57 protein-coding genes and 2 tRNA genes (1 of these 59 only partly in view) are annotated in these 56,381 nt (G+C 64.0%); 38 read left to right on the forward strand and 21 right to left on the reverse strand.

The annotated features are described in order from the left end of the window. Positions 1-13: 13 nt before the first annotated feature. Both B0T39_RS24905 and B0T39_RS07920 read right to left on the reverse strand, forming a co-directional pair. A complete protein-coding gene (locus B0T39_RS24905) occupies positions 14-205 on the reverse strand; it encodes a hypothetical protein (RefSeq protein WP_141111127.1) in 192 nt (63 codons plus the stop codon). A gap of 141 nt (positions 206-346) precedes the next feature. After that, positions 347-661 carry a helix-turn-helix domain-containing protein gene (locus B0T39_RS07920; protein WP_081545591.1) on the reverse strand — a complete coding sequence of 105 codons (315 nt, stop codon included), beginning with the start codon at positions 659-661 and terminating at the stop codon, positions 347-349. Between the two features lie 546 nt (positions 662-1,207). Here B0T39_RS07920 and B0T39_RS07925 point away from each other — a divergent pair. The 13 genes from B0T39_RS07925 (at position 1,208) to B0T39_RS07985 (ending at position 8,012) form a co-directional block, all read left to right on the forward strand. Further along, complete coding sequence (locus B0T39_RS07925) at positions 1,208-1,528, forward strand: helix-turn-helix domain-containing protein (RefSeq protein ID WP_081545592.1); 321 nt, start codon at positions 1,208-1,210, stop codon at positions 1,526-1,528. Continuing rightward, positions 1,525-1,887, forward strand: a complete 363-nt coding sequence (locus B0T39_RS07930; protein WP_217806210.1) for a DUF7673 family protein — start codon at positions 1,525-1,527, stop codon at positions 1,885-1,887. The genes B0T39_RS07925 and B0T39_RS07930 overlap by 4 nt, the downstream gene beginning before the upstream one ends. After that, positions 1,884-2,486: a hypothetical protein gene (locus tag B0T39_RS07935; protein ID WP_081545593.1), complete on the forward strand. Its 603-nt coding sequence runs from the start codon at positions 1,884-1,886 to the stop codon at positions 2,484-2,486. Before B0T39_RS07930 ends, B0T39_RS07935 begins: the two co-directional genes overlap by 4 nt. Continuing rightward, positions 2,483-2,710 carry a hypothetical protein gene (locus B0T39_RS07940; RefSeq protein WP_081545594.1) on the forward strand — a complete coding sequence of 76 codons (228 nt, stop codon included), beginning with the start codon at positions 2,483-2,485 and terminating at the stop codon, positions 2,708-2,710. The genes B0T39_RS07935 and B0T39_RS07940 overlap by 4 nt, the downstream gene beginning before the upstream one ends. A gap of 73 nt (positions 2,711-2,783) precedes the next feature. Beyond that, complete coding sequence (locus B0T39_RS07945) at positions 2,784-3,119, forward strand: hypothetical protein (RefSeq protein WP_081545595.1); 336 nt, start codon at positions 2,784-2,786, stop codon at positions 3,117-3,119. 4 nt (positions 3,120-3,123) lie between these two features. Next, a complete protein-coding gene (locus B0T39_RS07950) occupies positions 3,124-3,858 on the forward strand; it encodes a hypothetical protein (RefSeq protein ID WP_081545596.1) in 735 nt (244 codons plus the stop codon). Beyond that, positions 3,855-4,205, forward strand: coding sequence for a hypothetical protein (locus tag B0T39_RS07955; RefSeq protein WP_081545597.1), 351 nt, complete (start codon positions 3,855-3,857; stop codon positions 4,203-4,205). Before B0T39_RS07950 ends, B0T39_RS07955 begins: the two co-directional genes overlap by 4 nt. Positions 4,206-4,301: 96 nt before the next feature. Beyond that, positions 4,302-4,679 (forward strand): hypothetical protein, encoded by a 378-nt coding sequence (locus B0T39_RS07960; RefSeq protein WP_081545598.1) that lies wholly within the window; start codon positions 4,302-4,304, stop codon positions 4,677-4,679. Further along, on the forward strand, positions 4,676-4,951 hold the full coding sequence (locus tag B0T39_RS07965) for a hypothetical protein (protein WP_081545599.1): 276 nt from the start codon (positions 4,676-4,678) through the stop codon (positions 4,949-4,951). Before B0T39_RS07960 ends, B0T39_RS07965 begins: the two co-directional genes overlap by 4 nt. After that, on the forward strand, positions 4,948-5,466 hold the full coding sequence (locus B0T39_RS07970; RefSeq protein ID WP_081545600.1) for a hypothetical protein: 519 nt from the start codon (positions 4,948-4,950) through the stop codon (positions 5,464-5,466). Before B0T39_RS07965 ends, B0T39_RS07970 begins: the two co-directional genes overlap by 4 nt. After that, the gene (locus B0T39_RS07975; RefSeq protein ID WP_081545601.1) at positions 5,463-6,383 is read left to right on the forward strand and encodes a DNA cytosine methyltransferase; all 921 of its coding nucleotides are present in this window, start codon (positions 5,463-5,465) and stop codon (positions 6,381-6,383) included. Before B0T39_RS07970 ends, B0T39_RS07975 begins: the two co-directional genes overlap by 4 nt. 127 nt (positions 6,384-6,510) lie before the next feature. Next, positions 6,511-6,951, forward strand: a complete 441-nt coding sequence (locus tag B0T39_RS26135) for a hypothetical protein (protein WP_254894513.1) — start codon at positions 6,511-6,513, stop codon at positions 6,949-6,951. Continuing rightward, positions 6,870-8,012: a tyrosine-type recombinase/integrase gene (locus tag B0T39_RS07985; RefSeq protein ID WP_254894514.1), complete on the forward strand. Its 1,143-nt coding sequence runs from the start codon at positions 6,870-6,872 to the stop codon at positions 8,010-8,012. The genes B0T39_RS26135 and B0T39_RS07985 overlap by 82 nt, the downstream gene beginning before the upstream one ends. A gap of 105 nt (positions 8,013-8,117) precedes the next feature. On the opposite strand, the gene B0T39_RS07990 is transcribed toward B0T39_RS07985, so the two are convergent. From B0T39_RS07990 to B0T39_RS08035, 10 genes are all read right to left on the reverse strand, one after another. Then, positions 8,118-8,194 (reverse strand) — tRNA-Pro (locus tag B0T39_RS07990). Between the two features lie 30 nt (positions 8,195-8,224). Further along, entirely contained in the window at positions 8,225-8,578 is a 354-nt protein-coding gene (locus B0T39_RS07995) for a MerR family transcriptional regulator (protein ID WP_019103244.1), read from the reverse strand. Continuing rightward, a complete protein-coding gene (locus tag B0T39_RS08000; RefSeq protein ID WP_019103243.1) occupies positions 8,559-8,861 on the reverse strand; it encodes an integration host factor subunit alpha in 303 nt (100 codons plus the stop codon). The genes B0T39_RS07995 and B0T39_RS08000 overlap by 20 nt, the downstream gene beginning before the upstream one ends. A gap of 74 nt (positions 8,862-8,935) precedes the next feature. After that, positions 8,936-11,293 (reverse strand): phenylalanine--tRNA ligase subunit beta, encoded by a 2,358-nt coding sequence (pheT, locus tag B0T39_RS08005; protein ID WP_081545604.1) that lies wholly within the window; start codon positions 11,291-11,293, stop codon positions 8,936-8,938. A 21-nt stretch (positions 11,294-11,314) separates the two neighbouring features. Further along, positions 11,315-12,298, reverse strand: coding sequence for a phenylalanine--tRNA ligase subunit alpha (gene pheS, locus B0T39_RS08010; RefSeq protein ID WP_081545605.1), 984 nt, complete (start codon positions 12,296-12,298; stop codon positions 11,315-11,317). A 154-nt stretch (positions 12,299-12,452) separates the two neighbouring features. Continuing rightward, a complete protein-coding gene (gene rplT, locus B0T39_RS08015; protein WP_081545606.1) occupies positions 12,453-12,812 on the reverse strand; it encodes a 50S ribosomal protein L20 in 360 nt (119 codons plus the stop codon). Between the two features lie 12 nt (positions 12,813-12,824). Then, a complete protein-coding gene (rpmI, locus tag B0T39_RS08020; protein WP_019103239.1) occupies positions 12,825-13,022 on the reverse strand; it encodes a 50S ribosomal protein L35 in 198 nt (65 codons plus the stop codon). 167 nt (positions 13,023-13,189) lie between these two features. Continuing rightward, complete coding sequence (gene infC / locus B0T39_RS08025; RefSeq protein ID WP_081545607.1) at positions 13,190-13,714, reverse strand: translation initiation factor IF-3; 525 nt, start codon at positions 13,712-13,714, stop codon at positions 13,190-13,192. Positions 13,715-13,755: 41 nt separating this feature from the next. Continuing rightward, the gene (thrS, locus tag B0T39_RS08030; protein ID WP_081545608.1) at positions 13,756-15,657 is read right to left on the reverse strand and encodes a threonine--tRNA ligase; all 1,902 of its coding nucleotides are present in this window, start codon (positions 15,655-15,657) and stop codon (positions 13,756-13,758) included. A gap of 174 nt (positions 15,658-15,831) precedes the next feature. Further along, positions 15,832-15,908: transfer RNA gene (locus B0T39_RS08035), tRNA-Val, on the reverse strand. Between the two features lie 160 nt (positions 15,909-16,068). Between B0T39_RS08035 and tgt the strand changes: the two genes are divergently transcribed. The 8 genes from tgt (at position 16,069) to B0T39_RS08075 (ending at position 26,778) form a co-directional block, all read left to right on the forward strand. Further along, a complete protein-coding gene (gene tgt / locus B0T39_RS08040) occupies positions 16,069-17,184 on the forward strand; it encodes a tRNA guanosine(34) transglycosylase Tgt (RefSeq protein ID WP_081545609.1) in 1,116 nt (371 codons plus the stop codon). A 129-nt stretch (positions 17,185-17,313) separates the two neighbouring features. Next, positions 17,314-17,640 carry a preprotein translocase subunit YajC gene (yajC, locus tag B0T39_RS08045; RefSeq protein ID WP_081545610.1) on the forward strand — a complete coding sequence of 109 codons (327 nt, stop codon included), beginning with the start codon at positions 17,314-17,316 and terminating at the stop codon, positions 17,638-17,640. Between the two features lie 68 nt (positions 17,641-17,708). Further along, positions 17,709-19,556 carry a protein translocase subunit SecD gene (gene secD, locus B0T39_RS08050; protein ID WP_081545611.1) on the forward strand — a complete coding sequence of 616 codons (1,848 nt, stop codon included), beginning with the start codon at positions 17,709-17,711 and terminating at the stop codon, positions 19,554-19,556. 9 nt (positions 19,557-19,565) lie between these two features. Next, on the forward strand, positions 19,566-20,501 hold the full coding sequence (secF, locus tag B0T39_RS08055; protein WP_081545612.1) for a protein translocase subunit SecF: 936 nt from the start codon (positions 19,566-19,568) through the stop codon (positions 20,499-20,501). A gap of 107 nt (positions 20,502-20,608) precedes the next feature. Further along, positions 20,609-21,253: a DedA family protein gene (locus tag B0T39_RS08060; protein WP_081545613.1), complete on the forward strand. Its 645-nt coding sequence runs from the start codon at positions 20,609-20,611 to the stop codon at positions 21,251-21,253. 69 nt (positions 21,254-21,322) lie between these two features. Next, complete coding sequence (gene mutL / locus B0T39_RS08065; protein WP_081545665.1) at positions 21,323-23,218, forward strand: DNA mismatch repair endonuclease MutL; 1,896 nt, start codon at positions 21,323-21,325, stop codon at positions 23,216-23,218. A 3-nt stretch (positions 23,219-23,221) separates the two neighbouring features. Then, on the forward strand, positions 23,222-24,043 hold the full coding sequence (locus tag B0T39_RS08070; protein WP_081545614.1) for an MBL fold metallo-hydrolase: 822 nt from the start codon (positions 23,222-23,224) through the stop codon (positions 24,041-24,043). A 356-nt stretch (positions 24,044-24,399) separates the two neighbouring features. Further along, positions 24,400-26,778 (forward strand): chitinase C-terminal domain-containing protein, encoded by a 2,379-nt coding sequence (locus tag B0T39_RS08075; protein WP_081545615.1) that lies wholly within the window; start codon positions 24,400-24,402, stop codon positions 26,776-26,778. Here B0T39_RS08075 and B0T39_RS08080 read toward each other — a convergent pair. After that, entirely contained in the window at positions 26,766-26,969 is a 204-nt protein-coding gene (locus B0T39_RS08080; protein ID WP_081545616.1) for a hypothetical protein, read from the reverse strand. The two genes, B0T39_RS08075 and B0T39_RS08080, sit on opposite strands and share 13 nt — an antisense overlap. Positions 26,970-27,058: 89 nt before the next feature. On the opposite strand from B0T39_RS08080, the gene sgrR reads away from it, so the two are divergent. From sgrR to B0T39_RS08100, 4 genes are all read left to right on the forward strand, one after another. Next, complete coding sequence (gene sgrR / locus B0T39_RS08085; protein ID WP_081545617.1) at positions 27,059-28,741, forward strand: HTH-type transcriptional regulator SgrR; 1,683 nt, start codon at positions 27,059-27,061, stop codon at positions 28,739-28,741. 105 nt (positions 28,742-28,846) lie between these two features. Next, entirely contained in the window at positions 28,847-29,392 is a 546-nt protein-coding gene (locus B0T39_RS08090) for a MarR family winged helix-turn-helix transcriptional regulator (protein WP_081545618.1), read from the forward strand. Further along, positions 29,389-30,603: a cyanate transporter gene (locus B0T39_RS08095; RefSeq protein WP_176219516.1), complete on the forward strand. Its 1,215-nt coding sequence runs from the start codon at positions 29,389-29,391 to the stop codon at positions 30,601-30,603. The genes B0T39_RS08090 and B0T39_RS08095 overlap by 4 nt, the downstream gene beginning before the upstream one ends. Before the next feature lie 57 nt (positions 30,604-30,660). Continuing rightward, complete coding sequence (locus B0T39_RS08100; protein ID WP_081545620.1) at positions 30,661-31,077, forward strand: RidA family protein; 417 nt, start codon at positions 30,661-30,663, stop codon at positions 31,075-31,077. 59 nt (positions 31,078-31,136) lie between these two features. Here B0T39_RS08100 and B0T39_RS08105 read toward each other — a convergent pair whose 3' ends face one another. The 7 genes from B0T39_RS08105 to B0T39_RS08135 all read right to left on the reverse strand — a co-directional run bounded on the left by B0T39_RS08105 (position 31,137) and on the right by B0T39_RS08135 (position 36,618). Next, positions 31,137-32,408 (reverse strand): flagellar assembly protein T N-terminal domain-containing protein, encoded by a 1,272-nt coding sequence (locus B0T39_RS08105; protein WP_081545666.1) that lies wholly within the window; start codon positions 32,406-32,408, stop codon positions 31,137-31,139. Continuing rightward, complete coding sequence (locus B0T39_RS08110; RefSeq protein WP_081545621.1) at positions 32,408-33,049, reverse strand: LPP20 family lipoprotein; 642 nt, start codon at positions 33,047-33,049, stop codon at positions 32,408-32,410. Before B0T39_RS08110 ends, B0T39_RS08105 begins: the two co-directional genes overlap by 1 nt. A 109-nt stretch (positions 33,050-33,158) precedes the next feature. Continuing rightward, positions 33,159-34,076: a GlxA family transcriptional regulator gene (locus tag B0T39_RS08115; protein WP_081545622.1), complete on the reverse strand. Its 918-nt coding sequence runs from the start codon at positions 34,074-34,076 to the stop codon at positions 33,159-33,161. Continuing rightward, positions 34,066-34,974, reverse strand: coding sequence for an EamA family transporter (locus B0T39_RS08120; protein ID WP_081545623.1), 909 nt, complete (start codon positions 34,972-34,974; stop codon positions 34,066-34,068). Before B0T39_RS08120 ends, B0T39_RS08115 begins: the two co-directional genes overlap by 11 nt. Beyond that, positions 34,961-35,179, reverse strand: a complete 219-nt coding sequence (locus tag B0T39_RS08125; protein WP_081545624.1) for a DUF1737 domain-containing protein — start codon at positions 35,177-35,179, stop codon at positions 34,961-34,963. Before B0T39_RS08125 ends, B0T39_RS08120 begins: the two co-directional genes overlap by 14 nt. A 109-nt stretch (positions 35,180-35,288) precedes the next feature. After that, positions 35,289-35,840 (reverse strand): isochorismatase family protein, encoded by a 552-nt coding sequence (locus B0T39_RS08130; RefSeq protein ID WP_081545625.1) that lies wholly within the window; start codon positions 35,838-35,840, stop codon positions 35,289-35,291. Between the two features lie 70 nt (positions 35,841-35,910). Continuing rightward, positions 35,911-36,618 (reverse strand): LysE family translocator, encoded by a 708-nt coding sequence (locus tag B0T39_RS08135; RefSeq protein WP_081545626.1) that lies wholly within the window; start codon positions 36,616-36,618, stop codon positions 35,911-35,913. A gap of 230 nt (positions 36,619-36,848) precedes the next feature. Here B0T39_RS08135 and B0T39_RS08140 point away from each other — a divergent pair, with 230 nt between their 5' ends. From B0T39_RS08140 to B0T39_RS08195, 12 genes are all read left to right on the forward strand, one after another. Then, complete coding sequence (locus B0T39_RS08140) at positions 36,849-38,297, forward strand: PLP-dependent aminotransferase family protein (RefSeq protein WP_081545627.1); 1,449 nt, start codon at positions 36,849-36,851, stop codon at positions 38,295-38,297. 202 nt (positions 38,298-38,499) lie between these two features. After that, complete coding sequence (locus tag B0T39_RS08145; RefSeq protein ID WP_081545628.1) at positions 38,500-41,775, forward strand: sensor domain-containing protein; 3,276 nt, start codon at positions 38,500-38,502, stop codon at positions 41,773-41,775. Positions 41,776-42,288: 513 nt separating this feature from the next. Then, a complete protein-coding gene (gene infA, locus B0T39_RS08150; protein ID WP_081545629.1) occupies positions 42,289-42,558 on the forward strand; it encodes a translation initiation factor IF-1 in 270 nt (89 codons plus the stop codon). 9 nt (positions 42,559-42,567) lie between these two features. Then, the gene (locus B0T39_RS08155; protein WP_081545630.1) at positions 42,568-42,789 is read left to right on the forward strand and encodes a hypothetical protein; all 222 of its coding nucleotides are present in this window, start codon (positions 42,568-42,570) and stop codon (positions 42,787-42,789) included. A gap of 378 nt (positions 42,790-43,167) precedes the next feature. Next, positions 43,168-44,493 carry a glycoside hydrolase family 19 protein gene (locus B0T39_RS08160; protein ID WP_081545631.1) on the forward strand — a complete coding sequence of 442 codons (1,326 nt, stop codon included), beginning with the start codon at positions 43,168-43,170 and terminating at the stop codon, positions 44,491-44,493. Between the two features lie 218 nt (positions 44,494-44,711). Continuing rightward, entirely contained in the window at positions 44,712-45,302 is a 591-nt protein-coding gene (locus B0T39_RS08165) for an ANTAR domain-containing response regulator (protein WP_081545632.1), read from the forward strand. Positions 45,303-45,319: 17 nt separating this feature from the next. After that, positions 45,320-46,417 carry a CmpA/NrtA family ABC transporter substrate-binding protein gene (locus B0T39_RS08170; protein WP_081545633.1) on the forward strand — a complete coding sequence of 366 codons (1,098 nt, stop codon included), beginning with the start codon at positions 45,320-45,322 and terminating at the stop codon, positions 46,415-46,417. A 303-nt stretch (positions 46,418-46,720) separates the two neighbouring features. Then, on the forward strand, positions 46,721-47,923 hold the full coding sequence (locus B0T39_RS08175) for a nitrate/nitrite transporter (RefSeq protein WP_081545634.1): 1,203 nt from the start codon (positions 46,721-46,723) through the stop codon (positions 47,921-47,923). A 17-nt stretch (positions 47,924-47,940) separates the two neighbouring features. Further along, positions 47,941-50,373 carry a nitrite reductase large subunit NirB gene (gene nirB, locus B0T39_RS08180; protein WP_081545635.1) on the forward strand — a complete coding sequence of 811 codons (2,433 nt, stop codon included), beginning with the start codon at positions 47,941-47,943 and terminating at the stop codon, positions 50,371-50,373. 7 nt (positions 50,374-50,380) lie between these two features. Continuing rightward, a complete protein-coding gene (gene nirD, locus B0T39_RS08185) occupies positions 50,381-50,710 on the forward strand; it encodes a nitrite reductase small subunit NirD (protein ID WP_081545636.1) in 330 nt (109 codons plus the stop codon). 16 nt (positions 50,711-50,726) lie between these two features. Beyond that, positions 50,727-53,420 carry a nitrate reductase gene (locus B0T39_RS08190; protein WP_081545637.1) on the forward strand — a complete coding sequence of 898 codons (2,694 nt, stop codon included), beginning with the start codon at positions 50,727-50,729 and terminating at the stop codon, positions 53,418-53,420. A 78-nt stretch (positions 53,421-53,498) separates the two neighbouring features. Then, positions 53,499-54,272: a transporter substrate-binding domain-containing protein gene (locus tag B0T39_RS08195; protein ID WP_081545638.1), complete on the forward strand. Its 774-nt coding sequence runs from the start codon at positions 53,499-53,501 to the stop codon at positions 54,270-54,272. Between the two features lie 13 nt (positions 54,273-54,285). On the opposite strand, the gene B0T39_RS08200 is transcribed toward B0T39_RS08195, so the two are convergent. Next, positions 54,286-55,074, reverse strand: a complete 789-nt coding sequence (locus B0T39_RS08200; RefSeq protein ID WP_081545639.1) for a DinB family protein — start codon at positions 55,072-55,074, stop codon at positions 54,286-54,288. 219 nt (positions 55,075-55,293) lie between these two features. Between B0T39_RS08200 and B0T39_RS26375 the strand changes: the two genes are divergently transcribed. After that, a protein-coding gene (locus tag B0T39_RS26375) for a methyl-accepting chemotaxis protein (RefSeq protein ID WP_303245578.1) crosses the window boundary here: on the forward strand, positions 55,294-56,381 show its 5' portion. Its footprint extends 22 nt past the window's final position; the window shows 1,088 of its 1,110 coding nt (coding positions 1-1,088); it begins with the start codon at positions 55,294-55,296; its stop codon lies beyond the right edge, outside the window.

A 56,381-nucleotide genomic window follows, 5' to 3' on the forward strand; every position in this document is an offset into this window, starting at 1 on the left:
GCTTTTCCTCACTCTAAAGATTGCCACGTAAGCGCTGCAACAATTCCGAAAGCTTCAGTTGATCAACTGACGCCACCAGCCGCGCCACATCCCCAGACCATCGAACCACAACTTCGTCGTCTTCTTCCTTCAAAACCAAGCTCAGCTGCGCCCTCGCGCCATCACCAATACCACCACCTTTAAAGCTCCCAAGCGAAGTGTTCATATCCAGCCTCTTGTTATTGATCACATAACCCCGCCAGAACCAGCCCCCGCTGGCAATACCCAACACGCGCCCATGCTAAAGTGATGATGTCAGGATATATACTGTACTATTTGCACGTATTTTATAAGTACAGATGGCGCACTAGGCGCCATCTGTACGCATAAATTCGACGGCAATTGCCAGCAAAATATTCAACCGCTCCTCAGTGATTGATGGCAATATTTTATTCAGTTCGGTTAAAAGTAGCTCCCGCCCCACCGACTCCCGCCCATAGAGCAGCCAGTCCGGCGCCACCCCAAAGAACACACAAAGCCTCGTCATATTTGACGAATCCGGCGTGGAGAACTTCAACCAGTTGTAAACGGTTTGCACACTCACCCCGCACGCCTCCGCAATGACGCGTGCCGGCACCCGTCGGCGCCGCTTCAGCAATCTCAAACGCTCATGGAAGTCCACCGAACACCAACTAAGTAGTTCTAACTAGTTTCAGATTTGGCAGAACTTAGCAGAACTATCAAGAAGTCTTATGTATTTCTCAGAATGTTAAGACAATGCCCTTGCCCTGTTGGCACTTTTACCCATTGACGCTTTAAGCCCTCCGACATCCCCGCCCCTCCCCACAGCTTTACCCCCTCCAAGCAAGCCCAGCCATTCATCAAAAAAAACACACCCGGCGAACAAATGTTGACAAAAGAGAATCCTTTTACGTATTCTTTAATGCGTAAACACATTATTGTTCTTTAACAACCTGCGAATATGCACCGGCCCATTCCGGCCGGGACATCCAACAGCGCGCCAATGGCGCGCACCTACGCCGGCGGCGCAACGCACGTTCAACTAACGCGCGCTCTCCTCTGATAGCTCCGCCGGCATCCCATTGCGCTTTCCACCGAGAGCGCAGCGGGATGCACCACCACCCCAGGCCGCCCGGCCTTTTTTTGGGGCTTGGGCATTAGCAAAACATTACACAGCGTTAGCAACCCATTAACGAGGGATTAGCAAATGGACCGTTTCTGCAAGATCAATGACCCCCGCGATATCCGCCGCGCCGCCGGCCTGACCCAACATGCGTTCTGGTCCCGCATCGGCGCCACCCAGTCCGCCGGCAGCCGCTACGAAACCGGCCGCAACATGCCCAAGCCCACCCGCGAACTGTTGCGACTGGTCTACATCGAGCAAATCGACCTGACCACGCTACGCGGCGAGGACGTCCAGATTGTGGACTACCTCAAGACCACCCACCCGGACCTGTACAAGAGCCTGGCCAAGGCGGTGAAGACCAAAGCCGCCGCCCAGGCCAACAGCGAGGAGAAGGCGGCATGAGCTCCATAGACAACCACCTCACAAAAATCCATCAGATACGCCGGTTTTGCGCCACGGCACAAGACAAAGGCCATCCGGCATTAGCCAGACTGATGACCCATGCGCAACGCGACTCAGGGCAAAGCCAGGTAGTCGCTAGCTTTCTGCTGAGCCTCTACAACGGGAGCCGCTTCAAGTTCGATCTGACCAACTTTCGGCGGCTTGACCTTGAAGTTTTCACCGACTGCCTCAGCGTTCTGGCGATGGACTGGAGCCCCGCCCAGGAAGTCCACACCTATTTCAAGAACGGCGGCGAAGTTTTCGAAAAGCTGGCCGAAGACTGGCGCATTAAGGACTACAGCAAGGAAACCACGCGATGAAACCCGAACTACTCAAAATCCTGCAACACACAGTCGGCGTCAATGAGTACGGCCTTGGCGAGCAATACCGCAACCACTATGTCGCCGGCGGCGATGACGTCTTGCGCTGCCGTGAATTGGTCAGCGCCGGCCTGATGCGAGAATCCACCGCATCTGAATTAACCGGCGGCTCCCCGTGGTTCGCCGTAACCGCGGCCGGCCTGGCCGCCATCGCCCAGCACAGCCCGAAGCAACCCCGCCCGGACAACGCTCTTTGGAGCGCTGACGGCGAAGCGTTCGATTACAAGGACTTCTCGGAACTAGCCATCAACGAAGAGCTTCGCCCCGGCGACATCGTTTACCACGGCTCCCGCCAGGACCTAGACCCCGCCAAATGGATCAATATTGACTCCGTGCTGGAAAGCCTAAGAGATGGCGCATATGAAGCCGTAGGGGAAGCCGATGATGACTACCCCAACCCGAGCAAAGAGGCCCAAGAAGAACTCCACACCCTCTTAGGCGAGTGGGCGCGCAAGCACTGCCAATGCACCCTCTACAAAGTCGAACAGATCAACGAATACATCGTCACCGCCGAAGACCTCGAAGAGAGCCAACAATGACCATCTCTATCCGCGTAGCCGCCGCCCAAGTGGCCGAAGTCCGCACCGCCACTCTTTACCACTTCGCCAAAGCGGAGCAAGACCCGCAGCACGCGGCAAAGGTCCGCGAAACGCGGCGGCGGCTGGAAGACCGGGCGATAGAGCGGCGCCGGCTGGCCGACACTGGCGACGGCTGGGACACGCCGCCCAGCTGCCCGGCCCGCCGCATCGTCCGCCCCCGCTGAGTCCGCTCGTTATCAAACCATTAGCGACACGTTAACAGCCCGTTAGCAAGTCGTTATCAAAACATTACACCCCATGGAACAGACGCCCAGCTTGGCTCAAGCGCTGGCGGAACTGGGCGCTGAAAGAAAATCGGCACGCTTCCGCGCCGCACTGCCCGAGATTGAAGCCGCCATCCAGCGCGGAGCCACTCACGCCAGCATCCTGAACACCCTTGCCGCCGCCGGCCTGCAAATGAATCTGAACGAATTCCGCGTAGCGCTGCACCGCTCGCGGAAGGCCATCAAGAAAGGAAAGCCGCATGCCCCAACCCTCGCGCCGCCCTTGCCGCCCTCGACAAGCCCAGCAAACGGACCCAAGCGCTTCAACTTCAACGACCACACCCACACCCAAAAACGAGAGAAATGGTAAGCACATGTACAACAGCAATCACGTTCTGCAAGGCAAGGGCGGCATCGGAAAGTCCCTTGTTTCATCGCTGATCATGCAAGTGGAGGCAGCGCTCAACAACAACCCGCTAGGCATCGATAGCGACCCGGTAAACAAAACGCTGTCCCGCCACAAGGCCATGAACGTCCGCCCGCTCGACATCATGGAGAACAACAAAATCAACTCCAGGGCGTTTGATGCGATGGTGGAATGGATCTACCAGCACCAGGGTGCGACCGTGGTGGATAACGGGGCCACCAGCTTTATCCCGGCTACGGCCTACATTGCCGAAACGGGAGCCCTCGAAGTGCTGTCCAGCATGCAGCGCCGCGTGCTGCTCCACTCGATCCTGATCGCCGGACAAGAGCAGGACGACACAGTAGACGGCCTCAACGCCCTGATCGCCAGCACTACGGCGCCTATCGTGGTTTGGCTCAACGAACGCAACGGCCCGCTGGTAGACAGCCTTGGAACCCCGTTTCACGAGTCCGTCATCTACCACAACCACCGCGACCGTATCGCCGGGGTTGTCACCATTCATCAGCGAGACGCCCAGTGTTTTGGCGAAGACATCCGCCAGATGACCACGCAGAACCTGACGTTTGCCGAAGTCCTGGCCAGCGACTGGCCCTTCATGCCCAAGCACCGCCTGCGCCAAGTATGGGACGACCTGTTCAACCAGCTGGCGCCCATCCTGCGGGGTGAGAAGGGAAACGCATGAGCCCCCAAGAACTGACCAAGGCCATCCGCAAAATGGCAAAGCTAAAAGAGGGGGCCGATGAAGCGCGCAAGAAATACTACGCCGCCCAAACCGAAGCCAGGGAACACATCAAAGAAACCTTAGACGCGCTTTACAACGCAACAGAGAAGCACGGCATCCGCACTGGGGATTACCTCGACATCGGCGGCGGGAAAATGCTGAAGATCAACGGGGAAGGCGAATGGAACGAACACGACTATCTGACCGCCATCGAAATCATTCCTAAACCCACCAGCCTGGCCACCCTTGCCGGCATGGCCGAAGCGGTTGAGAAAGACCTGAAAGACCAATGCCAGCCGTTACCTTAATCCTCGCCAGCGCCGTCACTGCGGCGGCGCTGATCTTCGCACCGAAACAACCGCCCCAACGCCGGCACCGCTGCCGGCACATCAGGAGCCAAGCTCATGGAACTGAAATTTGACGTTCAACAGCAGTTAGATCAAACCGCCCTACAAATGGCCGTGCAGGTTCAAAACCTGAAAGCCGCTAGCTTCCAGCTGGAAGAACTGATTCGCGATATTCAAAACGTGCCCGGCGCCACTATCGACACTGTGACCACGCAACTACACGGCGCGCGGCAAACCACCCTCAGCGGCACCACGGACCACATTTCCGCAACGACATGCGCGATTGTCGGCGGCATCAATCAGTCCACGCTGACCACGCTGGCCAGCCGGCGCCGGCTGCGCACTCACCGCGACCCGATCAATCAGTCAATCCAGATCACGCCCGAAAACAGCGACTACTACGTTTTCCTGCGCCTCGACGGCGTGAGCCCGTGAACCCCGGCACCGCCGCCGATCTAGACGCCGCAAGAGACGACGCCCGCCGCCTACCGTTTGACACCCTGTTTGCCATCAGCCCGGCCGGAGACTGGAAGCACCTGGCCGGGCGAACCGTCCACCGCCGCACAAACGGCGGCTACGCAAAGCCCGGCGGCGTCTCGTTCATCCTCCACAGCACCACCCATCAAACCATCATCGCCACGGCCAGCGACTTGGCACCGCTCGGTGCCGCCGGCCAGGGCGATCTATTTCCGGAGCAACCCTCATGAATCAGCAGATAAGCGGCCTGTATCACAAATTCAACGTCTCCCGCATCGACGGCCGCGACCAACCCGGCGGCGACCGCCACGGCGCGGAATACCTCGCCCTCGATCTGACTTATGACCCGTTCGCCGTACCGGCGGCGCTGGCCTACGCCACAGCCGTCCAGGCCGAGTTCCCCCACCTGGCCAAGGACATCGAGAAGAAGGTTTTCGCGCCGGCAGACGTACAGCGTGATGAATGCGGCCAATGGGTACACCCCTGCATCCGCTGGGCCCTCGAGGGATTTAAAACCAGGGAATGGCTTGCAGATCATGGCATAGAGATTACTTGCGACTGGATGGAGAACGACGACAACGCAGACGAACTGTTCGCCATTCACGAGAAGACCGGCAGCTTCATCAGCTGGCACCCGAAGCCCCCCAAGGGCGAAGGCTGGCACATACTGGCATTACATGACACCGATGACGGCCCGGTTACGTGGTGGTATCGCAAGCAGCATTCAGGGACGACTTCAGCATGAAAGTAGCCGACACATTCGCCGGCATGGGCGGGTCTAGCGAGGGAGCATCCATGGCCGGCGCAAAAATCGTCTGGACCGGCAACCACTGGCGCGCAGCCGTAAACCTGCACGCCCTCAATCACCCCGGAGCCATTCACGTCTGCCAGGACCTGCACCAAGTAGACCCATCTACGATCCCGCCGCATGACGGACTACTTGCAAGCCCATGCTGCCAAGGCCACAGCCCTGCGCGAGGCAAGGCAAACGGCAACCCTCAACACGACAGCAGCAGAGCAACCGCATGGTCCGTAGTCGCCCTGGCCGAATTCCACCTCCAAGACTTTATCGTGGTGGAAAACGTCCCAGCATTCACGCGATGGAAGCTTTACCCCGCTTGGCGTCAAGCCATGCACGCGCTGGGCTACGCCATTCAGCCCTACATCCTCGACGCGGCAGACCACGGCGTACCACAAAACCGCGAGCGCCTTTATCTCGTCATGACCCGTAGCAAACACCCTATCGAGCTTCAGCTACCCCAGCACGAACACACGGGCGCCGATAGCTTCATAGATTTCTCTGCCGGCAAGTGGAGCCAGATAGAAAAACCAGGCCGAAGCACCGCAACTCTTAAACGGATTTCATCCGGCCGGGCCCGATTTGGCGACCGATTCCTTGCGCCGTATTACGGAACAGGCTCAGGTGAAACAGGCCGCAGCTTATCCCGGCCAATAGGAACAATTACGACAAGGGATAGATGGGCGGTTATAGATGGCGACCGAATGCGCATGCTTACCGCGCAGGAATGCCGCGCCGCCATGGGCTTCCCTGCTGAGTACATTATTCCCCAACAGCACCGCCTTGCGGTTCACATGCTAGGGAACGCCGTTTGCCCTCCAGTCATGCGCGACATCCTTCTAGCGATTAAAGCAGCCGCATAACCGAGAGCCTCCACACCCGTAGCATCCCATGTTGAAACCGCAATAACCCACCCTTCGTCACTCGCCCCACCGCCACCAGCGGCCGGGGCACTCCACCCCAGGACAACAAGAAATGACCCCCAGGCTCATGAAACAAGCCACGGCCGCGGCTTACTGCGGCATGAGCGACAAGAAGTTCCGCGAGCTCGTTCTCCCCCATCTGAACGGGCTCCAACTGTTCGAAGAGAAAGGCGGCGGCGTGCGTCAGATTCTGCACTACGACCGCGCCGACATCGACGCATGGATAGATCGCCGCAAACAAGAACTGATAGCCCAGCACTTGCAGAGCAAAGAGGCGGCAAACGAGCCCGCCCCCTCAGTCCACTTGCAAAACACCCCTACCCACAACAACAATGACGGCAGCGGCAAGCGGCCAGAAAGGAAAACGACATGGCACGCAAGCAAATCACCGGACTCACGCAGCGCACGCCGGGCGGGATCTGGTTCATTGACAAACAAGTCCAGGGAGTCGGCAGAATTCGCGAAAGCACTGGAACTCACGACCGCGCGGAGGCGGAAAAATACCTGATCCACAAGCTGGAAAAAATACGGCAGCAACAAGTTTATGGCATTCGCCCGCCAAGAATATGGCGGGAAGCCGCGACAAAGTATCTGCTCGAAAACCAGCACATGCCCAGCATTGGCGACTGCGCCGACCAGTTGAAAATCTTGGACAAATACATTGGCGACGTGGAGCTTAGCAAACTGCACGATGGATCAATACGGGAGTTCATAGAGTTCCGCCAAACCACCCGCTTAGATAAGCGCACCGATAGAGAAGGAGTCACGCCCAGGACCATTAATATCGCGCTGGAACTTGTGATCCGAATTCTAGCGCTGGCCGCTTCTAAATGGCGGGATGAATTTGGAATGACATGGCTTGAAAGACCGCCCTCGATTTCCAAATTGAACGAGCGAGCCGAAACTAGGCCCGCTTATCCCATGTCTTGGGACGAACAAAAATTACTGTTCAAAGAATTACCCGAGCATCTGGCCATCATGGCGCTATTTAAGGTCAACACAGGATGCCGAGAAAAAGAAGTGTGCTATTTGAAATGGGAATGGGAGGTTCGTGTTCCCGAGCTTGAAACCAGCGTGTTTTTGATCCCGGCAAACTTTGGCGGGCGAACCGATAAATCAGGCGTCAAGAATGGCAGCGAGCGCATCGTTGTGCTGAACAGCGTAGCCCGGTCCATTATTGAAACCCTGCGCGGCCGCCACCCGGTTTATGTGTTTGCGTACCACGAGAGCGGGAACCCGAACGACGACAACATCCAGCGAATGAACGGCCACGCCTGGCGCAAAGCCCGCACCAGGGCGGCGCAAGAGTTTGCTGCAAAGTTCATGCGACGGCCAAACCCTGGCTTTGCCAAGTTCCGGGTCCACGATCTGAAGCACACTTTTGGATATCGGCTGAGGATTGCCGGCGTTCCGTTCGAAGACCGACAAGTATTGCTAGGGCACACAAGCGAGAACGTCACAACCCACTACTCTGCGGCAGAAGTCGGACGCCTGATTGAGCAAGTGGAACTGGTCAAAGACACTGGCCGACAACTGGTATCCGCCACCGTCATCCGGCGGAGCGCCTAAACGAGAAAGGAGGAAGTCCCCACAAAAGTCCCACATCGGCCAAAAACCAAATAAAAAAGCCCTGCGGACACAGGGCTTAAGTATTTGATACCATTGGATTATCTTTGGTCGGGGCGAGAAGATTCGAACTTCCGACCCCCTGCACCCCATGCAGGTGCGCTACCAGGCTGCGCTACGCCCCGACTCGAGAGAAACGTATTCTAAACTGCTTTTTAATTTTTGCCAAGCCCTGAATCGAGCCATTCTAAAATCGCCTCTAACTCGGTTCTCACCTCCTGGGCCGTTGCCGGACGCACTTCCTGGCCGTCCGCGCCCAATCGCTGGCGGGCTCCGTGAATGGTAAAACCATCGTCATATAACAAACCGCGAATGCGTCTGACCAATAACACTTCGTGATGTTGGTAATAGCGGCGGTTGCCACGGCGCTTCACCTGACGCAGCTGGGAGAACTCCTGCTCCCAATAGCGCAGCACATGCGGCTTGACGCCGGTGAGCTCGCTCACTTCGCTGATGGTGAAGTAACGCTTGGACGGTATCGACGGCAGATCAGCCTTGCTTGTTGGCATGGAATTGCTCGACCATTCCCTTGAGTTTCTGACTAGCGTGGAACGTTACCACACGTCGCGCGGTGATGGGAATCTCTTCCCCGGTCTTGGGGTTGCGACCCGGACGCTGCGGCTTGTCGCGCAATTGGAAATTACCGAAACCGGACAATTTGACGGAATCACCGGACTCCAAGGCCTGGCGAATTTCTTCAAAAAACGATTCAACCATGTCCTTGGCTTCACGCTTGTTCAAACCTACTTGATCAAACAGCATGTCGGCCAGCTCAGCCTTGGTCAAAGTCATGTCACCCTCTCACACATCAATATTTCTAATCATTCAAAAGCCCGCCGACTACGCGGCGGGCTCCACGCCTTGGCTCAGCGCAGCTGAGCGCCCAACTCGGCGGCAACGCCGTCCAGCAGGGCTTTGAGCGCCGGCTCCACGTCTTCGTCGGTCAGCGTGCGGCTATTGTCCTGCAACATCACGCGGAAGGCCAGACTCTTCTTGCCTTCTTCCACGCCTTTGCCGCGATAAACGTCGAACAAAGCCACTTCGCTGACGATGGCGGCGCCGTGCTTGGCGAAGCAGGCCAGCAATTGGTCCGTCTCCACCGTCTCGTCCACCACCAGCGCCAGATCGCGACGCACCGCCTGGAACTTGCTCACCGGCTGCGCCTTGATAGGCTGTCTAGCCTCTACCGCGGCCAGATCCAGCTCAAACAACACCGGCGCGTTGGGCAAATCGTATTGCTGCGCCCACTTGGGATGCAGTTCGCCAATCACGCCCACCGCCAGGCCATTCACCAGCACCTCGGCGCAGCGGCCCGGATGAAAGGCCGGGTGCTCTGTCTTGCGGAAGCTGGCTTGCTGCGGATGCAATAGGGCCTCGACATCGGCTTTGACGTCGAAGAAGTCGACTCGCTCGGCCTTGGCGCCCCACTGCTCGGGCAAACGCGGACCCCAGGCGAGACCGGCCACTTTTTCAGGCTGGTCGAACCAGTCGGCGGATTTCTTGAATACGCGCGCCACTTCAAAAACGCGCACGCGCGGCTGCTTGCGGTTGATGTTGCCCACCAACACGTCCACCAAGCCGCCGATCAAGGTGGAACGCATCACGCTCATCTGCGAGGCGATCGGATTGATCAAGCGCACCGGCTGCTCGTTGGCGGCGAAATCACGTTCCCAGGCTTCGTCGACGAAGGCATAGCTGACGATTTCCTGATAATCACGGGCCGCCAGCAGATGGCGGATTTGATCGCGCGGTCGCAGCTCTTCCCGCTGCGCCAGCATGCGCATGCCGGAACGCGGCGCGTCGGCGGGAATCGCGTCGTAACCGTAAACCCGCGCCACTTCCTCGATCAAATCTTCCTCAATCGCGATGTCGAAGCGGAAAGACGGCGCCTCCACGATGAAAACCTCGCCGTCCAGGCGGTGCGTCAGGCCCAGTCGACCCAGAATTTCGCCGATCTGTTCGCCGCTCAGCGTCACGCCCAACAGCTTGGCGCAACGCGACACGCGCAGCTTGACCTCTCCGCGGCGCGGCAACTCGGCCACGGCCTCCACCACCGGACCAGGTTGGCCCCCGCAGATGTCCAACACCAAGCGGGTGGCGCGCTCCATCGCTTCGCGCTGCAGCTGGAAGTCCACGCCGCGCTCGTAACGGAAGGAGGAGTCAGAACCGAAGCCCAGCTCGCGCGCCTTGCCGGCGATCGCTTCCGGCGCGAAGAAGGCGCTTTCCAGGAAAATATCCGTGCTGGCGACGGTGACGCCGCTGTGCTCGCCGCCCATGATGCCGGCGATGGCCAGCGCCTTGGCCTGGTCCGCGATCACCATGTAATCGGACTTGAGCTTGACGGTTTTCTCGTTCAGGCACAGCAGTTCTTCGCCGTCCTTGGCCATGCGCACGACGATGCCGCCGTCCAGCTTGGCCAGGTCGAAGGCGTGCATCGGCTGGCCTTGTTCCAACAATACGTAGTTGGTGATGTCGACCACGGCGGAAATCGAACGCAGGCCGGCGCGCTCCAGGCGGCGGCGCATCCATTCCGGCGTGGCGGCGGCGGCGTTGACGCCCTTGAGCGCGCGGCCCAGGTAGCGGCCGCAGCCAGCGGCGGCGTCTATGCTCACCGACAGCGCGTCGTCGATGACCGGGGCCACCGCGGGAATGGCCACCGGCGCCAGTTCTGCGCCGGTCAGCGCCGCCACTTCGCGGGCGATGCCGCGGATGGACAGGCAGTCGGCGCGGTTGGGGGTGATTTTCAGCGTGAACAGCTGATCGTCCAGGCCCAAGTAGTCGCGAATGCTCTGTCCCGTCGGCGCGTCGGCCGGCAGCACCAGCAGGCCGTCGGCCTCGTCCGGCACGCCAAGCTCCTTGCCGGAGCACAGCATGCCGTTGGATTCGACGCCGCGCATTTTGGTCGGCTTGATCTTGAAATCGCCGGGCAGCGCGGCGCCGGGCAAGGCGCAGGGCACCTTCAAGCCCACGGCGACATTGGGCGCGCCGCAGACGATCTGCACCAGCTCGCCCGTACCCACATCCACCTTGGTCACGCGCAGACGGTCGGCGTTTTCATGCTTGGCCACTTCCTTGACTTCAGCCACCACCACCCCGCTGAAGGCCGGCGCGGCGGCGTTGACTTCCTCTACTTCCAAACCCGCCATGGTCAGCAGGTAGGACAGTTCGTCTGTGCTCAGCGACGGATTAACCCAGCTTCTCAGCCATTGTTCGGAAAATTGCATAATATTCGGCTCCGTACGCGATCAGTTGAACTGTCTCAGGAAATTGAGGTCGTTCTCGAAGAACAGCCGCAGGTCGTTGACCCCGTAGCGCAACATGGCGAAGCGATCGAGACCGATGCCGAAGGCGAAGCCGGTGTACTTCTCCGGGTCGATGTTGACATTGCGCAACACATTGGGGTGCACCATGCCGCAACCGCCCACTTCCAGCCAACCACGCTCGCCCAGCACGTCGATTTCCGCCGACGGCTCGGTGAAGGGGAAGAAGGACGGACGGAAGCGCACTTGCAGATCGTCGCGCTCAAAGAAACGACGCAGAAAATCGGTAACCACCGCCTTGAGGTCGGCGAAGGACACGCCCTCTTCCACCCACAAGCCTTCCATCTGGTGGAACATCGGCGAATGGGTGGCGTCGGAGTCGACACGGTATACGCGACCCGGAGCCACGATCTTGATAGGCGGCTGATTGCTCATCATGAAACGCGCCTGGATCGGACTGGTATGCGTGCGCAGCACGTCGCCGCCCTCCACGTAGAAGGTGTCGGCCATGGCGCGCGCGGGGTGGTTTTCCGGGATGTTCAGCGCTTGGAAATTATAGAAATCGGTTTCGATCTCCGGACCGTCCGCCACTTCGAAACCCATGGTGCGGAACAGGCCGGCGATGCGCTCCAGAGTCAGCGCCACCGGATGCAAGCCGCCGCCGTTGCTGCCGCGCCCTGGGAGGGTCACGTCCAGCGCCTCGGCGGCTAGTTGCGCCTCCAGCTTGGCGGCGTTCAATTGATCAAGGCGCTGCTTGTGCGCGGCCTCAAAAGCCTGCTTGGCCACATTGATGGTGGCGCCGGCGGCCTTGCGCTCTTCGGCTGGCAGCTTGCCCAGCTGTTTCAGGAGTTCGGTCAACTCGCCGCTCTTGCCCAGATAGCGGGCCTTGACCTGCTCCAGTTCAACGAGATCGGCCGCCGCGGCTACCGCGGTCAGGCCGGATTGGAGAATCGCGTCAACGTTGTTCATCGTGTTCCACACCGTATGCGAAAGAAAGCTGGCCACACGCGCCCAGAACCCGGGCGAGTCTGGCCAACCGTCTTGATCTTGGGTCATGCTCGCGGCTTGGCCGCATTAAAAAAAAGGGAGGCAAGATTGCCTCCCTTTTGATCCGTCCGGGCGATTAAGCAGCGAGGCTTGCTTTCGCCTTTTCGACGATCTGCGCAAAAGCCGGCTTGTCGAACACGGCCAGATCGGCCAGGACCTTGCGGTCGATTTCGATAAAGGCTTTTTTCAGGCCGTTCATGAATTTGCTGTACGGCAGGCCGTTTTCACGGGCAGCTGCGTTGATACGGGCAATCCACAGGCGACGGAACTGACGCTTTTTCTGACGACGGTCGCGGTAAGCGTACTGACCGGCTTTCATCACCGCCTGTTTGGCGATGCGATAGACGTTCTTCCGGCGGCCGCGATAGCCTTTCGCCAGTGCGAGGATTTTCTTGTGACGAGCACGAGCGGTTACACCGCGTTTTACGCGTGGCATATCTTAGTCTCCTTAAGCGTAGGGCATCATTGCGCGAACAGAGGCCATGTTGGTGCTATCTACCATGGTAGTGCCACGCAGTTGGCGCTTGTTCTTGGTGGTTTTCTTGGTCAGGATGTGACGCTTGAACGCGTAAGAGCGCTTTACACCACCATTGCCCAGTACTTTGAGACGCTTTTTCGCGCTCGACTTGGTTTTCATTTTCGGCATGGACTGCTCCTGCTGAATTTTGATTAGATTAGACGCGAGGTGGTTGCCAGACGGATCTGGAAACGCTTGAAAAACCATCGTGTCACGCTTTTGGGCAGATCGTTGCCGACCTACAAAATCGACACGGCAGAGCGAACCCTGCCGTGTCGATTTGATGATTATACCGATTATTTCTTCTTCGGCGCAATCATCATGACCATCTGGCGGCCTTCGAGCTTGGGAAACTGCTCAACAACCGCAATTTCGGACAAATCGGCTTCGACTCGCTTAAGCAACTCCAAACCGATGTTCTGGTGGGCCATCTCACGACCGCGGAAGCGCAGGGTGACTTTGGCTTTGTCGCCTTCAGACAGGAATCGGGTCAAGTTGCGCAACTTGACGTTGTAGTCGCCGTCGTCGGTGCCCGGACGGAACTTGATTTCCTTGATCTGAACCTGTTTCTGCTTCTGCTTGGCTTCGTGACGCTTCTTGGACTGCTCGTACTTGTACTTGCCGTAGTCCATCAGCTTGCATACCGGAGGCTGCGCGGTTGGGGAAATCTCCACCAAATCCACGTCACCCTCTTCCGCCAGCGCCATTGCCTCACGCAGACTGACAACACCAATCTGCTCACCTTCTTTACCTACCAGACGAATTTCACGGGCGGTAATCTCGCCGTTGATCCGTGCTTCGCGTTCCTGAGCTATAGCCAAATCTCCTATTAATCTAAACTCAATGCCTGCCGCCGCCGGAATCAGGCCCCAGGCATCTCAGCCTTGAGGCGCGCCATCAGCGCATCCAGCGTAAGCTGCCCCAGGTCTTCCCCGCGGGAGCGTACGGCAACCAACTCGCCAGCCTTCTCTTTGTCGCCGACGATAATCTGATACGGCAACTTTTGAAGACTGTGCTCGCGAATTTTATAGCCGATCTTCTCGTTTCTCAAGTCAAGATCGACGCGGAAGCCTTGTTCGCGCAGTTTGGCGGCCACATTGGCTGCGTATTCGGCCTGCGCTTCGGTGATATTCATCACCACCATTTGCACCGGAGCCAGCCACAAGGGGAAGGCGCCGGCATGGTTTTCGATCAGGATGCCGAGGAAACGTTCCAGCGACCCCAACGCCGCGCGGTGCAGCATCACCGGGCGCTTGCGGCTATTGTCGTCGGCCACGTACTCGGCGTCCAGACGCTCCGGCAGCATGAAGTCCAGCTGCAGGGTGCCGCACTGCCAGGAGCGACCCAGCGCGTCCTTGATATGATACTCGATCTTGGGACCGTAGAACGCCCCCTCGCCCGGCAATTCCTCCCACTCCACGCCGCAGGCGCGCAGCGCTTCGCGCATGCCTTCTTCGGCCTTGTCCCAAGTTTCCTCGGCGCCGATGCGTTTTTCCGGACGCAGCGCCAGCTTGATCGCCACCTTGTCGAAGCCGAAGCGCTCGTACACTTCCATCACCAGGCGATGGAAATCCTTTGCCTCTTGGTTGATCTGATCTTCGGTACAGAAGATGTGACCATCGTCCTGCACGAAGCCGCGCACGCGCATGATGCCGTGCAGCGCGCCGGAAGGCTCGTTGCGGTGGCAGGAGCCGAATTCCGCGTAACGCAGCGGCAGATCGCGATAGGAACGCAGGCCGCTGTTGAATACCTGCACATGGCCAGGGCAGTTCATCGGCTTGACCGCGTAGTCGCGCTTTTCCGATTCCGTGATGAACATGTTTTCGCGGTAGTTGGCGGCGTGACCGGAACGCTCCCACAGATGGGCGTCCATCATCATCGGGGTGCGGATTTCCTTATAACCTTCGCGGTTCAGCTTGTCGCGCATGTATTGCTCGACGTTCTGCCACAACTGCCAGCCCTTGGGGTGCCAGAACACCATGCCCGGCGCCTCGTCCTGCAGGTGGAACAGGTCCAACTGCACGCCCAGCTTGCGATGGTCGCGCTTTTCCGCCTCTTCCAGCATATAGAGGTAGGCGTCCAAGTCTTCCTTCTTGGCCCAGGCGGTGCCGTAAACGCGCTGCAGCATTTCATTCTTGCTGTCCCCGCGCCAGTAAGCGCCGGCCACCTTCATCAGCTTGAACACTTTAAGCTTGCCGGTGGACGGCACGTGCGGGCCGCGGCACAGGTCGGTGAATTCACCCTCGCGATACAGGCTCAACACCTCGCCTTGCGGGATGGATTCAATGATCTCGGCCTTGTAGGCCTCGCCTATGCTCTTGAAGTAGGCAATGGCCTCATCGCGCGGCAGCTCGTAGCGCTCCACCGGGATGTCCTTTTTCGCCAGCTCGGCCATCTTCTTTTCGATGGCGGCCAAGTCTTCCGGCGTAAACGGACGCTTGTAGGCGAAGTCATAGTAGAAGCCGTTCTCGATCTCCGGCCCGATGGTGACTTGAGCTTCCGGGAACAGCTTCTTGACGGCATAAGCCAACAAGTGAGCGGTGGAGTGACGAATGATGGACAGACCGTCCGCATCCTTGTCGGTAATGATGGCCAGATCGGCGTTGCGAGCTATGGTGTGGGAAGTATCCACCAACGCGCCGTCGACGCGGCCGGCCAGCGCCGCGCGCGCCAACCCGGCGCCGATGGACGCAGCCACTTCATGAACCGTCACCGGTTTATCGAACGAACGGATCGAGCCGTCCGGCAAGCGAATGTCTGGCATGTCAACTCCAACAAGGCGAGAGAGAAATTTTTAGAAAGCTTAGGATAAAAAAAAGTGCGGCCTGAGCCGCACTTTTTTTGCATGGAACAACCCGCAAGGCTCAGCTAGCGTGAGTATGTCGGGTTGTGGTAGTTCGCAAGTTGGACACTTGTAACGCTCCATGCGTTTGAATTTTGGTAGGCACGATTGGACTCGAACCAACGACCCCCACCATGTCAAGGTGGTGCTCTAACCAGCTGAGCTACGTGCCTGTCGTCGAGCTGCGAATACTAAACAAGCCCGCTACACTTGGCAAGCGTTTTTTCATCCGCCGTGAGGAAGAAACCGCGACAAAGCCCCAGCGGGCGCGGCTTACGGTATACTAGCCGGCTGATTTTGCTAAACAAACATACCAGAGCAATCCCCGAAATCATGCTGAAGTTTACCGTACATAAAACCTCCGGCGGCGCGCGGCGCGGCACGCTGGAGCTGAACCACGGCACCGTGGAGACGCCGGTGTTCCAGCCGGTGGGCACTTACGGCTCGGTCAAGGCGATGAGCCCGGTCGAGCTGAACGATATCGGCGCCCAGATCATCCTGGGCAACACTTTCCACCTGTGGCTGCGCCCGGGTCTGGAGATCGTCGAGCAGTTCGGCGGCCTGCACGAGTTCATCGGCTGGGACAAGCCCATCCTCACCGACTCCGGCGGCTTCCAGGTGTTCAGCCTGTCCGATATGCGCAAGCTGACCGAGGAAGGCTGCACCTTCCAAAGCCCGATCAACGGCGACAAGCTTTTCCTGAGCCCGGAAATCTCGATGAAGATTCAAACCGTGCTCAACTCCGACATCGTGATGCAGCTGGACGAGTGCACACCGGGCCAAGTGGACCACGCCACCGCGCAAAAGTCTCTGCAGATGAGCTTGCGCTGGGCCGAGCGCTCGCGCCGCACCTTCGACGACCTGAAAAACCCCAACGCGCTGTTCGGCATCGTCCAGGGCAACCTATATACCGATTTGCGCCAGGAGTCGCTGGAAGGTCTGATGCAGGTTGGCTTCGACGGCATCGCCATCGGCGGCCTGTCCGTGGGCGAGCCCAAACCGGAAATGTACCGGATGCTGACCGAGCTGAAGGACATGCTGCCGGCGGAAAAGCCCCATTACCTGATGGGCGTGGGCACGCCGGAGGACCTGGTGCACGGCGTGGCCAACGGCGTGGACATGTTCGATTGCGTCATGCCCACGCGCAACGCGCGCAACGGCTGGATCTTTACCCAGTGGGGCGACGTCAAGATCAAGAACGCGCGTTACAAGGACGACAAGCGCCCGCTGGATGAGGAGTGCGAGTGCTACGCCTGCCGCAACTTCAGCCGCGCCTACCTGCACCACCTGCACCGCGTCGGCGAAATTCTGGGCGCCCGCCTTAACACCATCCACAACCTGCACTATTACCAGGAGCTGATGCGCCAGATGCGCCGCGCCATCGAGGAAGACCGTTTCGAGGACTTCCGCCTGGAGTTCGCCGCCAAGCGCGCCCGCGGCGTCAACTAAGGAACCACTCGCTGTCTCGGTCTGTCACAGGCCTGACCGTTGCAAGCATTGGAAAAAGCGGACCAGCATGGCTACAATGGTCCGTTTATTTTGACCAGCCATAACAAATATATCTAAGGGAGTAGTTTGATGTCCTTTATCAGCCCCGCCTTCGCCAACACCGGCACCGCAGTAGGAGGTTTCGATCTGATGGGTTTCCTGCCGATGATCGCCATCTTCGTGCTGTTCTGGTTCCTGATGGTTCGCCCTCAGCAGAAGCGCATGAAAGAGCATCAGAAGATGCTGTCGGAAATTCAGAAGGGCGATGAAGTCGCCACCCAAGGCGGCATCGTTGGCCGCGTGGCCAAGATCGGCGAACAGTTCCTGACTCTGGAAATCGCCAACGGCGTGGAAATCACCGTTCAGCGCGGCTCGGTTTCCGCCAAGCTGGAAAAAGGCACGCTGAAGTCGCTTTAAGGATTCAGCCGACGGCCACCGCAGCGCGCTGCCGGTGGCCGGTTCATTTTCTTTTCCCGAACTAAAACATGAACCGCTACCCTCTTTGGAAATACCTCGTCATTGCGGTGGCCCTGATCCTTTCCGCGATCTACACGCTACCCAATTTCTACGGCGAGACTCCCGCGGTCCAGGTCTCCAGCTCGCGCCAATCCATTCCGGTGGACACCGCCGTGATGACGCGCGTGGAAGAGGCGCTGAAGGCGCAAAACCTCTCTCCCGACGGCCTGTTCCTTGACGGCGCCAGCCTGCGAGTCCGCTTCAAGGACGCCGACACCCAGTTGAAGGCGCGCGACGCCATCCAGCACGCGCTGGGCGACAATTACATCATCGCGCTGAACCTGCTGTCCGCCTCCCCCGCCTGGCTGACCAGCCTGAAGGCGCACCCGATGTTCCTCGGCCTCGACCTGCGCGGCGGCGTGCACTTCCTGTTGGAAGTGGACATGAAGGCCGCCATCGACAAGACGATGGAACGCTACGCCGGCGACCTGCGCCGCGAACTGAAGAACAAGAAAGTCCGCTACGGCGCGATCAAACGCGACGGCAACACGCTGGAAGTGCAACTGCGCGACGCCGACACGCTGAAATCCACCCAGGACGTGGTCTACCGCAGCCTGCCCTCGCTCACCGTCAAGAGCGACGACAGCAACTACAGGCTGACGCTGACCCTAAAGCCGGAGGAGATCACCAAGATCCAGGGCGACGCGGTCAAACAGAACATCACCACGCTGCATAACCGCGTCAACGAGCTGGGCACTTCCGAGCCCATCATTCAGCAAAACGGCCCGAACCGCATTGTCGTGCAGCTGCCCGGCATTCAGGACACCGCTCGCGCCAAGGACATCATCGGCCGCACCGCCACCCTGGAAGTGCGCATGGTGGAGGATGACCCAAGCAAGATGGCCGACGCCATGGCCGGCAACGTGCCCGCAGGCTACGAGCTGCTGGACGAAGCCTCCTCGCGCGGCGTACAGAAAATCCTGGTGCGCAAAGACGTTGAGCTGACCGGCGACAACATCAACGACGCCCAGGCCGGCTTCGACGAAAACGGCGCGCCCGCCGTCCACATCAATCTGGACTCCGCCGGCGCCTCCATCTTCCGTCAGGTAACCGCCGAGAACATCGGCAAGCGCATGGCGATGGTGCTGGTGGAAAAAGGCCGCGCCGAAGTGGTCACCGCGCCGGTGATCCGCTCCGAAATCGGCGGCGGCCGCGTACAGATCTCCGGCAGCATGAACCCGGCAGAAGCCAACGACACCGCGCTGCTCTTGCGCGCCGGTTCGCTGGCCGCGCCGATGAACATCGTCGAAGAACGCACCGTCGGCCCGAGCCTGGGTCAGGAAAACATTGAGAAGGGCTTCCACGCCACGCTGTGGGGCTTTGCAGCCATCGCTACCTTCATGATTCTGTACTACGGCATGTTCGGCGTGTTCTCCGCGCTGTCGCTGGCGATCAACGTCTTCCTGCTGCTGGCGCTGTTGTCGATGATTCAGGCCACGCTGACCCTGCCCGGCATCGCCGCCATCGCGCTGGCGCTGGGCATGGCCATCGACGCCAACGTGTTGATCAACGAGCGCATCCGCGAGGAACTACGCAACGGCGTGCCGCCGCACTCGGCGATCCAGGCCGGCTACACCCACGCCTGGCACACCATTCTGGACTCCAACGTCACCACCTTGATCGCCGGCCTCGCGCTGCTGATCTTCGGCTCCGGCGCGGTGCGCGGATTCGCCGTGGTGCACAGCCTTGGCATCCTGACCTCGATGTTCTCCGCGGTAGTCGTTTCCCGCGGCCTGGTCAACCTGTGGTACGGCCGCCGCCGCAAACTCACCACGCTGGCCATCGGCCAGGTGTGGAAACCGGAAAACAAAGGATAAGGACCGGACATGGAGCTTTTCCGCATCAAACGGGATATCCCGTTCATGAGCTACGGCCGGCTCACCACGGCCATCTCGCTGGTGACCTTCATCCTGGCCGTGTTCTTTTTGGCCACCCGCGGCCTGAACTACAGTGTGGAGTTCACCGGCGGCACCGTGCTGGAAGTGCAGTACCAGCAGTCCGCCGACCTCGGCGCCATCCGCGACAAAGTGGACGAGCTGAAGCTGGGCGAATCCACGGTGCAGAGCCTGGGCAGCAGCCGGGACGTGATGATACGCCTTCCCAACAAGCCGGGCGTCACCTCCGCCCAGCTGTCGGAAAAAGTGATGGGCATGCTCAAGGCGGCCGACAGCGGCGTGCAGCTGCGCAAAGTGGACTTCGTGGGCCCCAGCGTGGGCGAGGAACTGGTGACTCATGGCCTGACCGCCACCATTCTGGTGTGCGTGGGCATCATGATCTACCTGGCCATCCGCTTTGAATGGCGGTTCGCCATTGCGGCCATCATCGCCAACATGCACGACGTGGTGATCATTCTGGGTTGCTTCGCCTTCTTCCGCTGGGAGTTTTCGCTGACCGTGCTGGCCGGCATCCTGGCGGTGCTGGGTTACTCGGTCAACGAATCGGTGGTGGTGTTCGACCGGATCCGCGAGAACTTCCGCAAACCGGGCATGAAGGGCCACAGCGTGGCCGAGGTCATCGACAACGCCATCACCGCGACGATGAGCCGCACCATCATCACCCACTTCTCCACCGAGATGATGGTGGTGTCCATGCTGCTGTTCGGCGGCCCGGCGCTGCACGGCTTCGCCATGGCGCTGACCATCGGCATCGTGTTCGGCATCTACTCGTCGGTGTTGGTGGCCAGCCCGATCGCCCTATGGCTGGGCGTGAAACGCGAGCACATGATCAAGCCGGTGAAACCAAAAGAAGAAGCGGTCGTCTGACCACTTCTCTCATGAACCTCAATTTAAAAGGTTCTGATAGCTGGCCGGCTTGTCCGGCCAGTTGTACTTTCAACCCGAGCAGCACCCTTACCGAGCGCAACGACATCATGGAAGCCATCACTTTTCTGATCGACTTCATCCTGCACATCGACACTCATCTGACCCAGCTGGTGGCCACCTACGGCCCCTGGATCTACGCCATTCTGTTTCTGATCGTGTTCTGCGAAACCGGACTGGTGGTCACCCCCTTCCTGCCCGGCGACTCGCTGCTCTTCGTCGCCGGCGCGCTGGCCGCCATGGGCCAGATGAACCCGCACTTGCTGGTGCTGCTCCTGATTGTCGCCGCCATCCTCGGCGACGCAACCAACTACGCCATCGGCCGCAACGTCGGCATGAAGCTGTTTGATAAATTCCCGCGCATCCTGAAGCCGCAATACCTGGACCGCACCCACGCCTTCTATGAGCGCCACGGTGGCAAGACCATCATCTTCGCCCGCTTCGTGCCCATCGTGCGCACCTTCGCGCCCTTCGTCGCGGGCATCGGCAAGATGCACTACCCGCAATTCCTGCGCTACAACGTGGTGGGCGCCATCGCCTGGGTGGTAGGTTTCACTTACGCCGGCTATTTCTTCGGCAACCTGCCCTTTGTTCGCAAAAACCTGGAATTGCTGATCTTCGGCATCATTCTGGTTTCCTTCCTGCCGGGGCTGATTGAAATCTGGCGCCACAAGCGTGCGGCCGCCCGCGGCTGATCCGTAGTAGAATCGACAAGGCCGCCGTAGCGCGGCCTTTTGCTTTGACATCACGCCCCAATGCCGCCCATGAAACGCATCCAACGCCTGCCCGACCACCTCGTCAACCAGATCGCCGCCGGCGAAGTAGTGGAACGCCCCGCTTCCGCGCTCAAGGAAATACTGGAAAACAGCCTGGACGCGGGCGCCACCAAGGTTACGGTGGACCTGGCCCAGGGCGGCATCAAGCTGCTGCGCGTCACCGACAACGGCGGCGGCATCGCGGCGGAAGACCTGGCGCTGGCGCTGGACCGCCACGCCACCAGCAAGATCGCCTCGCTGGACGATCTGGAAAACGTCTCCACGCTGGGCTTCCGCGGCGAGGGTCTCGCCAGCATCGCCTCGGTGTCGCGGCTGACTCTCGTCAGCCGGCCGCCGGACGCGGAACACGCTCATCAAGTCATCGCCATCGACGGCGCGCTGCACCCGGTGGAGCCTGCCGCCCACGCGCCCGGCACCAGCGTTGAAGTGGTGGACATCTATTTCAACACCCCTGCGCGGCGCAAATTCCTGAAAAGCGAGAATACCGAATACGCGCATTGCGAAGCCGTTTTCGAGCGCATCGCGCTGGCCCACCCCCATGTGGAGTTCATGCTGCGCCACAACGGCAAAGTGATCTGGCGCTTGCCGGCGCAAAGCCTGGCCGAACGCGTGGCCGCGATGCTGGGCAAGGACTTCGTCGCCGCCGCCATCGAGATCGACACCGCCGCCGGCCCGCTGACGCTCAGCGGCTTTGTCGCCTCTCCCACTTATTCCAAGGCCAGCCGCGACGCCCAGTACTTCTACGTCAACGGCCGCTTCGTCCGCGACAAGACCGCGCTGCACGCGCTGCGCCAGGCGTATCGCGACGTGCTGCACCACGAGCGCCACCCCGCTTACGCGCTGTTCCTGACCATGGAGCCGTCCGGCGTCGACGTCAATGTGCACCCGACCAAGATCGAAGTGCGCTTCCGCGAGTCGCAAGCCATCCACCAGTTCCTGTTCCACAGCGTGCACAAGGCCTTGGCCAGCACCACCGCCGGCGCCGCGCCTACCGTTCAGATCGCCGGCGCAGATGAGGCAGTAGAACCGGCGCTGGCCCAGGGCGAATCCGCGCCGCTGTTCGACAAACCGTTCAGCCGCCCCGCCGCTCCGGCCCCTAGCGGCTCCTCGCCGCAAGCCGGCTTCCGCTACCAGCAGCAAGCGATGCCGCTGCACGTGGCCAGGGAAGCCACCGGCATATACGACAAGCTGTTCGGCGGCCTTCGCGAGGAAGAACGCGCCCAGGCCGCCGCGCCGGCGCCGGTGGAATACAGCCTGCCGCCGCAGCGCGTGGCCGCACTGCCGCAAAGCGCGGACGGCATTCCGCCGCTGGGCTTCGCACTGGCGCAACTGCACGGCGTCTACATCCTCAGCCAGTGCGAAGACGGGTTGATCCTGGTGGACATGCACGCCGCCCACGAACGCATCGTCTACGAACAACTGAAAACCGCGCTGGAGGCCGACACCATTCCAATGCAGCCCTTGCTGCTGCCCGTGTCCTTCGCTGCCGACCGCATGGAAGTGGCCACCGCCCACGAACACGGCGAGGAGATGAAGCGGCTGGGTATAGAACTGGCGCCGCTGTCCCCCACCCAGATCGCCGTGCGCGGCGTGCCGGTGTGGCTGAAGGACGGCAACCCGGTGGACCTGGCGCGCGCAGTGCTGAAGGATGTGCGCGAATTCGGCCTCAGCCAAGTGCTGACCGAGCGCCGCAACGAACTCCTGGCCACCATGGCCTGCCACGGCGCGGTGCGCGCCAACCGACAACTGACGTTGCCGGAGATGAACGCGCTGCTGCGCGATATGGAAGCCACCGAACGCTCCGGCCAGTGCAACCACGGCCGCCCCACCTGGACCCGGCTGTCCATGCGCGAGCTGGACAAGCTGTTCATGCGCGGCCAATAAACCATGCGCGTCACCGTTCTGGCGGAAAACCACAGCCTGCGGCCGGACCTGATCGCCGAAGCCGGCCTGGCGCTGCTGATCGAGGACGGCGAAGAGCGCATCCTGTTCGATACCGGCCGCAGCGACGCGCTGCTATACAACGCCAGCCAATTGGGCGTCGACCTCGCCTCGCTGAGCCGGGTGGTGCTGTCGCACGGCCATTACGACCACAGCGGCGGCCTGCCGGCGCTAAGCCGGCTGCTGCGCGAACGCGCGGCGCCGCCGCTGCCGCTGCTGGCCCACCCCGAGGCCTTCCGAGCGCGCGAAGCGCGGCTGGGGCCGATCACGCTGCGCAAGCTGGGCTCGCCGCTGGCCGAAGCCGATCTGCAAGCCAGCTTCGAGCTGCAACTACACGCCCAGCCGCACGCCTTCGCCGGCCGCTACGTCTTCCTCGGTCAGATTCCGCGGCTGCGCCACGCCGAAGGGCGCGGCACCCTGGGCCGCCTAATCGACGCGCGCGGCCACCGGCCGGACCCGGTGACCGACGACTCGGCTCTGGTCTACCGCGGCGAGCAAGGCCTGATCGTCTTCAGCGGCTGCGCTCATTCCGGCATCCGCCACATCGTCGACTACGCGCGCGAAGTGTGCGCCGAACCCCGCGTCCACGCGGTGATAGGCGGCTTCCACCTGCGCAGCGCCAACCCCTGGCGCGTCTGGCGGACCCGTCGTTATTTCCAACGCCTGGGCCCGGAACGCCTGCACGCCTGTCACTGCACCGGCTACGCCCGCCACGCGCTGGCGCGCCAGCACCCCATAGCCGCCGGCAGTCAACTGAGCTTCGACTAAACCGGTTTCGACAGTTCCTGCCGCGAAAAAACGACAGTTCGCTCGCTTCGCCATTATTCACGGCCGGCGTGCCGCATTGCAGCATTCCGTCCGCCGCACCGCTCCCCTCCCCAGCCCCCAAACAGCGTAAGCGCCGCCCAGCCGGGCTTTGGCCGGTTGGGAAATTCGCTCCCGCTCTGGAACTAGCAAACAGCCGCGTAAATACACCTGAAAAAAAGAACAGGTGTGTGCTTAGTCCCTCCATGCACATGCTTAGACCCAATACCACTTACATACAACTTTAATACAACTTAAATACAAGTCGGCACTTCCCGCCGGCCTTTCGCCCCCGCCTTTTTCCAAGAAGGAGATGGACTGTGAGCAAAGCCTTACTGCTGCTGAAAACCGGCCTGGCCGGCACCGCCGTGGCCGGCGCCGCGCTGCTGGCCGCCCAGCACGCCCCCACCGCCGCCAAAGCGCCGGCCTCCGCCGCCCGCGACAGCCTAATCAAAACCGCGGCCGCCAGCTGCGCCGACCCGGCCTGGAGCGCCGGCTCGATCTACACCGGCGGCCAGCGCGTCAGCTACGAGGGCCAGACCTGGGAGGCCAAATGGTGGACCCAGGGCAATACGCCCTCCGCCAGCGACGCCAGTCCGTGGAAATTGATCGGCCAGTGCGACGGCGGCGGCAACCCGACCGAACCGCCGCTGGTGCAAGTGCCGCCGCCCACCGGCAACGCGCTGTGCCGGCCGGAAGGGCTGGCGCGCACCGACGGCGTGGACGTGCCCTATTGCGCGGCCTACCAAAAAGGCGGCGCCGAACAGCTGGCCAACGGCAGCCGCAAACGGCTGATCGGCTATTTCACCAGCTGGCGCACCGGCAAGAACGGCCAGCCGGCCTACCTCGCCAGCGACATCCCCTGGGGCAAGCTCACCCACATCAACTACGCCTTCGCCCATGTGGACGGCAATAACCGGCTGTCGGTGGGCGAAAACAATCCCGGCAACCCGGCCACCGACATGAGCTGGCCGGGCGTGCCCGGCGCTGAGATGGACGCCAGCCTACCTTATAAGGGCCACTTCAACCTGCTGACCCAGTACAAGCGCAAATATCCAGGCGTCAAAACCCTGGTTTCGGTGGGCGGCTGGGCCGAAACCGGCGGCTACTTCGGCGCGGACGGCAAACGGGTCAACAGCGGCGGCTTTTACAGCATGACCATCAACGCCGACGGCAGCGTCAACCAGGCCGGCATCGACGCCTTCGCCGACTCCGCCGTCGCCTTCCTGCGCAAATACGGCTTCGACGGCGTGGACATCGACTTCGAATACCCCACCTCGATGAACGACGCCGGCAACCCGCTGGACTGGAGCGTGGCCAACGCCCGCCGCGGTTCGCTGAACAAGGGCTTCAACGCGCTGACGCGGACATTGCGCGAACGGCTGGACCGCGCCGCCTCCCAAGACGGCCGCTACTACCAGCTCACCGCCGCGGTGCCGGCCTCCGGCTATCTGCTGCGCGGCATGGAAGCCTTCCAGAGCCTGCGCAACTTCGACTTCGTCAACGTGATGTCCTATGACCTGCACGGCGCCTGGAACGAGTTCGTCGGCCCCAACGCCGCGCTCTACGATGACGGCAAGGATGCCGAACTGGCGCGCTGGAGCGTGTACACCACCGCGCAATACGGCGGCATCGGCTATTTGAACACCGACTGGTCCTACCACTACTACCGCGGCGGCCTACCGGCGGCGCGCGTCAATATCGGCGTGCCCTACTACACCCGCGGCTGGAAGAACGTCAACGGCGGCAGCAATGGGCTGTGGGGCACGTCGGTGGGCGGCAACTGCCCGACCGGCCTGAAAACCTGCGGCGACGGCGCAGTGGGCATAGACAATCTGTGGCACGACCTGGACGAACAAGACCGCGAAGTGGGCGCCGGCTCCAACCCGATGTGGCACGCCAAGAACCTGGAGAAAAACCAGGCCGGCAGCTATCTGTCCGCCTACCTGGACCCGAGCAAGCCGGAAAACCAGCTCAACGGCAGCTATCAGCGCTTCTACAACGACACCCTGAGCGCGCCGTGGCTGTGGAACGCCGGCAAGAAGGTGTTCCTGTCCACCGAGGATGAACAGTCCATCGCCAAGAAAGCCGCCTGGGTCGATGCCAACAACGTCGGCGGCGTGATGTTCTGGGAACTGGCCGGCGACTACGACTGGAAACAGGACCGCAACGGCGGCAAGGGCGAGTACTTCATTGGCACCACGCTGACCAGCCTGCTGTACAACGCCTTCAGCAAACCCGCCGCCGTCAACGTCAAGCCCGCCGCCGCTGCGCCAGCGGCCACCGCGGCTATCGACGTGGGCTTCTCGCTCGACGGTTTCGCGCTGGGCGACAGCAATTATCCGATCAACCCCAAGCTGACCATCACCAACCGCTCCGGCAGCAGCCTGCCCGGCGGCACCGAGTTCCAGTTCGACGTGCCCACCTCGGCGCCAGCCAACTTCGCCGACCAGTCCGGCTTCGGGCTCAAGGTGATCAGCGTCGGGCATAGCGGCAACAATATCGGCGGCCTGAAGGGCGACGCTCACCGCGTTTCGGTCAAGCTGCCGTCGTGGCAGACGCTGGCGCCTGGCCAGAGCGTCAGCCTGGCCGTGGTCTACTATCTGCCGATTTCCGGCCCGCGCAATTTCAGCGTGACCCTGGGCGGCAAGACTTACGCCATCCGCGAGGAGGCGCCCTACCTGCCTTACTTACGCTGAACTCCCTCGTTCTCCTCAGTACCTTCCAAGCCGGGTTCGCCCGGCTTTTTTTTTGCATCGCCGCCCGCCGGCGGCTCCCATTGCATCAACTCATTCAAGCTAGCCAGCGCCGCCTGCGGCGTCAGGCCGAGCACCGGCTTTTTGCCGTCGAGAAAGCGCTGGTAAAACAATAAGATTTGTTCGGTTTTCATCGCTGTGGACTCCCGCTGTGGATGCGAGTATTGTCGGCGCAATATGAGGCAATAAAAATTGCTGACTTTAGATCAGGAAATTTCCCCTTATGTCCGCGCGGCTCGCCCAGCAATACCAAAAACTCCACCGCCATTTCGCCGGCCAGGCCGAGGCCGTCTCGCTGCAACAGCTGGCCGATCTGCTGTTCTGCACCCGCCGTCACATGCGCAGCCTGCTGCAACAGATGCAGGCTCAAGGCTGGATAGCATGGCAGGCGCGGGCCGGCCGAGGCATGCGCTCGCGGCTGAGCTTTCTGCAAGCCCCGGAGCAGTTGCAACGGGAGCGCGCCGCGCAACTGCTGGAACAAGGCAAGGTGGAACAGGCGGTGGACCTGTTGGGCGACGATCGCGGCGAACTGGCGCCCTTGCTGCTGGCGCGACTGGGCAAGCGCTGGAGCCAGGACCGCCAAGTACTGGGCGTGCCCTACTATCGGCCCTTGCCCAATCTCTACCCCGGCACGCCGCTGCGCCGCTCGGAACGCCATCTGGTCGGGCAGATTTTCAACGGTCTAAGCCGGATAAACGAGGAAAAAGGGGAAGTGGAAGGCGATCTCGCCCACCACTGGAACCAGCAGGGCCCGCTGGAATGGCATTTTCACCTACGCCCGGCGGTACGCTGGCACGACGGCGTCGAACTCAGCGTCGCCGATGTCCAGGCCTCGCTGCTGCGCTTGCGCGCGCTGCCGCTGTTCTCCCATCTCAGCGCGGTGCGGCCGCTATCGCCGCGCAGCCTGGCTCTGGAATTGAGCGAGCCCGATCAATGGCTGCCCTGGCTGCTGGCCGACAGCGCCGCGCTGATCCTGCCCGCCGACCACGCCTCGCGCCCCGACTTCGCCTCCCGCCCGGTGGGCACCGGCCCCTACCGCGTCGCCGCCAACACCCGACACCAGCTGTGCCTGCAAGCCTTCGACGACTACTTCGGCTACCGCGCGCTGCTGGACCAGGTGGACATCTGGATGATGCCGGAGCTGGGCGAGCAGTTGGAGCACGGCGACGGCCAGGTCTGCGGCCTGGAAGTACGCATCAACCCGCGCGAGCCCAGCGTGCAAACCGAAATGGCGCTGGAGTCCGGCGTTTACTTCTTGCTTGCCGACGGCCGCTCGCCCCGCATGCACGATGCGGCGCTGCGCGACTCGCTGGCCCAGACGCTGGCGCCGCTGGCCGTCATGCATGAAACCGCGCCGGCGGTGCGCCAGTACTGGGCCCCGGCCGCAGGCTTGCTCCCCAACTGGCACCACACCCAGCCCCCCCTCAACCTGCAGCCGCCGGCCGGGCTGAGCACGCTGCGGCTGGCCTATTACGAACAGCACCCGGAGTACCAATTGATCGCCGCCGCGATGGCTCGCTGTCTTCAGGCCCACGGCGTGGCGCTGGAGTGCCGCGCGCTGCCCTACGCCGACTGGGAACAGGGACAGGCCGAGGTCGACTTGTGGCTGGGTTCGGTCAACTTCGCCACCCAGCCGGAATATTCTGTGGCCGCCTGGGTGCTGGGCACCCCGCTGCTGCGCCGCTGCCTGGAGCCGGCGCTGCCGCTGGCGCAATGGCGCCAAGGCTGGCGCCAGGGCCTGTTCCACGCTCAGGACCTATCCGCCGCCGTGGTCCAACAACGCTGGATGCTGCCGCTGTTTCACAACTGGCTGCGCTTGCAGGGCCCGGCGCAGATGCAGGGCGTGCGCCTCAACAGCCTGGGGTGGTTCGATTTCAAATCCGCCTGGCTGCACCCAGACAGCTGAAGCGGTAAATGGCCACAACGCGTCATGCCCTCGCATAACTTCATATAAAGATACTTTAAGTAAAATATCTTCCCAGGAATACATACCCATGACATAATCGCCGCCATGGACAAGATCGACACCATCATTTCCCAGTGGCGACGCGAGCGTCCCGACCTCGATAGCGCCAGCATAGGCGTCATCGGCCGGCTGGCGCGGCTAGTCACCCATGTCGAGCGCGCGCTGGCCGACAACTTCGCCCGCTTCGGACTCAAGGACGGAGAATTCGACGTGCTGGCCACACTGCGCCGCGCCGGCGCGCCCTATCAGCTATCGCCCACTATGCTCTACACCACGCTGCTGCTGACCTCGGGCGCGGTCAGCAAGCGGCTGGACCGGCTGGAGAACGCCGGCTGGGTGGAGCGCCTGCCCGACCCCAACGACCGCCGCGGCATGCTGATCCGTTTGAGCCCGGCCGGGCTGGAGCTGATAGAACGGGCGATGAGCGCCCACATCGCCACCCAGGAAACCGCGCTGTCCGCGCTGGCCGAGCCGCAACGCGAGCAACTGGCCGCGCTGCTGAGCCAATGGCTGCAAAGCTTCCCCGGAGAAGCGCAAGCCGAAGCGACGCCCCAAGCTCGCACCATTCCCACCGAAGGCAAAACTTCATGAAGCAAGACACTCCCGTTCAGCGCCCGCTGTGGCTGGCGCTGTCCATCATCCTGGTGGGCCTCAACCTGCGTCCCGCCCTCGCCGCCATCGGCCCTTTGCTGGATCAGTTGCGCCACGCCACCGGCATGAGCTTCAGCGACGCCTCCCTGCTAACCACTCTGCCAGTGGCCACCATGGGCGCCGGCGCTTTTCTGGGCAGTTGGCTGGAACGCCGCGCCGGCGCGCGCCTGGGCGTGGCCCTCGCTCTGGCAATGATCCTGCTGTCCAGCGCGCTGCGCTGGCTCCCCGCCAGCTTCGGCGCGCTGTTGGCCACCGCCTTGATGGCCGGCATCGGTATCGCGCTAGCCCAAGCTTTGATTCCCGGCTTCATCAAGCAGCATTTCCCGCATAAGGTCTCCGCGTTGATGGGCTTCTACATCACTGCCATCATGGGCGGCGCCTCGCTGGCCGCCGCCGGCGCGCCCTGGCTGGCCGCGCATAGCGCGCACTGGCAGAACGGGCTGGCCGCCTGGGCCGCGCTGGCCGTGCTGGCGCTGCCCTGCTGGCTGCTGAGCGCGCCGCGCGGCGCCCCCGGCGGCGGCTCCGCCGCCCGCTCGCCGCAATTCAGCCAGATCCCGCGCGCCTGGTTGCTGGCCTTCTATTTCGGCATCGGCACCGCCGTGTACGCCAGCTCGCTGGCCTGGTTGCCAGCCTTGTTCGTGCAATTGGGATGGAGCCAGCAACAAGGCGGCCTGATGCTCAGCTTCATGACCGGCATGGAAGTGGTGTCCGGTCTGACCATTCCGCTGCTGTCAGCGCGCAGCCATGACATGCGCGGCTGGCTGACTCTGGTGCTGCTGGCGGTGCTGGCCGGCCTGCTGGGCATGGTGCTTGCGCCGCACGGCGGCCTGCTGTTGCTGTGGGTGGCACTGCTGGGCCTGGGCGTGGGCGGCCTGTTCCCGCTGACCATGATTCTGACGCTGCACCACTACGAAGACGCGCGCAACGCCGGCCAGCTGTCGGCTTTCGTGCAGGGGATCGGCTATCTGATCGCCGCTGTGGCACCGTTCGCCGCCGGCTGGATACGCGACGCCACCTCCAGCTTCAATCTGGCCTGGCTGTGCCTGGCGCTGTTGATCGCCAGCCTGCTGGTGCTGACCCGCCGCTTCGCGCCGCAGGGCTACGCCGAGGCGATGCAAAGCCCAACCGTCGCCGCCGCGCAAACCCGCTGACCCGCTGACCCCAGGGCGGCGCGCTGTGCCGCCCTGCAAGCCACCAGGAGAAAGCAGATGAGCAAAGCAGTCCCCTTCCACCTGAGCAATCCCGCCGGCCTCTACGACCCGGCGCCCAACGGCTATTCCCATCTGGCCATCGTCAACCCCGGCAGCCGCATGTTGCTGGTGGCCGGCCAGGGCGGCGAAAACGCCGCCGGCGAGCTGGCAGACGGCTTCGAGGAGCAAGTGCGCCAAGCCTTGGCCAATCTGCGCGCCGCCTTGGCTGCCGGCGGCGCCGATCTCGCCCACGTCGCCAAGCTGACGGTATTGATCGTCGATCACAGCGAAGCGAGGCTGCACGCCTTCGGCGCGCTGCTGAGCGCCGCCTGGGGCGCGCTGCCGACGCCGACCTGCACGCTGATCCCGGTGCCGCGGCTGGCGCTGGACGGCATGCTGTTCGAGATCGAGGCCACCGCCTTCCTGCCTGCTTGAGTTAGCCGGCGCAAAAAAAAGCCCGCCTTCACGGCGGGCTTTTTTATTGGCGACAGGGATTAACGTCGCGGCATGAAGCGCACATAGTCCCCTTCACTCACCTTGCCCTGCGACTGCACCGCGCCGACGGCGAAATTAGGCTGCACCTGGCTGATGATGACATCGCCGGCCAAGGTCTCCGGCACGCCCAGCTCTCGCCCGGAGATCAGATCCCGCACCGGTTGCGCGCTCTTGCGCTGGTAGACCAGGAATTTATCGCCAACGGCGACGCCGTCCAGCGAGCCGGCATTGATATACACCTGGCGCGCGTCGACCAGTTTGACGATGCGGGCGGAGAACGGAATGCAAGAGATCACGTCGCCAATCCGGCTCACCGCCTGATCCAGCGCCCGGCTCACCGCCTGGCCGTAATCGCTCTGCCAGAACGCCGCCGAGGCGAACGGCCGCGGCGGGTTGGGCGTCACATCGCCCCGGGCCAACTCCGACACCCGCTCGCGGGCCAGCAAGGCGCCGGTCAGGGCGTCGTACACCCAGACTTCGGCGTCGAACTGGCGCTCGGTGGGCACGTACTTGACCCCGCCGCCGAACAGGCCGGCGAACGGCCCGTTGTAGAAGGTGCCCTGCTGACTGGTGTTGTTGGACTCGTACAGCGATTTACGCAGCCCCTTGGCGGTAGCGCCGGTGGCGAGCACCCTTCCGGCCACCACGAACTGGGCGTCTTCGGATTGGCCGATGCGGCGGGCGATCTCCGCGCCGGCGGCCGGTTCGGCCACGCGCGAATCCGCCAGCACCGACACCGTATTGACGTCCAGCAGACTGTACATGCGGTTGGCGCCCAGCCGCCGCGACAGCTCGGTGGGCAGGCCGGTGGCCAGCTCCGGCATGTCTGACGCCTCCGCCGGGCGGTCCACCTGGAAATACGTGGTGACGATCTTGCGGCGCAGGCTGCGGCCCGGCGGCATCGCGCAGGCCGGCTCCTTGCCGCGCGCGGCGCCGGACGGCTTACCGGTGTCCACCTCCACCAACACATGGTAGAGCTTGCCCTGCTGGAACTCCTTCACCACCTTGACCGCGCCCTGCGCCGGCGCCAGCGGCGTCAGCGAGCCGGACTCGCTGCTTTTGCCGTAATCTAGCCCCTGCGAAGCCTCTACTCGCGCGCCTTGGCGCAACGCCACCATCTTGAGCGCGTCCTGCAGCGCCTGCTCGCGCGCGGCGGCGACGCCGTTGTCCAGCGAAGCCACGCCTTCGGCGCGCATGATCTCGGCGCCGGCCGGACAAACAAAAGCCGCCGCAAACGCGGCGGCCAACAGGGTACGGAAACGAAACCGCATCATTGAGCCATATAGTAGTTGCTGTTGTAGCGCGCCGCGCCGCAATTGCCCTCGGCGCACTGCAGGCCAGACGTGGCGTTTTCCTGCGAAGCCTTCATCACGCTGCCGGTCTTGTCCAGCGCCTGGCGGAACTGCTTGTAGAAATCCTGATCCAGCGTGATTTCGGCCACGGCCTCGCTGGTGCCGTCCGGCTTCATGCTGTTGGAAACGATGTTGACCCCGCGCAGATAAGCATCCACATAAGTGCGGAAGCTGTCGCTGTTGGCGATCATATTCGATACCGAGCTATTGCCCACCAGCTTCATGCCCTGAACCTGTTCGGCGATGGCTCGGAAAGCGTCCAGCCGAGCGGCGCGCAGCGCCAGCAGCTTGCGCTGCGACGGCGTCAGACTGGAGGAGTACGGCGCCGCGCCGCTGCCCACCACCCGCACCACAATGGGCTGATAGGGATTCACCTCCTTCACCACCACCTTGGGCGCTTCGGTTTCAATGCCAGGACCGACGAAACCGACGCCGCTCGGCGTCATCCCCGCGGCGGCGCGCGGCGCTTCGGCGGCCTGCGGCGGACGCTCGGCGGTGGCGCAGGCGGACAAGCCCAGCAAGACGGACAAAAAGCAGGCAATACTGGGAATCGTTTTCATGGCAAATACCGTTGGATATTGCTGGAATTATGAAGCGATCTAAGCGAACGTCAACCGCAACATCGGCATTCCCATGCAAAACTTGAATAAAAACAAAATCCCGCTCGCATCAGCAAGCGCCTACGCCGGCCCGGTTCAACTGCCGGGCCGAGGAAAACCCGGCCGCCAACGCGGCCTTCTCCTTGGACAGGCCGGCGTCGCGCCACTGGCTGGCCAGCGCCAGCCGCAGCCCGGTGTGATAGTCATGCACCGATACCCCGGCGTGCTCGCGGAACAGCCGCGACAAATGCCTGGCGCTGACATGCACTTGGCCGGCCAAGTCCTCCACCCTCCAGCCGCGGGCCGGATCAGCGGCGATCAAGTCCTGCGCCTTGTGCACCGCCGGGTGCAAATGGTTGCGGTGCGTCAGCCACGGCGACAACTCCGGGTCCCCGGCGGAGCGGCGGAAATACACCACCATATGGCGTGCCACATCGCGCGCCAGCGCCGGCCCGGCGAGCTGCGCGATCAGTTGCAGGGCCAGGTCCACGCCGGCGGTGATGCCGGCGCTGCTGCTGACGAGCCCGTCCTGCACGAATACGCGGTTCTGCTGCACCCTGGCCTGCGGCGCCAATTGCTGCAAACGCTGCAGCAAAGTGTGGTGAGTGGTGCATTGACGGCCGTCCAGCAAACCGGCTTCCGCCGTCAGCAGGCTGCCGGAGCAAATACTGGCCACCCGCTGGCGGCTGGGATCCACCCTGCGGCGCAACCAACGCACGATCTCGCGCGCCTCCGGGCGCGCGTAAGCCTCGATCGAATGCGCGGCGCCGCTGATCACCACCAACGCCTCGTCCGGCAGAACCTCAGGCAAGGGCGCCACGCCTTCAAGGCTCAGGCCCAGCGAGGTGGGCACGCCGGACGCCGGCGCGATGTAGTGCGACCGGAACGGCGCGCCCAGTTGCGCGGCGATGCGGAAAGCGTCGGCCGGGCCAGCCAGGTCCACCAGCAGCAGATTGGGCGGCAATACGAAAAAGATATCAAGCGCCACGCGTCGCCGCTCCCGCGCGCAAGCGTGCCAGCCAGCGCGCGCCGAACACGTTCACCGCCAAACCGGCCAGTAGCAGCAAGCTGCCGGCGGCTTGCAGCGCGCTCAAGCGCTCATCCAGCAACAGACCGGACGCCAACACGCCCACCACCGGCACCAGCAGCGAAAACGGCGCGACCTTGCCGGCCGGATGGCGCGACAGCAATCTGCTCCATAAACCGTAGCCGAACAGGGTGGCGACAAAAGCCAGATAGGCCACCGCGAACCAGGCCTGCGGCGTGAAATGCCCCAGGGCGGCGGCGATGCGTTCGCCCCCCTCCAGCCACCAGGACAGCAGGAAGAACGGAATCGGCGGCACCAGGCTGGACCACACCACCAGGCCCAGCGGTTGCACGCGGTAGCCGGCGCGGCCCATCTGCCTCACCACCACATTGGACAGCGCCCAGCTGAAGGCGGCGGCGATGGTCAGGCCCAGACCCACCGCCGTCATGCTGTCGCCCTTGCTCAGGCCGATCAGCGCCAGACCGCACAGGGCCAGCAGCAAGCCGGCCATCTGGCTGGCCTGCCAATGCTCGCGCAGCCACAAGCCGGCCAGGATCAAGGTGAAGAAAGCCTGTGATTGCAGCACCACCGAGGCGAGGCCGGCCGGCATGCCCAGCTTGATCGCGGTGAACAGGCAGGCAAACTGGCCGACGCCCACGCAAAGACCATAAGCCAATAGATAGCGCCACGGCAGCGACGGCCTGCGGATGAAGAACAAGGCCGGCACCGCGGCCAGACAGAAGCGCAGGCCGCCCAGCAGCAAGGGCGGCACATCGGACACGCCCCATTTGATCACCACGAAGTTGACGCCCCACACCAGCACGATGGCCAACGCCTGCAGCAAATCACTCCACGGCATCGTCGCCTCCTTGCGCCGACGCGCCCGGCCACACCACCGCCTGAGCGACAATGACGTGCTCGCCGTTGAAGGTTGCCGCCGGCGAACCGTGCAGCCGATAGTCCAAAGCCAGCGCCTCGCTGACGCGACGGCAGAAACCGGCGTCGTCCGGGCCGCTCAGCAGACGATAGGCCAGCATGCCGTCAGGGGGAAGGGTGGGCCGCATGCAATTCTCCCATGGCTGCGCGGCGGGCCCTGCCCGCCGCATTCATTTTAGATAGCGCTTCACAGTACCATCAGACAGTCGCGATGGCGACGGTCAAATACCCGCTCGCTCAGCGCGCCAGCTTGGCCAGCGCCTGCTCCACGCTGACGATATCGGCGAAGCGGCCGGCCAGCACCAGCTCGGTCTTGGCCCGGATTTCCGCCGGGCTGAACACCTGGCCGCTATGCGGATGAGTCATCGCGAAGGTCAACGTGGCCTCGGTGACGAAGTCCACCTCGTAACCCAGGTCGGACGCCACCCGGGTGGTGGTTTCGCAGCATTGCTCGGTGCGGATGCCGGACACGATTAAGCGCTGGACGCCGTGGCGGATCAGCCAGGGCTGCAGGCCGGAATCGGTCAGGGCGTTGTGCACGTGCTTGACGAAGGTGGCTGCCGGCCGGTGGCGCAGCCACTCCAGCGGCCGCACCAGGCCGGACTCGGCGGAAAAAGCGTCGTCGCCGTCTTCGTGCAGGATGTTGATCACCGGCGCGCCCAGTCTCTCGGCACCGGCGATCAATTGCTGCAGCTTGTCCTGAAAGGCCGGAATCTCGTCTTCCTTCCAATACGGACGGTGGCGGAACGACTCTTGCGCGTCAATCACCAGCAAGGCGGTTTTCTTCATGGCGGTTTCTCCCTCGCGTCCAGGCCGGACGCTGTTGAACACAGCCCGAATGCTACGGACTCGCGCGCCTTTATTTAACGCTGATTACGGACAAGCCGCTGTCAAAAACGGACATCGTGCCCACCGCTTGCGGCGCCGCCGGCGCCGCCGCGATCTCGGCGGCCCTTGCCGGATCGCGCGGCTGGAACTCGTCGTACAACAGCCACAGCGCAGTGGCGGCCATCAACACTCCCATGCTCAGATTGAAGCCCAATAGCGCGCGAGGGCTGGCGAGCCAAGCGCGCAAACGTTCGCCGGCCCAGGCCCAGACGCCGATGCAGGGCAGATTGACCACGGCGAACACCGCCGCCAGCATGGCCGCGCCCAGCCAGCGCTGACCATCCGCAGCCGGCATGAACAGGATGGCGGCGTTGATCACCATCACCCAGGCCTTGGGGTTGAGCCATTGAAACAGCGCCGCGCCGACAAAACCCAGCGGCCGCGCCGCCGCGCCCGCCTCCGGTTGGCCGGCGCGGGCGATCTTCCAGGACAGCCACAATAGATAAGCGCAACCCAGCAAGGCCAGCGGCAAGCGCGCGGCCTGGATGCCGTCCAGCAACAGCGACAATAGGCTGCCCACCAGGAACACCTGGAAAGCGCAACCCAGGCTGATGCCCAGCATGTGAGGAATGGTGCGTCGAAAGCCGAAATTGACGCCGGACGCGGTCAGCATCAGATTATTGGGACCGGGGGTGATGGACATCACCGCCACGTAGGACAGTAGGGCGAATTCGGGCATGATGGGCTTCACTTTCTTGCTCCGCTCCGGCCGGCGGCGCGGTGTGGCGATACAAGGGGCCGACCCGGCCCCGCTTTCCCAATCCATGCTACGCAGCGGTGCGCGACGCCAACAGCCGCAGCTGTCACCTTTCGCGGTGGTGACAGCGCGGCGTTTCCTCAAACTGTCACCATCGCCTATCATGGGCACTGTGTCTGTCTACCGCCGCCCAAGCGCGGCAAGCTGTCCCCATGGAACCCATTGTCGCCCCCCAAGCCCCCACGCTGTATCAGCAACTGGCCGACGATTTGTCGCTGGCCATCAAGCGCGGCACCCTCCCGCCCGGCGCCAAATTACCGTCGGTGCGGCGCACTTCGCAAAGCCGCCAGCTCAGCCTGAACACCGTGGTGGCCGCCTACCGGGTGCTGGAAGACCGCGGCTTGATCGAGGCCCGGCCGCAATCCGGCTACTACGTGCGGGCGCGGCTGCCGTCGCCGGCTCGCCCGGCGGCCACCCTCAGCAGCCCGGCCGCGCCCACTCGCCCACAGGTGCTGGGCCTGATCGACACCGTGCTAGAGGCGCAGCAGAACGAGGATTACATCGACCTGGCGCTGGCCTGTCCGCACGGAGGAGACTTCTATCCCGGCAGCAAGCTGGGCCGGCTGATGGGACAGATACTGCGCCGTCAGCCCGGCATGGTCAGCCGTTACGCGTTGCCGCCGGGCTCCTTGCGGCTGCGCACCCAGATCGCGCGCCGCGGCCTGGAACTGGGCATGACCCTGCAGGCTCAGGACATCGTACTCACCCACGGTTGCATGGAAGCGCTGCAATTGGCGCTGCGCGCGGTGACCCGGCCCGGCGACACCGTGGGCCTGGAATCGCCCACCTATTTCAACCTGCTGCCGCTGATCGCCAGCCTGGGTCTGAAAACGGTGGAAATCCCCACCGATCCGCAAACCGGCCTGTCCATCGACGCGGTGGAGCTCTTGCTGGCGGAAAAGCGCATCAACGCGCTGGTGGCGATGCCCAATGTGCACAACCCGCTGGGCGCAACCATGCCGCTGGAAGCCAAGAAGCGGCTGGCGCGGCTGATCACCCGCCACCAGGTGCCGCTGATCGAGGACGCCTTGTACGCCGAGCTGCAGTTCGGCGACACCCTGGCGCCGGCGGTCAAGGCCTTCGACGAGGAAGGCTGGGTCATTGTCTGCTCCAGCTACACCAAGACGCTGGCGCCCGACTTCCGCATAGGCTGGATGGAAGGGGGCCGCTTTGGTCACGCGCTGCGCCAGCTCAAGTTCGCCTCCTCCGTGGCGGAGCCGGCGGTGCTGGCGGAAACCTTGGGCGCTTTCCTGGAGTCCGGCGGCTACGATCATCATCTGCGCGCGCTGAAGCGGCGCTACGCCGCCCACGTGGAGAAGGTGCGCGGCATGATCGCGCGCCACTTCCCGGCCGGCACCCACGCCACAGCGCCTTCCGGCGGCTTTCTGATCTGGGTGGAGCTGCCCGAGGACATCGACGCGGTGGAGTTGTTCCACGCCGCCATCGCGGAGAAGATCAGCATCATGCCCGGCCCGCTGTACTCCCCCAGCGGCCGCTATCCCAACGCCCTGCGGCTGTCCTGCTGCTATCCGCTGGACGACCGCTATCTGGCGGCGCTGGCGCGCGTCGGCGTTCTGGCCGGCCAGCTCCGGCGTTCATAAAACTCCGCCGGCAACGCCTCTGCGCGGCGGCGTCCGGGCAAACCCTCGCTTCATCGCGCGCGTAGAGCATCTTGAAGGCGCGCGAGGGGGTTATCGACCTCTCATATTGCTATTAAGTAGTTGGCCTTTTTGCAATCCACGCCTAACAATTAAGCAAGACCTGAGCGCGCGCGCAGCGGGCTCGAGCGCAAAAAGAGACTTCATGCCGACGACCAAGAAACCAGCCGCCGCCGACAGCGGGTCCGCCGCCGGCAAACACCAGCGCCGTCTGCGCGACCTGCTGACCCGCTACGACGCCGCCTTCTCCGCCGGCGCGTCGCTGGACAGCCTGTTGCGCCAGCTGGAGCAATTGCGCGATTACGCGCTGCGCCACGCCATCGGCGAAGCGCAGATCTTGTCCGCGCTGGCCGCTCAGCCCTCCTTGCCGCAGGACAGCGCCGCCGGACGACAAGCGCGGCAGATGCTCACGGACATGACCCATAATCTGGGACGACAACTGCTGCAGCCGGCGCAGCCCTCCTCCCCCAAGCCGCTGTCGCCGGCTCAGGCCATGCTGGAACAATTGGAAGACGGCGTGCTGCTGCTGGAGCCTGTAGGCCAGCAAGTGCTGTACGCCAACGCCGCGCTAATGGAGTTGCTGGGCCTCGCCGACGCGCCCGCCTACCCTGTCGCGCTCTCGGCGCTGGCGCCCGGCAGCGGGCTGACCGAAGCGCTGCGTCCGCTGCTGGCCTTGCCCAAGGACAAGCCCAGCCAAATCGCCGCCATCCCGCTGCGACGGCCGGAAGGCGACACCGGCCATGCAGACATCCGCGCGCGGCCGTTGCGGACCGATGATCATGACTGCCTGTTGCTGACCTTCCACGACGCCACCGACCGGCTCACCTCCGAACAATTGCTGACCCGCCATCTGGACATCCTCGCGCAACTGGCCGGCCTGTCCGCGGAGCTGGCCAGCCAGCCGGCCGAACCGCTTTGGGCGCGCATGAGCGGCCTGCTGGAGCGCGTGGGCCGCTTCCTCGGCGCGGACCACTGCCTGCTGGCCCTGCTCGATGTCGACGGCAAGCAAGTGCGCATCGCCCGCGAGTGGCGGCGCGAGGCGCGGGTGGGCGCCCCTCCGGCCGAACCCCCGGTCATCCCGCGTCCCAAGCTCTGCTGGCTGGAACAACAGCTGGGCCAGCAGCGTACTTTGCAGTTGAACGACAGCGCCGACGGATCGGAAGCTGCCGCCGTTCTGCGGCAGTTGCTGGGCGACAACGGCCAGAGCGCTCTGCTGGCCACGCTGCGGCCTCGCCAATGCTGGCGCGGCGTGCTGGCGGTCAGCGCGCCGGCCCCCCTCAGCTGGCTGTGGATAGAACAACACATGCTGCAATCGGTGGCGGACATGCTGTCCAACTTTCTGGACCGCAGTCAGCACCACAGCGATGCCCAACGCCGCCAGAGCGAGGCGCTGGCCCAGGCGCGCATCGGCCATTGGGAATGGCGACGCGGCGACGCCGCGCCGCATTGGTCCGACGAGCTGTATCAACTGTGGCGGCAGGACCCTGCCCGGTCTCCCCCGCCGCTGACGCAATTGCCCGCGCTGTTGCCGCCCGCCGACTGGCCTCCGCTGCGCCGCTGCCTGCGTCAAGTGCTGCGCCGGCGCGAAACCGCTCAACTTGACCATCGCATCCTGCTGCCGGACGGCGGCGACCGCTACGTGCGCCACCACATCGCGCTGGAACAGGACGACCGCGGCCGTGTCCTCCGCCTGAGCGGCACCCTGCAGGACATCAGCGAATTCAAGCTCCGCGAACAGACTCTGCAACAAGCCGCGGCCGTCTACGAGCACACGCTGGAAGGCGTGATGATTGCCGACGCCGACCTGCGCATCCTCGACGTCAACTCCGCCTTCAGCGCGCTCACAGGCTACGCCCGCGTCGATCTACTGGGGCAAAGCCCGCGCGTATTACACTCCGGCCGCCACGACGCCGGCTTCTACCGCCGGCTGTGGCAGGCCGTGGCGGAGCACGGCCGCTGGCAAGGCGAGATATGGAACCGGCACAAGGACGGCAGCGTGGAACCGGCCTGGCTCACCGTCACCGCGGTGCGCGACGGCGACGGCGCGGTACGCAACTACGTCGGCGTGTTCTCCGACATCGCCCAGATCAAGAAGTCCACCGCCGAAATGGCGCAGCTGGCGCATTACGATTCCTTGACCACCCTGCCCAACCGGCTGCTGTTTCTGTCGCGGCTGGAACACGCCATCCAGACCGCCAAGCGCGAACGCCGCCGTGTGGCGGTGCTGTTCATCGACCTGGACAACTTCAAGCAGATCAACGACACCCGCGGCCACGGCGCCGGCGACCGCCTGCTGGTGGAAGTGGCTGCCCGGCTCAAGGACTGTTTGCGCGCCAACGACACCGTGGCCCGCATCGGCGGCGACGAATTTCTGATCCTGCTGGAGAACCAAAAGGCCGACAACCCGGTGATCGACATCGCCAACAAAATCGTCAAAGCCTGCTCCCGCCCTTTCCAACTGGAAGAACAAGAGGTGGAAGTGGGTTGCAGCGTGGGCATCAGCATCTACCCGCGCGACGGCCAAGACGCGGAAACCCTGATGCGTAACGCCGACGCCGCCATGTACCAGGCCAAAAACGACGGCAAGGGCGCCTTCCGCTTTTACACCGAGGAGCTGACCCAGCGCGCTCGGCTGCGGGTGGAGCAGGAGCGCGAACTGCGCCTGGCGCTGGAGAGACGGGAGCTGTTTCTGGTATTCCAGCCCAAATATCATCTGCAAAGCGGCGCTCTTGTCGGCGCCGAGGCCTTGCTGCGCTGGCAACACCCAAGCCTGGGGCTGATTGGACCGGACACCTTCATTCCGCTGGCGGAGGAAACCGGCCTGATCATTCCGATCGGCAGCTGGCTGATCCGCCACGCCTGCGGCATCTTGCGACGCTGGCAAGACGCCGGCATATCGCCGGGCGTACTCAGCCTCAATATCGCCGGCGCGCAAATCCAGCGCGCCCCCATCCTGCAAACCCTGAAACAGGCGCTGCGCGACTGCCGGATTCCACCGAGGCAGATCGAGCTGGAAATCACGGAACGCTTCGTGATGAGCAATCCGGACGCGCATCTGAAAGTGCTGCGCGAACTGCGCCAGCTGGGGGTAGGCCTGTCCATCGACGATTTCGGCACCGGCTACTCCTCGCTCAGTTACTTGCGCCGCTTGCCGGTGCAAACGCTGAAAATCGACCAATCACTGGTGCGCGGCCTGCCGGACAGCGAGCACGAGGCCAGCATCAGCCTGGCCATCATCTCGCTGGCCAAAACCCTGCACCTCGGCCTGGTGGCCGAAGGCGTGGAGAACGAGGCGCAGCGCCGTTTCTTGCTGGATGCCGGCTGCGAACACGGCCAAGGCTTTCTCTACGCCCGGCCGCTGCCGGAAGACGAGTTCGCCGAACTGGTCAAAAACGGCGGCTCGGCCCCGCTCCGCCCCTGAGAATCTGTTTACGATCGGCTTCGCTTCGTGAAACATGACTTTGCGAGTACGTCTTAAAAATGCCCATGCTCCACGCGTGGATTCCGCTTTCTCCGCCGTTTTGCCTTGTCTCGCCCTGGCTCGCGAAACTTTGAACAGACTCTACGCCGCCAAGGCGAAGAAACCGGCTTGCCGATCAGATTTTCACCACAGCGACGGCGGCGTCGAATAAATCCATCTCCCTGATTTTTTTGTGAAAACCTCCTCTTCGCCGCGCCTGATTCGGCCATTGCCGGAAAAATCCTTGTATTTTTCTGACAAATCAGTGCGTTAGATATATAATACCGTTCGCCTCAGATTTTCTGATCGTTCCGGCAGCTGCCTGCTGGACGCTCCGCCTTGCCTGAGGGCTGCCTGTGAAGCCAGCCCCTCCCTAGCTTGGTTACCGAATAGACGCGCCAATAGCTCCTGCTCGCGGCAGTCCACGTGACTGCCGCTGTGGCTGTTGGCCTACCGTATTAGAAAGGAATCGTAATGTCCAAAGAAGACATGATCGAACTGGAAGGTGTTGTCATTGAAATGTTGCCCGAGTCCCGCTTCCGCGTGCGCCTGGACAACAACGTCGAAATCCTTGCCTATGGCTCGGGCAAGATGAAGATGCACCGTATTCGCGTTCTGGTAGGCGACCGCGTCACTGTAGAGATGTCGCCTTACGATCTGACCAAAGGCCGCATCAATTTCCGTCATCCGACGGCCCCGGCCGGCGGCGGTTCGCCTCGCCCCCAACATCACCGGCGCCGTTGATCTGCCGGCATGACCCGCTATCGCGGTCATGCCTTGGAGCAACATTTGCGAGTCAATGAACTCAAACCCGGCGATTACATCGCCGAACAACACGATAGCGCCGCAATCACTTTTACCGTGATTGCGGTCAATGCAGTAGGACGTCACTGTCACATTACCTTTTCGTCGGAATTGGGCCTGGATTCCGCCAGCTACCCGCACGACGCCTGGATCAACGCCGCTCGCCCCTGAGACGGCCGCGCAGTTACGATTGATGCCTAAGCCGCACCCCGCCCGGGATCTCACCCCGGCGCCAGCCGCGGCCGCTTCCGCCTTGTTTGTCCGAGCCCGGCTTAGCCGCGGGTCGGCCGCATTGCCGCGTCAATCTGATTCTTCCTCAAAAAGTCATTTGACATATCAAAAATTGGTTCCATAGTGGTATCTATGCCGTGCGTCGCGCACGGCAGAAAACCACCTAAGGGGCCTGGAAAAAACCATCGCGAGCGGTTTGTAGAGTACGGCGCAACGACGCTGCCGGACCGCGCATTGGCTTTGTCCAGGCCCCCATAAACGGCTGCCCCGATTCCACGCGGCGTCCACCGCGTCGGCAGCTCGACAACAGGAGCCAACATGCGCAAACCCTTCTCCGCCCTGCTGCTCGCCCTGGCCTGCCAGGCTGCCCTCGCCGCGCCCTGGAACGCCGGCGCCGTCTACCAAGCCGGACAACAAGTCCAATGGCAAGGCCAGGACTGGCAGGCGAAATGGCGCACCCGCGCCGAAACGCCGGCCGCCAACCCCAGAGGCAGCTGGACGCCGGTGGCGGCGGCCAAGGCCGCGGCGCAAGCCGAACCGGGCCAGCCCCAGCCGCCCACGCTGCAGCAAGCGCTGCAATACGAGGCCGGCCTGACCGACACCGCTTTCTTCCGCAACGTCAAAGCCTCGATCCGCACCTTGCCCAACGCTCAGGTGGAGCAAGTGGTCCCGGGCCGCGCCGCCAACCCGCTGAACGTGCGCCGGGTGGAACGGCTGCTGCCCGCCGCCAAGTGGGAGTATTACTTCTCGCGCCGCGACGTCAGCTACAGCTACCAGCGCTTCCTGCAGGCCATCGCCAAGTTTCCCGCCATCTGCGACGACTACGGCGACGGCCGCGACGGCGACGCCATCTGCCGCCACAGCCTGGCCACCATGTTCGCCCACTTTGCCCAAGAAACCGGCGACCACAACCGCAGCGACACGGTGCCTGAATGGCGACAGGGCCTGAAATACCTGCGCGAAATGGGCTGCGACGAAACCGGCCCCGGCTGCGGCTACAACACCGAATGCGCCGACCCGGTATTCAACAAAGTGTGGACCTGCGGCAAAAACGCCGACGGCAGCTGGAAAAAATACTTCGGCCGCGGCGCCAAACAGCTGTCTTACAATTACAATTACGGTCCCTTCTCCCAAGCCATGTACGATGGCGACCAATCGGTGCTGCTGAAGAATCCGGACCTGGTGGCCTCCACCTGGCTCAACCTGACCTCGGCCACTTTCTTCTTTGTCTTCCCGCAACCGCCCAAACCGTCGATGCTGCATGTGCTGGACGGCACTTGGGTGCCCAACGCCGCGGACAAGGCGGCGGGCGCCGGCAACAACTTCGCCACCACCATCCAGATCATCAACGCCGAGTGCGGCGGCGGCACCGAGCGCCAGGCGGCGCAGAACCGCATCGACTACTACCGCCAGTTCTCCAAGGACCTGGGCTGGGACTACGGCAACGAACAACTGTCATGCGCCAATATGCAGCGCTTTAGCGCCGCCAGCTCCGCCGCCTACAACATCTATTGGGAAAAGGACTGGAAATGGGGCAATGACTACAAATGCCAGCTGGTGAATTACCAGACGCCGTACAGCGCGCTGCAAGCCGGCAACTACCAGCGCTGCGTAGAGGACAACTGGAACGTCAAGCTCAAATGAAATCGGCCGGCTCCGCTCGCGCGGGGCCGGCCTCGCCAACGACTGTTGTTCACCCGTGTTTCACCTCCTCGTCCATTGGCCATATCTCCGCTCCACGATAAGCCATCGCGGCTAAACGCCGCGTCAATCCGGCCGCGTCCTCGCTAAAAATCGCATCAAGAGTTCCCTTGGGCACGGCGCTTGCTTCAGCCAATCTGTCCCTTTCCCCCGGTGCCGCAATGTCCACGCCTCCGCCGCTGCGCCTGCTGCTGGTCAACGACCACGCCAAAACCATCGCTTCGCTGCGCCAGGCGCTGGCGCGCGCCGGCTACGCCGTCGCCGCCGAGGTGGACGGCGCCGCCGCGCTGCTGCAGGCGGTGGAGCGGCTGCGGCCGGACGTGGTGATCGTGGACACCGAATCCCCGTCGCGCGACACCCTGGAACAACTGGCGCTGCTGGGCGAGATCGCGCCCCATCCGGTGGTGATGTTCGCCGATCAGGGCGACCTGCCCACCATAGAAGCCGCGGTCCACGCCGGCGTTGCCGCCTACGTGGTGGACCAGGCCGACGCGGCGCGGCTGGCGCCCATCATCGATCTAGCACGCGCGCGCTTCGCCGAGGACGCCCGCTTGCGGCGGCGGCTGGCGGCGGCCGAACAACAACTGGCCGACCGCAAACTGATCGAACGCGCCAAGGGCATTCTGATGGACAAACGCCGGCTCAGCGAAAACGACGCCTATCAGGCGCTGCGCCAGCAGGCGATGCGCGAGGGCCTGCGCATCGCCGATCTCGCCCGGCAACTGATCCAGGCCGCCGAGTTGCTAGGCTGAACCACAAGGAAACTCCCATGACCGTCCCGCACCGCCTGCGCCTGGGCTATCTGCCGCTGACCGACAGCGCGCCGTTGATCGTCGCGCGCCAGCTCGGCTTGGACCACCGCCACGGCCTGGAATTGGAACTGCTGCGCCAGCCTTCGTGGAGCGCAGTGCGCGACAAGCTGCTCGACGGCCGCCTGCACGCCGCCGCCGCGCTGTACAGCCTGGCCTACGGCATGCGACTGGGCCTGGCCGGCCCGCAAGCCGACACGGCGCTGCTGATGACGCTGAACCAAAACGGCCAGGCCATCACCCTCAGCCACCCGCTAGCCGATGCGCTGACCGCGTCGCCGGAGCAGGCGCTGCGCCGCCGCGCCCGCCAAGACGGCCCGCCGTTGACGCTGGCGCACACCTTCCCCGCCGGCACCCATGCGCTGTGGCTCAACTACTGGCTGGCGGCGAACGGCTTGGACCCGCAACGCGACTCGCGCCTGGTGGTGATCCCGCCGCCTCAGATGGGGGCGGCGCTGGAGGCCGGCCAGTTGGACGGCTTTTGCGCGGGCGAGCCCTGGCATCAGCAGGCGGCGGCGCGCCAAGCCGGCCGCATCGCCGTCGCCAGCGGCGAAATCTGGCCCGGCCACCCGGAAAAAGCCCTGCTCTGCCGCCGTGATTTCGCGCAAAAAGAGCCTACCGCCTCCATTGCGCTGATCATGACGCTGCTGGAAGCCTGCCGCTGGCTGGAACACAGCGAGCACCGCCGCCAGGCGGCGCGCTGGCTGGCGCGGCCGGAATACATCGGTCTGCCGGAAACGCTGATCGCCGCCACCCTGCCCTCAGGCGCCGCCGGCGCGTCGGCGCTGCGCTTCTTCGATCAGGGCAGGGTCAACTATCCCTATCCGTCCGACGGCGCCTGGTTCGTCGACCAGTTCCGGCGCTGGGGCTGGCTGCGCGGCGACGAGGACGCTCGCGCCGTGGCCGCCGAGGTCAGCCAGACCCGGCTCTACCGGCAGGCGGCGGAAGCGCTGGGCCTGCCGGCCCCGGCCCAGCCGCAGCGCCGCGGCCGCTTGTGCGACGGAGTGGAATGGGACGGGCTGCCGCGTTACCCGGCGACGGAGCATCTGCTTGATTAAGCCCCGCATGTTGCAACGCACAAACTCAGTGCGCAGCCGGCCCAAAGCGCACCAGCGCGGTGCGCTTTTGCCACCGCAAACCTAGATAAAGCCAGGCTTTCCGCCGCCCCGAGGCTGGCACGGCGTTTGCATAAGTCAAGCCGGGCCTGGCACAAAGACGTGCCGTGCCCACCCCAAATGCTTGTCCGGCCAATGGCGGCCGGGAGGGCAACGGACAACGGCGTCCGCTCCTGCTATCACCGAGGAGCGAACGCCGTTTTTATTTTGGCCGGCCCCCGGCCGCTCGCGGCACAGGAGTTTCGCATGGACCGTTCTTTCTGGCACAGCGGGCACAAGCCCACCTTGCTGTCCGCCTTTCTCTATTTCGACCTCAGCTTCATGGTCTGGTATCTGCTGGGCCCGTTGCAGGTGCCCATCGCCGCGGCGCTGGGCCTGAACACTAGCGAACGCGCGCTGATGGTGGCCACCCCCATTCTGGCCGGCGCGCTGCTGCGGCTGGCCGTCGGCATGCTGGCGGACCGCATCGGCGCCAAGCGCACCGGGCTGATCGCTCAGATCGTCGTCATCGCCGCCCTGCTGGCCGCCTGGCGCGTCGGCCTGTCCAGCCTGGGTGGCGCGCTGCTGCTGGGCCTGTTCCTGGGCGTGGCCGGCGCCTCCTTCGCCGTGGCGCTGCCGCTGGCCTCGCGCTGGTATCCGCCGGCCCATCAGGGCACGGCGCTGGGCATCGCCGGCGCCGGCAACTCCGGCACCGTGCTGGCGGCATTGTTCGCGCCGGCGCTGGTGCTGCAATTCGGCTGGCAGAACGTGTTCGGCCTCGCCTGCCTGCCCTTGTTGCTGGTCCTGTTGCTGTTCGCCCGGCTGGCCAAGGACGCGCCCGACGCGCCGCCACCCAAGCGCTGGGCGAATTACCTGGCGGTGCTGGGGCAACGCGACGCCTGGTGGCTGATGTTGTTCTACGCCATCACCTTCGGCGGTTTTGCCGGTTTCGCCAGCGCGCTGCCCGGCTATTTCCACGACCAGTTCGGCTTCGACGCCAAGACCGCCGGTCTCTACACCGCCGCCTGCGTGTTCGCCGGCTCGATGATGCGGCCGCTGGGCGGCGTGCTGGCGGACCGCATAGGCGGCACCCGCTCGCTGCTGGCCGTCTATCTCGCAGTGGCGGCGTTGCTGTTCGCAGCCGGCCTTGAGCCGGGCGGCGCCAGCGGCGCGCTGCTGCTGTTCGTGCTGGCCATGCTCTGCCTCGGCGCCGGCAACGGCGCGGTGTTCCAACTAGTGCCCCAGCGCTTCGGCGGCGAAATCGGCGCGATCACCGGCCTGATTGGCATGGCCGGCGGCGTCGGCGGCTTCCTGCTGGCGGCCGGCCTGGGCGTGATCAAACAAGCCAGCGGCGGCTACGCCATCGGCCTCTGGCTGTACGCCGCGCTGGCGCTGGCGGGCTGGGCCGGCCTGGCCGGGCTGCGCCAGCGCTGGCGCGCCGGCTGGACCCTGGCCAGCGCCCGGCTCTAAACCGCGAGGACCTCATCATGACGAAACCCAAACTGGTGGTGGTCGGCAACGGCATGGCCGGCATCCGCACCGTGGAAGAACTGCTGACGCTGGCGCCGGACCTGTACGACATCACCGTGTTCGGCTCCGAGCCCCACCCCAATTACAACCGCATCCAGCTGTCCCCGGTGCTGGCCGGCGAACAGACTTTCGACGACATCGTGCTCAATCCGCGCGCCTGGTACGCCGAGCGCGGCATTACCTTGCACACCGGCAAAACCGTGGTGGAGCTGGACCGCGCGCGCCGGCAGACGCTCGCCGACGACGGCAGCGTCGCCCCTTACGACCGCCTGCTGCTCGCCACCGGTTCGCTGCCGGTGATGCTGCCGCTGCCGGGCCGCGAGTTGGCCGGGGTCGTCGGCTACCGCGACATCCGCGACACCGAGGCCATGCTGGCCGCCAGTGCCGACGGCGGCCGGGCAGTGGTGATAGGCGGCGGCCTGCTCGGCCTGGAAGCCGCCTATGGCCTGAAACAACGCGGCATGGACGTCACCGTGGTCCATCTGGCGGACTGGCTGCTGGAGCGGCAGTTGGACCCCACCGCCGCTCAGTTGCTGCAGGCCTCGCTGGAAGCGCGCGGCCTGCGCATCTTGCTGGGCCGCCAGACCGCGGCTCTGCTGGACGACGGTCGCGGCGCGGTGGCTGCGGCGCAGCTCTCCGACGGCGAAACCCTGGAAGCCAAGCTGGTGGTGATGGCGGTGGGCATACGCCCCAATATCGCGCTGGCCGCCGGCGCCGGCCTGCACTGCGAACGCGGCGTGGTGGTCAGTGACGCGTTGCAGACTTTCGACCCGCGCATCTACGCGGTGGGCGAATGCGTCAGCCACCGCGGCGTCTGCTACGGCCTGGTGGCGCCGCTGTTCGAACAGGCCAAGGTCTGCGCCAACCACTTGGCGCAACTGGGCAGCAGCCGCTATCAGGGTTCGGTGATGGCCACCAAGCTCAAGGTCACCGGCATCGACCTGTACTCCGCCGGCGACTTCATCAGCGGCGACGGCTGCGACGAGATCGTGCTGTCGGACCCGGCCGGAGGCCTGTACAAGAAACTGGTGCTGCGCGAGGACAAACTGATCGGCGTCTGCCTGTACGGCGACACCGCCGACGGGGCCTGGTACTTCAAGCTGCTGCGCGAACAGCGGGCGATAGGCGATCTGCGCGAGCGGCTGATCTTCGGCGAAACCGCCATCGGCGACGTCGGCGTGCAAGGCCAGAGCCGCGCCGCCGGCATGCGGGACAGCGACGAAGTCTGCGGCTGCAACGGCGTCAGCAAGGGCGCCATCGTCAAGGCGATCAAGGAAAACGGCCTGTTCACCCTGGACGAAGTCAAACAATGCACCAAGGCCGGCAGCTCCTGCGGCTCCTGCAGCGGCCTGGTGGAGCAGATCCTGATGAACACGGTGGGCGCGAGCTTCCAAGAAGCGCCCAAGACCAAGGCCGTCTGCGGCTGCACCGATCACAACCACGCCGAGGTGCGCAAGGCCATCCGCGACCACCACCTGCTGGATCACGCTGCGGTCTACCTCTTTCTGGAATGGCGCACGCCCAACGGCTGCGCCAGTTGCCGGCCGGCCATCAACTACTACCTGCTGTCCACCTGGCCGCGCGAAGCGGTGGACGATCCGCAAAGCCGCTTCGTCAACGAACGGGTGCACGCCAATATCCAGAAGGACGGCACCTTCTCGGTCATCCCGCAGATGAAGGGCGGCGTCACCAACGCGGCCGAGCTGCGCCGCATCGCCGATGTGGCCGACAAATACCAAGTACCCATGGTCAAAGTCACCGGTGGCCAGCGCATCGACCTGCTGGGCATCCGCAAGGAGGACCTGATCGAGGTCTGGAAAGACCTGGGCATGCAATCCGGCCACGCCTACGGCAAATCCATCCGCACCGTGAAAACCTGCGTCGGCAGCGAGTTCTGCCGCTTCGGCACCCAGAACAGCACCCAGATGGGCATAGACCTGGAAACCATGCTGGCCAATATGTGGGCGCCGCACAAGGTCAAGCTGGCGGTGTCCGGCTGCCCGCGCAACTGCGCCGAAGCCGGCATCAAGGACGTGGGCGTGATAGCGGTGGACTCCGGCTGGGAGCTCTACGTGGGCGGCAACGGCGGCATCAAGACCGAGGTGGCGCAATTCCTGTGCAAGGTGAAGACCGCCGAGGAAGTGAAGGAATACAGCGGCGCCTTCCTGCAGCTCTACCGCGAGGAGGGCTATTACTTGGACCGCACCGTCCGCTACATCGCCCGCGTCGGCCTGGACTACGTCAAGGCGCGGGTGGTGGACGACGCCGCCAACCGCCAGGCGCTGTACCAGCGGCTGCTGTTCGCGCTGGAAGGCCTGCCCGACCCCTGGGCCGCCCGCATCGCCGGCGCGCAGCGCCAGGAATTCATCCCCTTGAAAGTCATCGCCTGAGGCCGCCATGGAACCCACCCCGTCCCCCTCCTCCCGCTGGCTGCGCGTGTGCGCGCTGGACGACATCCCGCTGCTGGGCAGCCGCGTGCTGGCCCGCGACGGCGGCGACATCGCCCTGTTCCGGCCGCAGCCTCAACAAGTGTTCGCGCTCTTGGACCGTTGCCCGCACAAGGGCGGCCCGCTGAGCCAGGGCCTGGTGCACGGCGCGGCGGTCACCTGCCCGCTGCACGGCTGGACCCTCAATCTGGACAGCGGCGAAGCGCAGGCGCCGGACCGCGGCTGCGCGCGGCGCTTTCCGGTCAGCCTGCGGAACGGCGACGTCTACCTGCAACTGTGAACCCGGGAACACCGCCATGACCACCACCCCCTCCACCTGCTGTTACTGCGGCGTCGGCTGCGGCGTGCTGATCCACAGCGACGGCGCGCGCATCACCAGCGTAGAAGGCGACCCTGCCCACCCCGCCAACCACGGCCGGCTTTGCACCAAGGGCCTGGCGCTGGCGGACAGCTGCGCCAGCCTGTCCGGCCGAGCGCTGCACCCAGAACTGCGGCTGACCCGCGACGCCGCGCGCCGGCGCGTGGACTGGAACGATGCGCTGGACACCGTGGCCGAGCGCCTGGCCGGCGTCATCCGCCGCCATGGCCCGGACGCGGTGGCGGTCTACGCCTCCGGCCAGTTGCTGACCGAGGACTACTATCTGTTCAACAAGCTGACCAAGGGCCTGATCGGCACCAACAACATCGACACCAATTCCCGGCTGTGCATGTCCAGCGCCGTCAGCGGCTACAAGCTGGCGTTGGGCGCCGACGGCCCTCCCACCTGCTACCAAGATCTGGAGCTGGCCGACTGCGTGCTGCTGGCCGGCAGCAATACGGCCTACGCCCATCCGGTGCTGTTCCGCCGGTTGGAAGCGGCCAAGGCGGCGCGGCCGGATACCAAGTGGATCGTGGTGGACCCGCGCCGCACCGACACCGCCGCGCTGGCGGACCTGCATCTGCAGATCCAGCCGGGCAGCGATGTGGCGCTGTTCAACGGCATGCTGCACCACCTGATCTGGGAAGGGCTGATCGACGAGAGCTACATCGCCGCCCACACCGAGGGCTTCGACGCGCTCAAGCGCCTGCTGCGCGACTATTCGCCGCGCCAAGCCGCCGGCCTATGCGGCATCGCCGAGGCCGACCTGACCACCGCCGCCGAATGGTTCGGCCGCAGCCCTGCCAGCCTGTCGCTGTATTGCATGGGCCTGAACCAGTCCAGCCACGGCACCGCCAAGAATCTGGCGCTGATCAATCTGCACCTCGCCGCCGGCCAGATCGGCCGCCCCGGCGCCGGCCCCTTCTCGCTCACCGGCCAGCCCAACGCCATGGGCGGCCGCGAAGTGGGCGGCATGGCCACCATGCTGGCCGCCCACCGCGACATCGCCAACCCGCAACACCGCGCCGAAGTGGCCGCCCACTGGGGGATGCCGCCGGAGCGGCTCTCCGACCGGCCCGGCCTGCCGGCCATCGCGCTGTTCGACGCGCTCAAGGCCGGCCAGGTCAAGGCAGTGTGGATAGTCTGCACCAACCCCGCCCACTCTCTGCCGGACCTGGAACAGGCGCGCCAGGCGCTGGCCCAGGCAGAGTTCGTCATCGTCCAGGACGCCTACGCCGACACCGACACCGCCGCCTGCGCCGACGCGCTGCTGCCGGCAGCCAGTTGGGGTGAGAAAGAAGGCGCGGTCACCAACTCCGAGCGCCGCATCAGCCGGGTGCGCGCCGCCGTGCCGCCGCCGGGCGAGGCGCGCGCCGACGGCTGGATCGCCGCCGAAGTGGGCCGCCGCCTGGAACGGCTGCTCTATCCGGACGCGCCCAGCCTGTTCCAAAACAGCGAGCCGGGCGCGGTGTTCGCCGAACACGCGGCGCTGACAGCCGGCCGCGATCTGGACATCAGCGGCCTCAGCCACGCGCGGCTGGAACGGGACGGCCCGCAGCAATGGCCGTTCCCCGCCGGCGCGGCCGCCGGCCAGGCTCGGCGTTACGAGGACGGCCGCTTTCCCACCGCCAGCGGCCGCGCCCTGTTCCACGCCACGCCCTATCGTCCGCCGGCTGACGCGGTCAACGCCCACTATCCCTTCCGCCTGCTCACCGGCCGGCTGCGCGATCAATGGCACGGCATGAGCCGCAGCGGCAGGGTGGCGCGTCTGTTCTCCCACGCGCCGGAACCCACGCTGGACATGCACCCGGCCGACGCCGCCCGCCGCGGCCTCAAGGCCGGCGAACTGGTCCGGGTGGAAAGCCGGCGCGGCGGCCTGGTGCTGCCGCTGGCGCTCAACGAGGAACTGCCGGGCGGCAGCGTGTTCGCCGCCATGCACTGGAGCGGTCAGCACCTGGACAGCGGCGGCGTCAACCAGGCCTGTTCGCCGGCGGTGGACCCGCAATCGTTCCAGCCCGAGCTCAAACACGCCGCGGTACGGGTGGAACGCGCCGAACTGCCGTGGCGGGTGCGGGCCGCCAGCCGCCACCCGGATCTGCCGGCGCTGCGCGCCCGACTGCAACCCTTGCTGGCCGGCTGCGGCTACGCCGCGATCAGCCTGCGGCCGCCGGACATTCTGGTCCTGAACGCCGCCCATGCCCAAGCGCGGCCGGACTGGCTAAGCGAGCTGACTTGGCTGCTGGATCTGGACGGCGGCCCCCAATTGCAAACCTTCAGCGACGCGCGCCGCGGCCTGGAACAACGCATCGCCTGGCGCGACGACGCGCCCTGGGCCTTCGTCTTCGCCGGCGGCCAGGACGACGGCGGGCGGCTGCTGGCCGCGATGCAAAGCGGCCAGCCTTGGCCCGGCAACCGGCTCAGCGCGCTGGTCCCCGGCGTCGCAACCGTTTCCACCGCCGCTCGCATCGTCTGCAACTGCCTGCAAGTGGACGCCGAACGCATCCAGGCGACCATCGCCGACGGCGCGGACCTGGCCGGACTCAAGGCGCGGCTGGGCTGCGGCGGCGTTTGCGGCTCCTGTCTGCCGGAACTGAAACGGCTGCTGGCGCGACAGACAGAACGGGAATATTGAAACCCCGCCGCAGAACTCTATGCTAAGGAAGTCCGGCGCTGTTACCCTCTGCGCTGGCGATAGCGATGGATGCGTGGATTGGGCTTAAAACAGATAGGACTGCTGGTCGCGGCGCTGGCCGCGCAGCCGGCGGCGGCGGCGGCGCTGGACATGGTCTACGGCGCGGTGGCCTCGGACCCGTATATGAGCGGCGAAGGCGATCAAATGCCGCCCCACCCCGGCGTGGTGGTGGAAATGGCGCAGGCGGCGGCCAAGGGCTGCCGGATCGCGCTTAAGCTGTCGCGGCTGCCGGGCAAGCGCCTGCTCACCGAGATGCAGCACGATCAGCACGACGCCGCCTTCATGTTCTCCCACAACAAAGAACGCGAAGCCTATTTCGACTACCCGATGCAGGGCGAGGAACCCGACCCGCGCTACCGGCTGACCACGCTGGCCTACTCCTTGTACGCGCTAAAAAACGCGCCTCCTGCCTGGAACGGCAAGAACCTGCCGGCGCTGGGCGCCATCGGCGTCAACGCAGGCTGGTCCATCGCCGACGATCTGCGCGCCAAGGGCGCCCAGGTGGAGGCCGCCAAAGACACCGAGATGAACTTCCGCAAGCTGCAGGCCCGCCACATCGCCGCCTACGCCACACAAAACCACATCGGCGACCGCTATCTGGACGACCACCCGCAAGCCGGCATCGTCCGGCTGCAGCCGCCGCTATCGCGCAAGGACTACTACCTGGTGTTCGGCAAACGCTGGCACCGGGACAATCCGGCCTTGGCGCGCTGCCTGTGGCAGCAGATCGGCAAACTGCGCGAAACGCTGCTGCCCGCGCTGCTGCGCCAGCCCTGGTATCAGCAGCCCTGAGCCGGGCCGGCGCTCAAGCCGGCTCGCCGCTCAACTCCGCCGTCAGTTCCTCCACCTCCAGCAAATGGGCGCGGTCGTGCTGCAACATGTCCTCGGCCAGATCCTCCAAGCTCATCCGCCGCTCGCCGCCAAACAGGCATAGCCGGCCATGCTGAGCCGGTTCGGCGTTGGCCAAGGCGGCCAACAAATGCCGCCGTCCGGCCAGAAAATCGTCCAAGGCCGCGGCCCCGTCCTGTTCCAGATAAGCCAGTTCGCGCGACATCTCAGTACCGTCCACCGAGGCGATCTCCGGCATGTCCTCGGTCAATACCCGAGCCACCCGCTGGCAGAAAATCCGGTCCAGATCGCGCAAATGACAGGCATGCTCCACCGCGGCGAAATCGATGCCGTCCGGCCGCCGCCTCCAGTCCGCGGCCGGAATCGCGCGCAGCGCCGCCGCCAACTGGGCCGGCATCGCCCGCAAAGCCTCCAACCGCTGCGCCCAATCCAGCTGTTGCGGCGTGGCCGTCCACACCACTCCGTAAGTGAAATAGCCGCCCGGCACCCGGCCGCGCGGCCGCAGCACCTCGTGATGATGACGGCGCATCACCTCCGCCACCATCGCGCCGCAAAACTGGCGCGCGCCGGCATCCGCCTCCAACTCCGGAAACAACTGGCGCACATCGTGGACGATGGCCGCCACCGCCGGCACCTCGGCGCGCGATAAAGCCGCGTATTCCACATAGCGTTGCGGCGTGTCGATCAAGGCCTCAAGTTGGCGGCCCAGCGCCTGTTCGCGAAAGGTATCGAAACGGGAATGCATAACCACTCCTTTTGTAACGTATCAAAATGATACCTTAGTAAACAAACAAACGGCCGTCAACCCTGATTTTCGTCATAAGCATGCAGATATAAACAAGACAAATGATTGCAGATTCATGACGGCATTCGGATAATGCTAAACGTTTATTTAAAATTACCCGGCGACAGGCAAGCGTCTACCACGCTCGTCCGTCCCGGCTGGCGTCACAAGGAGATGGGAATGGGGTTCTGGAACAAGGCCGACACCGCGCGACAGCAAGCGGAACTGTTGCAATGCAGGCAGGAAGCCGAGCAGCTCCGCACGGAGCTGGGGCACACCCGCGCCCGCGCCGACGAAGCGGAAAGCCAGTTGGCGGCCAGCCAGGCCAAGAACCAGGAACTTCGCGGGCTGATCGCCAACCTCTCCGCCTTCGCCCAATCGATGACCGATACCCAGCAATCGCTGGCCACCCTCTCCAGCGTGATGAGCCGAGAGAAAGACCGCGCCGTCGCCGCTCAGGACATCTCGCTGCACAGCCGCCAATCCATAGACCAGATCGCCGCCGATCTGTCCAAGCTGGCCGGCGCCTCGCAAGGCGCGGCGGAAAAAGTGGGGGAACTGGACGCGCGCGCCCAAGAGGTGGGCGGCATCGTGCAATTGATCCGCGACATCGCCGACCAAACCAACTTGCTGGCGCTGAACGCCGCCATCGAGGCCGCCCGCGCCGGCGAGCAGGGACGCGGCTTCGCCGTGGTGGCCGACGAAGTGCGCAAGCTGGCCGAACGCACCGCCACCGCCACCGCCGACATCGCCAAGCTGGTGGAGCAGATTCGCGGCGACAGCGCCGGCAGCCGCAGCCAGATGGGCCAACTGGCCGAGCAGGCCGCCCGCTTCAGCCAAGACGGCGAGGCCGCCGCCGGCACCATGAAGCAGTTGCTGGACATGTCCACCAGCATGGAAGGCAGCATCGCCGCCTCCGCGCTGCGCGGCTTCTGCGAACTGGCCAAGATGGACCACCTGATCTACAAATTCCGCGTCTACCAAGTCATGTTCGGCCTGTCGGACGAAGACATCGGCCACTTCGGCTCCCACCAGCACTGCCGCTTCGGCAAGTGGTATTACGAGGGCGAAGGCCGCGCCAGCTTCTCTCACCTGCCCGGCTTCCGTGAAATCGAAGCGCCTCACGCCAAGGTGCACACCGCCGCGCTGGACGCCTTGCGCGCCCACGCCGACGGCGACAGCCGGGCCGCGGTGGAACAGGTGGCGGCCATGGAAGCCGCCAGCCTGCAAGTGTTGGCCGGGCTGGAGCATATGGCCGGCGCCGGCGC

The sequence above is a fragment of the Chromobacterium haemolyticum genome (assembly GCF_002081825.1).
Lineage (GTDB): Bacteria > Pseudomonadota > Gammaproteobacteria > Burkholderiales > Chromobacteriaceae > Chromobacterium > Chromobacterium fluminis.

Bases quoted from the DNA above. Each gene is read 5' to 3' on its own strand.
- B0T39_RS08125 (WP_081545624.1), bottom strand. From the start codon at position 35,179: ATGCGGCCCACCCTTCCCCCTGACGGCATGCTGGCCTATCGTCTGCTG.
- B0T39_RS08090 (WP_081545618.1), top strand. From the start codon at position 28,847: ATGGACAAGATCGACACCATCATTTCCCAGTGGCGACGCGAGCGTCCC.
- B0T39_RS08070 (WP_081545614.1), top strand. From the start codon at position 23,222: ATGCGCGTCACCGTTCTGGCGGAAAACCACAGCCTGCGGCCGGACCTG.
- B0T39_RS08140 (WP_081545627.1), top strand. From the start codon at position 36,849: ATGGAACCCATTGTCGCCCCCCAAGCCCCCACGCTGTATCAGCAACTG.
- B0T39_RS08110 (WP_081545621.1), bottom strand. From the start codon at position 33,049: ATGAAAACGATTCCCAGTATTGCCTGCTTTTTGTCCGTCTTGCTGGGC.
- B0T39_RS07930 (WP_217806210.1), top strand. From the start codon at position 1,525: ATGAGCTCCATAGACAACCACCTCACAAAAATCCATCAGATACGCCGG.
- pheS (WP_081545605.1), bottom strand. From the start codon at position 12,298: ATGAACAACGTTGACGCGATTCTCCAATCCGGCCTGACCGCGGTAGCC.
- B0T39_RS08105 (WP_081545666.1), bottom strand. From the start codon at position 32,408: ATGCGGTTTCGTTTCCGTACCCTGTTGGCCGCCGCGTTTGCGGCGGCT.
- B0T39_RS08165 (WP_081545632.1), top strand. From the start codon at position 44,712: ATGTCCACGCCTCCGCCGCTGCGCCTGCTGCTGGTCAACGACCACGCC.
- B0T39_RS08190 (WP_081545637.1), top strand. From the start codon at position 50,727: ATGACCACCACCCCCTCCACCTGCTGTTACTGCGGCGTCGGCTGCGGC.
- B0T39_RS07950 (WP_081545596.1), top strand. From the start codon at position 3,124: ATGTACAACAGCAATCACGTTCTGCAAGGCAAGGGCGGCATCGGAAAG.
- B0T39_RS08130 (WP_081545625.1), bottom strand. From the start codon at position 35,840: ATGAAGAAAACCGCCTTGCTGGTGATTGACGCGCAAGAGTCGTTCCGC.
- B0T39_RS08200 (WP_081545639.1), bottom strand. From the start codon at position 55,074: ATGCATTCCCGTTTCGATACCTTTCGCGAACAGGCGCTGGGCCGCCAA.
- nirB (WP_081545635.1), top strand. From the start codon at position 47,941: ATGACGAAACCCAAACTGGTGGTGGTCGGCAACGGCATGGCCGGCATC.
- rpmI (WP_019103239.1), bottom strand. From the start codon at position 13,022: ATGCCGAAAATGAAAACCAAGTCGAGCGCGAAAAAGCGTCTCAAAGTA.
- B0T39_RS07935 (WP_081545593.1), top strand. From the start codon at position 1,884: ATGAAACCCGAACTACTCAAAATCCTGCAACACACAGTCGGCGTCAAT.
- B0T39_RS08080 (WP_081545616.1), bottom strand. From the start codon at position 26,969: ATGAAAACCGAACAAATCTTATTGTTTTACCAGCGCTTTCTCGACGGC.
- B0T39_RS08120 (WP_081545623.1), bottom strand. From the start codon at position 34,974: ATGCCGTGGAGTGATTTGCTGCAGGCGTTGGCCATCGTGCTGGTGTGG.
- B0T39_RS08145 (WP_081545628.1), top strand. From the start codon at position 38,500: ATGCCGACGACCAAGAAACCAGCCGCCGCCGACAGCGGGTCCGCCGCC.
- B0T39_RS07940 (WP_081545594.1), top strand. From the start codon at position 2,483: ATGACCATCTCTATCCGCGTAGCCGCCGCCCAAGTGGCCGAAGTCCGC.
- mutL (WP_081545665.1), top strand. From the start codon at position 21,323: ATGAAACGCATCCAACGCCTGCCCGACCACCTCGTCAACCAGATCGCC.
- secD (WP_081545611.1), top strand. From the start codon at position 17,709: ATGAACCGCTACCCTCTTTGGAAATACCTCGTCATTGCGGTGGCCCTG.
- B0T39_RS08160 (WP_081545631.1), top strand. From the start codon at position 43,168: ATGCGCAAACCCTTCTCCGCCCTGCTGCTCGCCCTGGCCTGCCAGGCT.
- B0T39_RS07955 (WP_081545597.1), top strand. From the start codon at position 3,855: ATGAGCCCCCAAGAACTGACCAAGGCCATCCGCAAAATGGCAAAGCTA.
- B0T39_RS07960 (WP_081545598.1), top strand. From the start codon at position 4,302: ATGGAACTGAAATTTGACGTTCAACAGCAGTTAGATCAAACCGCCCTA.
- B0T39_RS07975 (WP_081545601.1), top strand. From the start codon at position 5,463: ATGAAAGTAGCCGACACATTCGCCGGCATGGGCGGGTCTAGCGAGGGA.
- B0T39_RS08135 (WP_081545626.1), bottom strand. From the start codon at position 36,618: ATGCCCGAATTCGCCCTACTGTCCTACGTGGCGGTGATGTCCATCACC.
- B0T39_RS24905 (WP_141111127.1), bottom strand. From the start codon at position 205: ATGAACACTTCGCTTGGGAGCTTTAAAGGTGGTGGTATTGGTGATGGC.
- pheT (WP_081545604.1), bottom strand. From the start codon at position 11,293: ATGCAATTTTCCGAACAATGGCTGAGAAGCTGGGTTAATCCGTCGCTG.
- B0T39_RS26135 (WP_254894513.1), top strand. From the start codon at position 6,511: ATGAAACAAGCCACGGCCGCGGCTTACTGCGGCATGAGCGACAAGAAG.
- B0T39_RS07970 (WP_081545600.1), top strand. From the start codon at position 4,948: ATGAATCAGCAGATAAGCGGCCTGTATCACAAATTCAACGTCTCCCGC.
- B0T39_RS07945 (WP_081545595.1), top strand. From the start codon at position 2,784: ATGGAACAGACGCCCAGCTTGGCTCAAGCGCTGGCGGAACTGGGCGCT.
- infA (WP_081545629.1), top strand. From the start codon at position 42,289: ATGTCCAAAGAAGACATGATCGAACTGGAAGGTGTTGTCATTGAAATG.
- tgt (WP_081545609.1), top strand. From the start codon at position 16,069: ATGCTGAAGTTTACCGTACATAAAACCTCCGGCGGCGCGCGGCGCGGC.
- secF (WP_081545612.1), top strand. From the start codon at position 19,566: ATGGAGCTTTTCCGCATCAAACGGGATATCCCGTTCATGAGCTACGGC.
- nirD (WP_081545636.1), top strand. From the start codon at position 50,381: ATGGAACCCACCCCGTCCCCCTCCTCCCGCTGGCTGCGCGTGTGCGCG.
- B0T39_RS08100 (WP_081545620.1), top strand. From the start codon at position 30,661: ATGAGCAAAGCAGTCCCCTTCCACCTGAGCAATCCCGCCGGCCTCTAC.
- B0T39_RS08175 (WP_081545634.1), top strand. From the start codon at position 46,721: ATGGACCGTTCTTTCTGGCACAGCGGGCACAAGCCCACCTTGCTGTCC.
- thrS (WP_081545608.1), bottom strand. From the start codon at position 15,657: ATGCCAGACATTCGCTTGCCGGACGGCTCGATCCGTTCGTTCGATAAA.
- yajC (WP_081545610.1), top strand. From the start codon at position 17,314: ATGTCCTTTATCAGCCCCGCCTTCGCCAACACCGGCACCGCAGTAGGA.
- B0T39_RS08060 (WP_081545613.1), top strand. From the start codon at position 20,609: ATGGAAGCCATCACTTTTCTGATCGACTTCATCCTGCACATCGACACT.
- B0T39_RS08095 (WP_176219516.1), top strand. From the start codon at position 29,389: ATGAAGCAAGACACTCCCGTTCAGCGCCCGCTGTGGCTGGCGCTGTCC.
- B0T39_RS07925 (WP_081545592.1), top strand. From the start codon at position 1,208: ATGGACCGTTTCTGCAAGATCAATGACCCCCGCGATATCCGCCGCGCC.
- B0T39_RS07995 (WP_019103244.1), bottom strand. From the start codon at position 8,578: ATGCCAACAAGCAAGGCTGATCTGCCGTCGATACCGTCCAAGCGTTAC.
- B0T39_RS08000 (WP_019103243.1), bottom strand. From the start codon at position 8,861: ATGACTTTGACCAAGGCTGAGCTGGCCGACATGCTGTTTGATCAAGTA.
- rplT (WP_081545606.1), bottom strand. From the start codon at position 12,812: ATGCCACGCGTAAAACGCGGTGTAACCGCTCGTGCTCGTCACAAGAAA.
- sgrR (WP_081545617.1), top strand. From the start codon at position 27,059: ATGTCCGCGCGGCTCGCCCAGCAATACCAAAAACTCCACCGCCATTTC.
- B0T39_RS08170 (WP_081545633.1), top strand. From the start codon at position 45,320: ATGACCGTCCCGCACCGCCTGCGCCTGGGCTATCTGCCGCTGACCGAC.
- B0T39_RS08155 (WP_081545630.1), top strand. From the start codon at position 42,568: ATGACCCGCTATCGCGGTCATGCCTTGGAGCAACATTTGCGAGTCAAT.